Annotated in this window: 51 protein-coding genes and 1 tRNA gene (1 of these 52 cut by a window edge); 34 read left to right on the forward strand and 18 right to left on the reverse strand. The window is 71.3% G+C overall.

All coding sequences use genetic code 11. From position 1 onward, the window contains the following. Window positions 1–69 precede the first annotated feature (69 nt). Window positions 70–249 carry a hypothetical protein gene (locus tag AW273_RS28120; protein ID WP_062354432.1) on the reverse strand — a complete coding sequence of 60 codons (180 nt, stop codon included), beginning with the start codon at window positions 247–249 and terminating at the stop codon, window positions 70–72. Window positions 250–376: 127 nt separating this feature from the next. On the opposite strand from AW273_RS28120, the gene AW273_RS28125 reads away from it, so the two are divergent. After that, window positions 377–1,189, forward strand: a complete 813-nt coding sequence (locus AW273_RS28125; RefSeq protein ID WP_062354435.1) for a MerR family transcriptional regulator — start codon at window positions 377–379, stop codon at window positions 1,187–1,189. Between the two features lie 334 nt (window positions 1,190–1,523). Here AW273_RS28125 and dapD read toward each other — a convergent pair whose 3' ends face one another. After that, window positions 1,524–2,480, reverse strand: coding sequence for a 2,3,4,5-tetrahydropyridine-2,6-dicarboxylate N-succinyltransferase (dapD, locus tag AW273_RS28130; RefSeq protein WP_062354438.1), 957 nt, complete (start codon window positions 2,478–2,480; stop codon window positions 1,524–1,526). A 353-nt stretch (window positions 2,481–2,833) separates the two neighbouring features. Here dapD and AW273_RS28135 point away from each other — a divergent pair, with 353 nt between their 5' ends. From AW273_RS28135 to egtD, 6 genes are read left to right on the forward strand one after another with little or no spacing between them, the layout of a single operon-like run. Next, a complete protein-coding gene (locus AW273_RS28135; RefSeq protein ID WP_232327633.1) occupies window positions 2,834–3,415 on the forward strand; it encodes an RNA polymerase sigma factor in 582 nt (193 codons plus the stop codon). After that, a complete protein-coding gene (locus AW273_RS28140) occupies window positions 3,412–3,651 on the forward strand; it encodes an anti-sigma factor family protein (protein ID WP_062354444.1) in 240 nt (79 codons plus the stop codon). The genes AW273_RS28135 and AW273_RS28140 overlap by 4 nt, the downstream gene beginning before the upstream one ends. Before the next feature lie 38 nt (window positions 3,652–3,689). Continuing rightward, entirely contained in the window at window positions 3,690–4,904 is a 1,215-nt protein-coding gene (locus AW273_RS28145) for a glutamate-cysteine ligase family protein (protein WP_062354447.1), read from the forward strand. After that, window positions 4,901–6,184 carry an ergothioneine biosynthesis protein EgtB gene (egtB, locus tag AW273_RS28150; protein ID WP_062354450.1) on the forward strand — a complete coding sequence of 428 codons (1,284 nt, stop codon included), beginning with the start codon at window positions 4,901–4,903 and terminating at the stop codon, window positions 6,182–6,184. The genes AW273_RS28145 and egtB overlap by 4 nt, the downstream gene beginning before the upstream one ends. Beyond that, window positions 6,184–6,891, forward strand: coding sequence for an ergothioneine biosynthesis protein EgtC (egtC, locus tag AW273_RS28155; RefSeq protein ID WP_062354453.1), 708 nt, complete (start codon window positions 6,184–6,186; stop codon window positions 6,889–6,891). The genes egtB and egtC overlap by 1 nt, the downstream gene beginning before the upstream one ends. Further along, window positions 6,888–7,838, forward strand: a complete 951-nt coding sequence (gene egtD / locus AW273_RS28160) for an L-histidine N(alpha)-methyltransferase (protein WP_232327634.1) — start codon at window positions 6,888–6,890, stop codon at window positions 7,836–7,838. The genes egtC and egtD overlap by 4 nt, the downstream gene beginning before the upstream one ends. A 108-nt stretch (window positions 7,839–7,946) precedes the next feature. On the opposite strand, the gene AW273_RS28165 is transcribed toward egtD, so the two are convergent. Beyond that, on the reverse strand, window positions 7,947–9,617 hold the full coding sequence (locus AW273_RS28165) for a sialidase family protein (RefSeq protein ID WP_062354458.1): 1,671 nt from the start codon (window positions 9,615–9,617) through the stop codon (window positions 7,947–7,949). A gap of 156 nt (window positions 9,618–9,773) precedes the next feature. On the opposite strand from AW273_RS28165, the gene AW273_RS37540 reads away from it, so the two are divergent. Then, window positions 9,774–9,914, forward strand: a complete 141-nt coding sequence (locus AW273_RS37540; RefSeq protein WP_157556241.1) for a hypothetical protein — start codon at window positions 9,774–9,776, stop codon at window positions 9,912–9,914. Window positions 9,915–10,127: 213 nt separating this feature from the next. Here the strand turns inward: AW273_RS37540 and AW273_RS28170 are convergent, their stop codons facing one another. Then, window positions 10,128–11,099, reverse strand: a complete 972-nt coding sequence (locus tag AW273_RS28170; protein WP_062354460.1) for a pirin family protein — start codon at window positions 11,097–11,099, stop codon at window positions 10,128–10,130. 77 nt (window positions 11,100–11,176) lie between these two features. On the opposite strand from AW273_RS28170, the gene AW273_RS28175 reads away from it, so the two are divergent. Then, a complete protein-coding gene (locus AW273_RS28175; protein WP_062354462.1) occupies window positions 11,177–11,938 on the forward strand; it encodes a putative hydro-lyase in 762 nt (253 codons plus the stop codon). Here the strand turns inward: AW273_RS28175 and AW273_RS28180 are convergent, their stop codons facing one another. Continuing rightward, on the reverse strand, window positions 11,939–13,321 hold the full coding sequence (locus tag AW273_RS28180) for a dihydrolipoyl dehydrogenase family protein (RefSeq protein WP_062354465.1): 1,383 nt from the start codon (window positions 13,319–13,321) through the stop codon (window positions 11,939–11,941). It lies immediately after the preceding gene. A gap of 84 nt (window positions 13,322–13,405) precedes the next feature. Between AW273_RS28180 and AW273_RS28185 the strand changes: the two genes are divergently transcribed. Both AW273_RS28185 and AW273_RS28190 read left to right on the forward strand, forming a co-directional pair. Further along, on the forward strand, window positions 13,406–14,386 hold the full coding sequence (locus AW273_RS28185) for an ATP-binding cassette domain-containing protein (RefSeq protein WP_062354468.1): 981 nt from the start codon (window positions 13,406–13,408) through the stop codon (window positions 14,384–14,386). Continuing rightward, window positions 14,383–15,234, forward strand: coding sequence for an ABC transporter permease (locus tag AW273_RS28190; protein WP_062354469.1), 852 nt, complete (start codon window positions 14,383–14,385; stop codon window positions 15,232–15,234). Before AW273_RS28185 ends, AW273_RS28190 begins: the two co-directional genes overlap by 4 nt. Window positions 15,235–15,238: 4 nt before the next feature. Here the strand turns inward: AW273_RS28190 and AW273_RS28195 are convergent, their stop codons facing one another. After that, entirely contained in the window at window positions 15,239–18,370 is a 3,132-nt protein-coding gene (locus tag AW273_RS28195) for an ATP-binding protein (protein ID WP_083950110.1), read from the reverse strand. Between the two features lie 150 nt (window positions 18,371–18,520). Here AW273_RS28195 and AW273_RS28200 point away from each other — a divergent pair. Then, window positions 18,521–18,594: transfer RNA gene (locus AW273_RS28200), tRNA-Arg, on the forward strand. A 9-nt stretch (window positions 18,595–18,603) separates the two neighbouring features. Here the strand turns inward: AW273_RS28200 and AW273_RS28205 are convergent. Next, window positions 18,604–18,861, reverse strand: coding sequence for a hypothetical protein (locus AW273_RS28205; protein ID WP_062354471.1), 258 nt, complete (start codon window positions 18,859–18,861; stop codon window positions 18,604–18,606). 161 nt (window positions 18,862–19,022) lie between these two features. On the opposite strand from AW273_RS28205, the gene AW273_RS28210 reads away from it, so the two are divergent. The 3 genes from AW273_RS28210 to AW273_RS28220 are packed head-to-tail and all read left to right on the forward strand — an operon-like array spanning window position 19,023 to window position 22,170. Next, on the forward strand, window positions 19,023–19,808 hold the full coding sequence (locus tag AW273_RS28210) for a phosphotransferase (RefSeq protein WP_062354473.1): 786 nt from the start codon (window positions 19,023–19,025) through the stop codon (window positions 19,806–19,808). Window positions 19,809–19,825: 17 nt separating this feature from the next. Then, window positions 19,826–20,713: a cobalamin biosynthesis protein gene (locus tag AW273_RS28215; RefSeq protein ID WP_062354475.1), complete on the forward strand. Its 888-nt coding sequence runs from the start codon at window positions 19,826–19,828 to the stop codon at window positions 20,711–20,713. Then, window positions 20,710–22,170 (forward strand): cobyric acid synthase, encoded by a 1,461-nt coding sequence (locus tag AW273_RS28220; RefSeq protein WP_062354477.1) that lies wholly within the window; start codon window positions 20,710–20,712, stop codon window positions 22,168–22,170. Before AW273_RS28215 ends, AW273_RS28220 begins: the two co-directional genes overlap by 4 nt. A 104-nt stretch (window positions 22,171–22,274) precedes the next feature. Here the strand turns inward: AW273_RS28220 and AW273_RS28225 are convergent, their stop codons facing one another. Genes AW273_RS28225 through AW273_RS28240 form a run of 4 tightly spaced genes read right to left on the reverse strand, consistent with a single transcriptional unit; the run spans window position 22,275 to window position 26,707 of the window. Continuing rightward, window positions 22,275–23,297: a 1-acyl-sn-glycerol-3-phosphate acyltransferase gene (locus AW273_RS28225; protein WP_062354478.1), complete on the reverse strand. Its 1,023-nt coding sequence runs from the start codon at window positions 23,295–23,297 to the stop codon at window positions 22,275–22,277. 19 nt (window positions 23,298–23,316) lie between these two features. Next, window positions 23,317–24,129, reverse strand: a complete 813-nt coding sequence (locus tag AW273_RS28230; RefSeq protein ID WP_062354705.1) for a patatin-like phospholipase family protein — start codon at window positions 24,127–24,129, stop codon at window positions 23,317–23,319. Between the two features lie 15 nt (window positions 24,130–24,144). Continuing rightward, window positions 24,145–25,092, reverse strand: coding sequence for a quinone oxidoreductase family protein (locus AW273_RS28235; RefSeq protein WP_062354481.1), 948 nt, complete (start codon window positions 25,090–25,092; stop codon window positions 24,145–24,147). A 10-nt stretch (window positions 25,093–25,102) separates the two neighbouring features. Then, window positions 25,103–26,707 (reverse strand): serine/threonine-protein kinase, encoded by a 1,605-nt coding sequence (locus AW273_RS28240; RefSeq protein ID WP_232327635.1) that lies wholly within the window; start codon window positions 26,705–26,707, stop codon window positions 25,103–25,105. A gap of 159 nt (window positions 26,708–26,866) precedes the next feature. Here AW273_RS28240 and AW273_RS28245 point away from each other — a divergent pair, with 159 nt between their 5' ends. From AW273_RS28245 to AW273_RS28260, 4 genes are all read left to right on the forward strand, one after another. Continuing rightward, a complete protein-coding gene (locus tag AW273_RS28245; RefSeq protein WP_030456731.1) occupies window positions 26,867–27,121 on the forward strand; it encodes a DUF6504 family protein in 255 nt (84 codons plus the stop codon). Then, on the forward strand, window positions 27,121–30,513 hold the full coding sequence (locus AW273_RS28250; protein ID WP_062354488.1) for a DNA polymerase III subunit alpha: 3,393 nt from the start codon (window positions 27,121–27,123) through the stop codon (window positions 30,511–30,513). The genes AW273_RS28245 and AW273_RS28250 overlap by 1 nt, the downstream gene beginning before the upstream one ends. Window positions 30,514–30,759: 246 nt before the next feature. Beyond that, window positions 30,760–31,083: a hypothetical protein gene (locus AW273_RS28255; protein ID WP_157556243.1), complete on the forward strand. Its 324-nt coding sequence runs from the start codon at window positions 30,760–30,762 to the stop codon at window positions 31,081–31,083. Between the two features lie 170 nt (window positions 31,084–31,253). Continuing rightward, window positions 31,254–32,135: a DUF3037 domain-containing protein gene (locus AW273_RS28260; RefSeq protein WP_062354493.1), complete on the forward strand. Its 882-nt coding sequence runs from the start codon at window positions 31,254–31,256 to the stop codon at window positions 32,133–32,135. A gap of 23 nt (window positions 32,136–32,158) precedes the next feature. Here the strand turns inward: AW273_RS28260 and AW273_RS28265 are convergent, their stop codons facing one another. Together AW273_RS28265 and AW273_RS28270 are read right to left on the reverse strand one after the other, a co-directional pair. Beyond that, entirely contained in the window at window positions 32,159–32,761 is a 603-nt protein-coding gene (locus AW273_RS28265) for a hypothetical protein (protein ID WP_157556245.1), read from the reverse strand. Between the two features lie 68 nt (window positions 32,762–32,829). Next, window positions 32,830–33,462 (reverse strand): response regulator, encoded by a 633-nt coding sequence (locus AW273_RS28270; RefSeq protein WP_083950123.1) that lies wholly within the window; start codon window positions 33,460–33,462, stop codon window positions 32,830–32,832. A gap of 58 nt (window positions 33,463–33,520) precedes the next feature. Here AW273_RS28270 and AW273_RS28275 point away from each other — a divergent pair, with 58 nt between their 5' ends. Together AW273_RS28275 and AW273_RS28280 are read left to right on the forward strand one after the other, a co-directional pair. Continuing rightward, window positions 33,521–34,015: an RNA polymerase sigma factor gene (locus tag AW273_RS28275; protein ID WP_198168408.1), complete on the forward strand. Its 495-nt coding sequence runs from the start codon at window positions 33,521–33,523 to the stop codon at window positions 34,013–34,015. Continuing rightward, a complete protein-coding gene (locus tag AW273_RS28280) occupies window positions 34,012–34,992 on the forward strand; it encodes a hypothetical protein (protein ID WP_062354499.1) in 981 nt (326 codons plus the stop codon). The genes AW273_RS28275 and AW273_RS28280 overlap by 4 nt, the downstream gene beginning before the upstream one ends. An 86-nt stretch (window positions 34,993–35,078) precedes the next feature. On the opposite strand, the gene AW273_RS28285 is transcribed toward AW273_RS28280, so the two are convergent. Together AW273_RS28285 and AW273_RS28290 are read right to left on the reverse strand one after the other, a co-directional pair. Continuing rightward, complete coding sequence (locus AW273_RS28285) at window positions 35,079–36,074, reverse strand: LLM class F420-dependent oxidoreductase (protein WP_062354508.1); 996 nt, start codon at window positions 36,072–36,074, stop codon at window positions 35,079–35,081. Between the two features lie 9 nt (window positions 36,075–36,083). Then, window positions 36,084–36,755 carry a FadR/GntR family transcriptional regulator gene (locus AW273_RS28290; RefSeq protein WP_063910135.1) on the reverse strand — a complete coding sequence of 224 codons (672 nt, stop codon included), beginning with the start codon at window positions 36,753–36,755 and terminating at the stop codon, window positions 36,084–36,086. Window positions 36,756–36,824: 69 nt separating this feature from the next. On the opposite strand from AW273_RS28290, the gene AW273_RS28295 reads away from it, so the two are divergent. The 8 genes from AW273_RS28295 (at window position 36,825) to speB (ending at window position 44,723) form a co-directional block, all read left to right on the forward strand. After that, window positions 36,825–37,529 (forward strand): (Fe-S)-binding protein, encoded by a 705-nt coding sequence (locus AW273_RS28295; RefSeq protein ID WP_062354511.1) that lies wholly within the window; start codon window positions 36,825–36,827, stop codon window positions 37,527–37,529. After that, window positions 37,526–38,914: a lactate utilization protein B gene (locus AW273_RS28300; RefSeq protein WP_062354514.1), complete on the forward strand. Its 1,389-nt coding sequence runs from the start codon at window positions 37,526–37,528 to the stop codon at window positions 38,912–38,914. The genes AW273_RS28295 and AW273_RS28300 overlap by 4 nt, the downstream gene beginning before the upstream one ends. Then, entirely contained in the window at window positions 38,911–39,477 is a 567-nt protein-coding gene (locus AW273_RS28305; protein ID WP_062354522.1) for a LutC/YkgG family protein, read from the forward strand. Before AW273_RS28300 ends, AW273_RS28305 begins: the two co-directional genes overlap by 4 nt. 16 nt (window positions 39,478–39,493) lie before the next feature. Beyond that, window positions 39,494–40,570 carry a GNAT family N-acetyltransferase gene (locus AW273_RS36640; protein WP_198168409.1) on the forward strand — a complete coding sequence of 359 codons (1,077 nt, stop codon included), beginning with the start codon at window positions 39,494–39,496 and terminating at the stop codon, window positions 40,568–40,570. A gap of 86 nt (window positions 40,571–40,656) precedes the next feature. Beyond that, window positions 40,657–41,547, forward strand: coding sequence for a sirohydrochlorin chelatase (locus AW273_RS28315; RefSeq protein ID WP_083950113.1), 891 nt, complete (start codon window positions 40,657–40,659; stop codon window positions 41,545–41,547). Then, window positions 41,547–42,716 (forward strand): Rv2231c family histidinol phosphate aminotransferase CobC, encoded by a 1,170-nt coding sequence (cobC, locus tag AW273_RS28320; RefSeq protein WP_062354528.1) that lies wholly within the window; start codon window positions 41,547–41,549, stop codon window positions 42,714–42,716. The genes AW273_RS28315 and cobC overlap by 1 nt, the downstream gene beginning before the upstream one ends. Then, window positions 42,700–43,725 carry a nicotinate-nucleotide--dimethylbenzimidazole phosphoribosyltransferase gene (gene cobT, locus AW273_RS28325; RefSeq protein WP_062354532.1) on the forward strand — a complete coding sequence of 342 codons (1,026 nt, stop codon included), beginning with the start codon at window positions 42,700–42,702 and terminating at the stop codon, window positions 43,723–43,725. Before cobC ends, cobT begins: the two co-directional genes overlap by 17 nt. After that, a complete protein-coding gene (gene speB, locus AW273_RS28330) occupies window positions 43,722–44,723 on the forward strand; it encodes an agmatinase (protein WP_062354535.1) in 1,002 nt (333 codons plus the stop codon). The genes cobT and speB overlap by 4 nt, the downstream gene beginning before the upstream one ends. A gap of 9 nt (window positions 44,724–44,732) precedes the next feature. On the opposite strand, the gene AW273_RS28335 is transcribed toward speB, so the two are convergent. Then, entirely contained in the window at window positions 44,733–45,659 is a 927-nt protein-coding gene (locus AW273_RS28335) for a CHRD domain-containing protein (protein WP_062354537.1), read from the reverse strand. Window positions 45,660–45,875: 216 nt separating this feature from the next. Between AW273_RS28335 and cobA the strand changes: the two genes are divergently transcribed. From cobA to AW273_RS28350, 3 genes are read left to right on the forward strand one after another with little or no spacing between them, the layout of a single operon-like run. Next, the gene (gene cobA, locus AW273_RS28340) at window positions 45,876–47,108 is read left to right on the forward strand and encodes a uroporphyrinogen-III C-methyltransferase (protein WP_062354540.1); all 1,233 of its coding nucleotides are present in this window, start codon (window positions 45,876–45,878) and stop codon (window positions 47,106–47,108) included. 47 nt (window positions 47,109–47,155) lie between these two features. Next, on the forward strand, window positions 47,156–48,937 hold the full coding sequence (locus AW273_RS28345) for a GTPase family protein (RefSeq protein ID WP_157556247.1): 1,782 nt from the start codon (window positions 47,156–47,158) through the stop codon (window positions 48,935–48,937). Further along, complete coding sequence (locus AW273_RS28350) at window positions 48,934–50,559, forward strand: GTPase family protein (protein WP_062354544.1); 1,626 nt, start codon at window positions 48,934–48,936, stop codon at window positions 50,557–50,559. Before AW273_RS28345 ends, AW273_RS28350 begins: the two co-directional genes overlap by 4 nt. A 118-nt stretch (window positions 50,560–50,677) precedes the next feature. Here the strand turns inward: AW273_RS28350 and ssb are convergent, their stop codons facing one another. Further along, complete coding sequence (gene ssb, locus AW273_RS28355; protein ID WP_062354547.1) at window positions 50,678–51,217, reverse strand: single-stranded DNA-binding protein; 540 nt, start codon at window positions 51,215–51,217, stop codon at window positions 50,678–50,680. A 625-nt stretch (window positions 51,218–51,842) separates the two neighbouring features. On the opposite strand from ssb, the gene AW273_RS28360 reads away from it, so the two are divergent. Beyond that, a complete protein-coding gene (locus tag AW273_RS28360; protein ID WP_062354549.1) occupies window positions 51,843–53,135 on the forward strand; it encodes a GGDEF domain-containing protein in 1,293 nt (430 codons plus the stop codon). A gap of 21 nt (window positions 53,136–53,156) precedes the next feature. Next, on the forward strand, window positions 53,157–54,821 hold the full coding sequence (gene ettA, locus AW273_RS28365; protein ID WP_062354552.1) for an energy-dependent translational throttle protein EttA: 1,665 nt from the start codon (window positions 53,157–53,159) through the stop codon (window positions 54,819–54,821). Between the two features lie 205 nt (window positions 54,822–55,026). Here the strand turns inward: ettA and AW273_RS28370 are convergent, their stop codons facing one another. Then, window positions 55,027–56,425, reverse strand: the 3' portion of a protein-coding gene (locus AW273_RS28370) for a DUF1996 domain-containing protein (protein ID WP_062354555.1). Its footprint extends 68 nt past the window's final position; the window shows 1,399 of its 1,467 coding nt (coding positions 69–1,467); the start codon falls outside the window, past its right edge; it ends in the stop codon at window positions 55,027–55,029.

Raw genomic sequence — 56,425 nt, forward strand, 5'->3', positions numbered from 1 at the left:
CTAACACCTGACATACGCGAGCCCCGGTGCCGAACGGCGCCGGGGCTCTCGCGTTCCGGTGGGAGGGGGTCACGACCAGTCGGGCGACTTGCTCTTGCCGCTCGTCAGCTTCATGACCCCCATGACGGCGAGGCCGATGACGCCGATGATCAGAACCCACTTGAGGAGCCCGAAGACCAGCCCGATGAGCCAGCCGATGACGAAGAAGGCGGCGACCGCCATGACGGCGTACAGAAGAATGCGTCCCATAGGCTTCACGGTAAGTCTCATTTGCCGAGAAATCGCGGGTCAGGCGGCAACATCAGGGACAACTCAGGGGCGTCTCAGGGGCGGTCGTTGACCCTCACACGGTGTCAGCCGATAGACCGGAGGCGTCATGTACAACATCGGAGACTTCGCCAGAATCGGTCGCGTGTCGGTGCGCATGCTGCGCCACTACGACGCGCTCGGCCTGCTCACCCCCGCCCGGGTCGACCCCCTGACGGGCTACCGCTCCTACGAGGCCGCCCAGCTCAGCCGCCTCAACCGGGTCGTGGCCCTGAAGGACCTCGGATTCAGCCTCCAGCAGGTCCGCCAGATCCTCGACGAGAAGGTCGGCGTGGCCGAACTGCACGGGATGCTCCGGCTCCGCCGGGCCGACCTGGAAGCCCGGGTCGAGGCCGACCGGGTCCGGCTGCGAGGGGTCGAGGCGAGGATCCAGATCATCGAGAAGGAGGGCGTCTTGCCAGCCGACGTCGTTGTGAAATCCGTCCCTGCCGTCCGGGTCGCGGAGCTGTCGGCCGTCGCCGAGAGCTACGCCAGCGAGCACATCGGACCCGTCATCCAGCCGCTCTACCCGGAGCTGCACTGCCGCCTGACCAAGGCGGGGGTGGAACTCGCCGGGCCGGGCATCGCCTACTACGAGGAGGCGCCCGACGGCGGAGTGAAGATCCACGCCAGCTTCCCCGTCAACGTCGCGCCGGACCCGGCGTACGACTTCGACGTCGTGGACCTCCCGCCGATCGACCGGGCGGCGACGATCATCCACCACGGGCCGATGGACGGCGTGGACGCGACCATCCAGAACCTGCACCGATGGATCGAGGACCACGGGGAGCGGGCGGTCGGATTCAGCCGGGAGGTGTACCTGGAGTACGGAATGGGCGACCCGGAGAACTGGGTGACGGAGATCCAGGAACCGCTGGCCTGAGACGGCCCGGCGGTGACCCGCGCCCTGAGCGGGGCGATCGACACACCGGCCACGAGCAGTGCGACGGAGCCGAACCACATCTCCCACAGACGGCCGGGGCAGCCGGGGTCAGACACTGTGGCCATCCCAGCCGTAGGGGTTGTCGTAGAACGCCGCGGCCGCGAGCCGGCCGATCCATCGCATGAGGCGATCTTTGGAGCGATGAGCACCGGATCGTAACGCGACGGGTCGCCCAGGTGAGGCCAGGCGGCACGCCGAAGCCGACGAGCTTGAACCGAAGTGCTGGGAGCAGACGAGCCGGGGGGCGGCGCCGCAGAAGGCGCCGCCCCCTGGCTTAGTCGTTGGCGTGGAGGGCGGCGTTGAGTTCGACCTTGCCGCCCGTGCGGGCCTTGGCGACGACCGCGCCGGTCACCGAGTCGCGCAGGAACAGCAGGCCGTTCTGGCCCGACAGCTCCTTGGCCTTGACGACGGTGCCGTCGGGCAGGGTCACCTTGGTGCCCGCGGTGACGTAGAGGCCGGCCTCCACCACGCAGTCGTCGCCCAGGGAGATGCCGATGCCGGCCTGGGCGCCGATGAGGCAGCGCTGCCCGACCTGGATGATCTCCTTGCCGCCGCCCGACAGGGTGCCCATGATCGACGCGCCGCCGCCGACGTCGGAGCCGTCGCCCACGACCACGCCGGCCGAGATGCGGCCCTCGACCATCGAGGCGCCCAGGGTGCCGGCGTTGAAGTTGACGAAGCCCTCGTGCATGACGGTCGTGCCGGACGCCAGGTGGGCGCCGAGCCGGACCCGGTCGGCGTCGCCGACGCGCACCCCGGTCGGGAGCACGTAGTCGACCATGCGAGGGAACTTGTCGACCGAGTAGACGGTCACCGGGCCGCGGGCCCGCAGCCGGGCGCGGACGTTCTCGAAGCCCTCGACCTGGCAGGGGCCGTAGTTGGTCCACACGACGTTGGCCAGCAGGCCGAAGACGCCGTCGAGGTTGGCCTGGTGGGGCTGGACCAGACGGTGGGACAGCAGGTGGAGGCGCAGGTAGACGTCATAGGTGTCGGCCGGCGGGTCGGACAGCTTGCCGATCCCGACCGAGACGGCCACGACCTCGACACCCCGCTCGGGGTCTTCCCTGACCAGGTTCGCCAGGTCGCCCACCTCGACGGCGGCCAGGCGCCGGACTCCCGGCTCGCCGGGGTCGCCGAGGGCGGGGTTGGGGAACCAGACGTCGAGGACCGTGCCGTCGGGGGTGACGGTCGCGAGCCCCACACCGTGAGCACCGGATTCGATGAAAGTCACGGTTCAAGAACCTACCGCTCCCGTCCCGGCCGAAACGACGCGGGAACCGGCCTGTGGAAAACCGCGTCCGGCGGGCGGATATCCACAGGTGGCCACGTCGGGTTCGCCCTCCGTCAACCCGTGTGGTCACGTTGGGTGACCGGGCCCGGACGCGGGCCGCCATCGGGATTCACACGGCGTCAACGGGAGTTCGTATGCGTCGGTTACGTTGCTTCGACACCCTGCCGAAAAGATCGCTCACAGAGGGTGATTAGGTGGACAAGGGGAGATGCCGGGCAGGGGGGACATCTCGGGCATCAGGCGTTCACTGGAGGGTCGCGGGAATGTCGGAGGGCGTCGTTAGGCTCGGTGGGGTGACCGATTTTCCGCCCGATCCGGTGATCGTGGCCGGGCTGCGAAGCGGCGACGAAGAGGTCTTCGCGCTGCTCCTCGACGAATGGTCACGGGGAATGTTGCGGCTCGCCAGGTCATACGTGTCGACGGCGGCGTCGGCCGAGGAGGTCGTACAGGACACGTGGCTCGCCGTGATCCGGGCCGTCGGCACCTTCGAGGGCCGGTCGTCGCTGCGCACGTGGGTCTACCGCATCCTGGTCAACACGGCGCGGAGACGGGGAGAGCGGGAGAGCCGTACGATCCCTGTGAGCAGCGTCGACGGCGAGCGTCCCGACGGCGTCCCGCCCGAGAGGGCCGAGGGCGGTCCCGAGGGGGCGGCGCTGGCCGGCGAGGTCAGGGCGCTGATCGACAAGGCGGTGGGAACCCTCCCGTCCCGGCAGCGCGCCGTGATCACGCTGCGCGACATGGAGGGCTACGGCTCCGAGGAGGTCTGCGAGATCCTGTCGATCTCCCCGGCCAACCAGCGGGTGCTGCTCCACCGTGCCAGGGCGGCCGTCCGCGACCACCTGGCCGCCTATTACGACGGGAGAGGAGGGCCATGAACTGCGACGAGTTCGCCGAACTCGTGACCGCCTATCTCGACGACGCGCTCGACGACTCCTCCCGCCCCCTCTTCCTCGACCACATGGCCCGCTGCTCCGGCTGCACCGGCTACTACGGCCAGTTCACCGCCGCGATCACCGCGCTCGGCGAGCTCCCCGCCCCCGGCCTGTCCCCGAAGGCGCGATCCCACCTGCTGACGGCCTTCCGCGAAGCGAGTTCAGAAAAGCCGGAGTGAGGGTGTAACGCCGGGGCCGGTCGCGGATCTGAGTGGTCATGGCCGATGTGCTGGCATACGCGGAAGGCTGTTTCACCGGGAGCCCCGGCGATCAGGTCGGTGTCGAGCTGGAGTTCCTCGTCCACGATGTGTGCGACCCGGCGCTGACCGTCCCCATCGCGCGGACCACCGGCGCCCTCGGCGGGCTGACCCTCCCCGGCGAGAGCGTGATCACCTTCGAGCCCGGAGGGCAGATCGAGTTGTCCGCGCCACCGGGTCCCCTGCCATCGGCCGTGGCCGCGCTCCAGGAAGACGTCGATCGGGTACGTTCCGCGCTCGCCGCCGCCGGCCTCACCCTCGGCCGGTCGGGGCTCGACGGCCATCGCCGCCCGCTGCGGCAGCTCCACACCCCGCGCTACGACGCCATGGCGGCCTGCCTGGGGCAGCCCTACGGCGCGTTGATGATGTGCTCGACCGCGTCGATCCAGGTCAACCTCGACTTCGGCGCAGACCCGTTCACCCGATGGCGCCGGGCCCATCTGTTCGGGCCGGCACTGGTGGCGGCGTTCGCCAACTCGCCGGGCCCGGTGCCCTGGTTCGGCTCGTGGTTGTCGGGGCGGCAGGCCGTCTGGCTGGCCCTCGACCCGTCGCGCACGGCACCCGTCGGGGCGGGTGAACGGGTGGCGGGCGGGCGGCCCCCCGTTTCGGGCGATGGGGCCGGTGCGCCGGATCCGCCCGGCCGAGGGCATCCGCCCGCCGACTGGGCCGACTACCTTCAGACCGCGAAACTGATGCTCGTCAAAGAGATCGACGGGTCCTGCCGGCAGACGGCGGATGGTCATCGGTTTCGCGACTTCCGGCAGGTGGCGGGGCGGCCGCCGACCCTCGACGACCTCGCCTATCACGCCACCACGCTCTTCCCGCCCGTCCGGCCGCGCGGGTTCATGGAGATCCGCTACCTCGACGCCCTCGGGCCGGTCGCCTGGCCGGTCGCCGTCGCCGTCACCTACACCCTGATCGTCGACGACGCGGCGGCCACCGCGGCGGCCGGAGACGCCCTGGCCGTGGCCGGGCAGTGGGCCGAGGCCGCGCGGTGCGGGCTCGCCGCCCCGGCCTTCCGGCAGGCCGCCGTCGCCGCCTTCCGGGCCGCCGCCGACGCGCTGCCCCGGTGGGGCGCGCCACCGAACCTGATCGACCAGGTCACCGACTACGCCGTGCGGTTCGTCGAACCCGGCCGGTCCCCGGCCGCCGACCTCCTTTTGGAGACGCGATGAAGGAACAGATCGCCGCCCAGCTCCTCGCCGTGCGCGACCGATCTCTCAGCTACACCGACGCCGACGACCACCTCCTCGTCCGCCAGCACTCCCCGCTGATGTCACCACTGGTCTGGGACCTCGCCCACGTCGGCAACTACGAGGAACTCTGGGTGCTGCGCGAGGTCGGCGGCATCACGCCGCTGCGGCCCGAGATCGACGACATCTACGACGCGTTCAAGACGCCCCGCCGCGACCGTCCGTCGCTGCCGATGCTGGGCCCGGCCGAGGCCCGCAAATACATCGAGGGTGTACGCGGCCGCGTGCTCGACGTCCTCGACAAGGTCGACTTCGACGACCCGAACCCGCTCAAGTCGGGCGGCTTCGTGTTCGGGCTGGTCATCCAGCACGAACACCAACACGACGAGACCATGCTGGCCACGCTCCAGTTGTCCCGTGAGCCCGGCCTCGTCAGCGACGGCGACCTGCCCACCGGGCGGCCGGTGTCGGGTGAGGTGTTCGTGCCGGGCGGCCCGTTCACCATGGGCACCGACGTCAACCCGTGGGCCTACGACAACGAACGCCCCGCCCACACCGTCGACGTGCCCGCGTTCTGGATCGACCGGGTGCCCGTCAGCAACGGCGACTACCTGGCCTTCGTCGAAGACGGCGGCTACCGCGACCCGCGCTGGTGGCATCCCGAGGGCTTCCGGCTGGGCCTCCAGGCGCCGCTGTTCTGGACCCGCGACGACGGCGGAAGCTGGTGGCGCACCCGCTTCGGCCGCGCCGAGCTGATCCCGCCCAACGAGCCGGTCCAGCACGTGAGCTGGTACGAAGCCGACGCCTACGCCCGCTGGGCGGGCAAACGGCTGCCGACCGAGGCCGAATGGGAGAAGGCCTGCGCCTGGGACCCGGAAGAGGGCCGGGCCCGCCGCTACCCGTGGGGCGAGGAGCCGCCGGCCCCGGGCCTGACCAACCTCGGCCACCGCGCCGCCCGCCCGGCCCCGGTGGGCGCCTACCCCGCCGGCGCGAGCGCCTACGGCGTCGAGCAGATGATCGGCGACGTCTGGGAGTGGACGTCCTCGACGTTCCAGCCCTATCCGGGTTTCCGCGCGTTCCCCTACCGCGAATACAGCGAGGTCTTCTTCGGGCCCGACTACCGCGTGCTGCGCGGCGGCTCGTGGGCCGCCGATCCGGCGGCCGTCCGCGCGACCTTCCGCAACTGGGACTATCCGCAGCGCCGCCAGATCTTCTCCGGTTTCCGCTGCGCCCGCGACGCTTCGCCGGGGGAGGCCCGCTGATGTGCCGCCACGCCGCCTGGCTCGGCGAACCGCGCCCGCTGTCGTCGCTGATCCAGCAGCCCGACCACGGCCTGCTGAAACAGTCCTACGTACCGAGACGGCAACGCTGGGGCACCGTCAACGCCGATGGATTCGGCATGGGCTGGTACGCCCACGACCGCGTCATCCGATATCGCCGGTCCATCCCGATGTGGGCAGACGCCAACCTCGAAGGCCTGGCCGCCTCGGCGATCTCCGGCTGCCTCATCGCGGCGGTCCGCTCCGCCACCGTCGGCATGCCGATCGAAGAGACCGCCACCGCCCCCTTCCTGGAGGGGAAGTGGCTGTTCAGCCACAACGGCCGCGTCCCCGGCGAGGCGCTGACCGGCCTGAAGGCCCATGAGGCCGAGAGCACCTGCGACTCGGCCAAGCTCGCCGCCGGGGTGTTCGCGCTGGGGCGGCTGGGCTGGAGCCTCGGCGACGCCATCGCCGAGGTCACCACGGCCGCCGGAGGCGCCGACGCGGAGGCGAGGGTCAACCTGCTCGCCACCGACGGCCAGACCATCGCGGCCACCACCTGGGGCGACACGCTCTTCGTGCGGTCACTCCCCGAGGGGGTGCTGGTGGCCAGCGAGCCGCTCGACGACCGCGACGACGGCTGGGTCAGCGTGCCCGACCGCACTCTCGTGCTCGTCACGCCCGACGGAATCGACTGGAGGGACCTGTGAACCTGATCGACGCTGACTACCTGCGGCAGGCGCTGGAGAACGACGTCCGCGCGGGCCTCACGGCGGCGCCGAAATGGCTGCCACCCAAGTGGTTCTACGACGCCTGCGGAAGCGAACTCTTCACCAAGATCACTCGCCTGCCCGAGTACTACCCGACCCGGCGCGAACTGGCCATCCTCAAGGCCCACGCCCGCGAGATCGCCGCGGTCAGCGGCGCCGCCACCCTGGTCGAACTGGGCTCCGGCACCTCCGAGAAGACCGAGCTGCTCCTCGACGCCCTGGCCTCGGCCGGGACCCTGCGCACCTACATGCCGGTCGACGTCGACTCGGTGACCCTGAAGGCCGCGGCCGACCGCCTGTCGGAGCGCTTCGAGGTGGTCGGCGTCTGCGCCGACTTCGAGAACCACCTGTCGCGGTTGCCGCAACGGCCAGACCGGATGGTCGCCTTCCTCGGCGGCACGATCGGCAACCTGGAGCCACCGGCCCGCGAGGTCTTCTTCAAGGAACTGCGCTCGACCCTGACCGACGGCGAGACCTTCCTGCTCGGCGCCGACCTGGTGAAAGACACCTCCCGGCTGATCGCCGCCTACGACGACTCCGCCGGGGTGACGGCGGCGTTCAACCGCAACGTGCTGCGTGTGATCAACCGGCGCCTCGACGCCGACTTCGTGCCGGCCGACTTCGCCCACGTGGCGATCTACGACACCGACCACGACTGGATCGAGATGCGCCTGCGCGCGACCAAAGACATGGTCGTCCACGTCAGGGCCCTCGGCCTGACGGTGATGTTCGCCGAGGGCGAGGAGATGCGCACGGAGATCAGCGCCAAGTTCCGCCAGGCGGGCCTGACCCGCGAACTGGCGATGGCGGGCTTCGAGGTGGAACGGTGGTACACGGACCCGGACGGCGACTTCGCGCTGGTGTTGTCCCGCGCGGTACCGCGCTGACCTCTGGGAGACGAGGCAGCAAGGGCCCTGGCGGAGAGCAGTGCGGCCACCCGTCCGTGTCAGCCGTGTCAGCGTGGCTGCGGCCGCTTGTGCGTCACTTCCACATCGCTACACGTCCAACGCGGCGTTCACCGTCGGGGTCAGCCGGGTCCACACGATCCGGGCCTCCGCCGCGTTCCCCCCGCGCGTACCCATCACCCAGTGGCTCAGTTGGGGAGTCTCGCCGCTGTCCTGGATCACCCACGTCACGCCGGTGTCGGTGCCGTCGCGGAACAGGCGGGCCACGCCCGTGCTGTCGGTCACCACCTTCCACACCGCCGGCGCCGACGGCGCGGCGAAGACACGTTCCCAGGTGGCCGAGCCCTTCCGCATGGTCCAGACGCCCCCCTTCTGCACCGTCAGCATGAGCCGCCTCGCCCCGTTGCACACCTTCGTCCCCAGGCACACGCCCTGGCCGGTCGCGGGGTCGAGGGCGCTGTCGTCCACGACCTGGCCCTGGAACTCCACCGTGAAGTCGCACATCTCGGCGATCGTCTTGCGGGCCGCGACCGGCTTGGCCGTCGTGGAGCGGAGGCGCAGGGCGCCGTCGGAGCCGACGGCCGCGCCCGTGTCCAGGGTCCAGCGGCCGGGGGCGAGGTCCTTGGGCAGGGGGGTGTCGAGGGTCAGGCGGGCCACCTTGATCTCGATCTGGTTGTGCTCCCAGACCACGGCGAGCACGCCGGGGGTGATCTCGGCGGCGCTCGGGTAGACGTCCCAGCCGCGCGCGGTGGTCTTGGTCAGGCGGGGGCCGTCGGCGAACAGACGGCCGGGTTGCCAGGGTTCGCCCGGGTTGGCGACCTTGTAGTGGAGGACCTCGCGGAAGCGGTCGGGACGGGGTTCCCTGATCGGGCCGGCGAAGGTGTTGTAGAGGGCGATCTCCCGTCCTGCTGAGTCGATCATGAAGAAGGTCTTCACGTAGTAGTTGGGCAGGTCGGGGTGGAGCCGCATCGGCGCCCAGGTCAGGCCGCCGTCGGTGCTCGTGGTGGTCGCGCAGTGGGCGGCCGAGACGCGGTAGTGGGGGTCGCGGTCCTCCGGCCGGGCGCGGCGGACGAGCGCCCGGGTCACCATCACCAGTGTGCCGTCCGGGCGCAGGGCGATCTGGGGTTCCTCGACGCCGATGCCCGGTGGGTTGGCGGCCGACGCGCCCGCTTTCCAGGTCTTCAGGTCGGTCGAGCGGAGCACCGCCGCCTGGGACGCTCCGGCGCCCTGACGCCAGAACGGGACCGTCCACACGTCGCCGACCTTCACCGGTTTGCCGGCCACCACGACGCCCCGGGTGTTGGGCGGCACATCGACGCTGATCGGCTGGTCGACCCAGGTCGTGCCGCCGTCGGGGGAACGCTTCATGGTCAGGTGGACGGGGAATCTATCGACGTCGGATTCCTCGCGGTCCTCGGCGACGGTGATGCGGCCGAGGAGGGCGTACACGAAGGAGCCCTCGGTGAAGAGCATCGCGTAGTGGTAGCGGTGGGTGGCGGTGGCCGCCGCGAGGGTGCCCTTCCTCCAGGTGGCGCCGCCGTCGCCGGTGACGGCGAACTTGATGGCGCCCTGGTCGGTGGGGGTGCGGTCGTGGGGGTCGGGTACGCCGGACCGCCAGCACACGATCCATCGGCGGGCGTCGAGGGCGACGATGTCCGGCACCCTGTTGCCCTCGCGGACCAGTTCTCCCGCGGCGTCGCGCTCCACGGTCGCGTCGACGACGACCGGACGGCCGACGCCCGCGCCCACGATTTCACTCATGGGACCCCACCGAAGCGAAGTGTTTGTCTGCTTTCAATAGACAGGAGATGAAATATGTGGCTTCGACCTGCTGATCAGTCGGGCGGCAAGCGGTCTGCAAGCGATGCCGAATACAACTAAGTCACGCGAAACAACGCTTTATCGGGGGATGTTGGCATGCGTACTACCCGGCTCACCCGGCGGCGGACCGACCTCCACGACGGCCCGCGCCGCGACGAGGAGTTCGACCGGACCGGCGAGTTCCGCCGCCCTTCGACCGGCCATCGGCCGCAGGGAAGTCGGCGCGTTCGCGATTGATCGTCGAAGGCTCGGGAACTGGTCGGTCCCACGGTCAGTTCCCGTGCCGACGGCACAGAACCAAACGGGAACAGGTATACCGTCCCGCCACCCGGCGGGTGGACGGGATCGTCGCGGATCTCGGCGAGTTTGGCGCACAACTCGCCGAGATCCACCCGTTTTCCCGGCCTTTCATGGACGAACGCCGCGATGTCCCAGGACGGCCAGATCGGGTCAGTGGTGTCCCGCCGGGATCGTGCCCAGCCGTCCCGCCTGGAAGTCCTCGAACGCCTGCTGCAGCTCCGCCTGGGTGTTCATCACGAACGGCCCGTAGTGGGCCACCGGCTCGCCGATCGGCTTGCCGCCCAGGATGATCACTTCCATGTTCGGCGACCGGGTGTCCTGCGTCTTCGCCGCCGCCAGGGTGATCGTCTCGGCCTGGGTCGCGCCGAATCCCTCGTACACGGCCAGTTGTCCCATCTCGATGGGCTGGCCGTCGCTCCCGGCGGTTCCCCGGCCGGACAACACGTACGCGAGCGCGTTGAAGTCGGACCGCCACGGGATGGACAGCCGCGCCCCGGGCGTGATGCTCGCGTGGATGAGCGTGATGGGCGTGTGGGTGGCTCCGGGGCCGAGGTGACCGGCCACGTCACCGGCGATCACGCGGACCAGGGCTCCGCCGTCGTGGCTGCTCAGCAGCACCACGTTGGTTCGCCCGATGTCCTGATATTTCGGCGCGAGCATCTTCGACTTGGAGGGCAGGTTCACCCAGAGCTGGATGCCGTGGAACAGGCCGCCCTTCTGGACCAGCCACTCCGGCGGCGCCTCCTTGTGGAGCAGGCCCGAACCGGCCGTCATCCACTGGGTGTCGCCGTTGGTGATGGTGCCGCCGCCGCCGTGGGAGTCGGTGTGGTCGAAGACGCCGTCGATGATGTACGTCACCGTCTCGAAGCCCCGGTGCGGATGCCACGGGGTGCCCTTCGGCTCGCCGGGCGCGTAGTCCACCTCGCCCATCTGGTCCATCATGATGAACGGATCGAGATACTTTGGCTTGATCGTGGCCAGTGCTCTTCTGACCGGGAATCCCTCACCCTCGAAGCCTGAAGGCGCGGTGGCGACGGTCAGGACCTTGCGCTCGTGCACGGCCGCCATGGGCTCGGGCAGCCGGGGGAGGGTGAGCGGGTTGTCCACGGTTACGGCGGGCATCTGGGGCTCCTTCCTGCTTGTCGACTATGCACCCACAACTTGGTTGAGGTTTCAACTATTCCGGAGGACGTTCCCGTATGACCCCTCACGAGGCCCGGAGCCGGTTCCGGGCCGGGCTTAAGACGCCCACCGCAGGGTGGTGTCCCGGGTACGCCCAGGCCAACCTGCTCGCCGTGCCCGCCGACCTCGCATACGACATGCTGCTCTTCGCGCAGCGCAATCCCAAGCCCTGTCCGGTCCTCGATGTGGGAGATCCTGGGGCCACAAGCCTGCCGATCTTCGCGGGGGACCTGCGGACCGATCTGCCGGGCTATGTCGTGTACGAGAACGGCGCACCCGTCGCCGAGGTCACCGACGTGACCCGGTTCTGGCGGGACGATCTCGTGCCGTTCCTGATCGGGTGCAGCTTCACCTTTGAAGACGCCCTGGTCAGAGAGGACATACCGGTCAGGCATCTGGAGACGGGCGGCAACGTGCCCATGTATCGCACCTCGGTGCCGTGCCGCCCGGCCGGGCGGTTGTCGGGGCCGATGGTGGTGTCGATGCGGCCCATCCCGGCCGGGCGGGTCGCCGACGCGGTCCGCGTCTCCGCGCGTTATCCGGCGGTCCACGGCGGGCCCGTCCACATCGGAGACCCGGCGGGCCTGGGGATCGACGACCTCGACGTGCCCGACTTCGGCGATCCGGTCGAGGTCCGGCCGGGGGAGGTGCCGGTGTTCTGGGCCTGCGGGGTCACCCCGCAGGCCGCGGTGATGGCGGCCGGGGTCCCGTTCGCGATCGGCCACGCGCCGGGGCACATGGCGATCACCGACGTCCGGGACTCGGCCTACCAGATGTGACTAGAGGCCGTAGGTCTCCAGCAGGCGCAGCCACACCTCGCTCACCGTCGGGAACGACGGCACCGCGTGCCAGAGCTTGTCGAGCGGCACCTCGGCGGTGATCGCGATGGTGGCGGAGTGGAGCATCTCGCCGACCGCCGGGCCCGCGAAGGTCACGCCGACGAGCACCTTGCGGTCTTCGTCGACCACGGCCTTCGCGCGCCCGATGTAGTTCTCGGCCGACAGGTAGGCGCCGGTGATGCCGCTCATGTCGTACTCGACGGAACGGATGTTGAGCCCCCGCCGCCGCGCCTCCTCCTCGGTGATCCCGACCGCGGCGACCTGCGGGTCGGTGAAGACGACCTGGGGCGGGCCGTAGTGGTCGGCCTGGTCGCGCATCGACGGCAGGTCGTCGGCCCGGCGGTTGGCGCGGGCCGCGATCACGTCGCCGCACAACCGGGCCTGGTATTTGCCCATGTGGGTGAGGAGCGCCCGGCCGTTGGCGTCGCCGACCGCGTAGAGCCAGTCGTGCGCGGTCGAGCGCATGCTGTCGTCGACCTCGATCGGGCGGCCGTCGGGCAGGCCGACGGTCTCCAGGCCGATGTCGACGCCGATGCGGCGTCCGGCGGCGACCAGGATCTCGTCGGCGGCCAGCGTCGTGCCGTCGGAGAGGTGGGCCACGACCTCGCCGCCGGTCCGCTCGACCCGCTCGATCCGGGTGCCGAACCTGATGTCGATGCCCCGGGCCGCGAGCGCGTCGGCGACCATCGTGGCGGCGAAGCTCTCGCACCGGCCGAGCAGCCGGTGGCCGCGCACGACCATGGTCGTCTCGGTCGCGCCCAGCGCGTGCAGCGCCTGGGACATCTCGCACGCCACCACGCCGCCGCCCAGCACGATCAGCCGGCCCGGCACCTTCTTCACGCCGGTGGCCTCGCGGTTCGTCCACGGCCTCGCCTCGGCCAGCCCCGGGATCGGCGGGATGGCCGCCAGGCTGCCCGTCGCCACCACGACCGCGTGCCGCGCGGTCAGCACCCGGCCGCCGACGTCGACCTTCCGCTCCCCGGCGAGCCGGGCCCGGCCCCTGATGTACGTGGCCGGCAGCGACTCCAGCCAGCGCGCCTGGCCGCTGTCGTCGTAGTCGCCCACCGCCCAGTCACGCCGCGCCAGCACCGCCTGGACGTCGATCGGCCCCGCCGTCAGACCGGCCGCCCGCTCGACCTCACCGGTCAGGTCGACGGGGCGCAGCAGGGCCTTACTCGGCACGCACGCCCAGTACGAACACTCGCCACCGGCGAGCTCGGCCTCGATCACGGCCACCGACAGGCCGCCGCGTACGGCCCGGTCGACGACGTTCTCCCCGACCGGCCCCGCACCCATAACGATCACGTCGAAGACGTCAGCCATCTCTTCCTCCCGTTGATCTCCGATCCGACCGTATCTCGCGGGCCGCTAGATCCGATCTAGCACGCGGCCTCGCGCCTATGGGGCATGACAGACACCGCGATCGAGACGAACGGTCTCGTCAAGGTCTTCGGCGACAACCGCGCCGTCGACGGGCTCGACCTCACGGTCCCGGCCGGCGCCGTGTTCGGCGTGCTCGGCCCCAACGGCGCCGGCAAGACCACCGCCGTCCGGATGCTGGCCACGCTGCTGCGTCCCGACGGCGGCACCGCCCGCGTCTTCGGCCACGACGTCGTCGCCGAGGCCGACGCCGTACGCTCCCTGGTCGGCCTCACCGGCCAGTACGCCTCCCTCGACGAAGACATGACCGGCCGGGAGAACCTCGTCCTCATCGGCCGCCTGCTGGGCTTCCGCAAACCGGCCGCGCGGGCCCGCGCCGACGAGCTCCTGGAGGCCTTCGGCCTCACGGCGGCGGCCGAGCGGCAGGTCAAGAACTACTCCGGCGGCATGCGGCGACGCCTCGACATCTCCGCGACGCTGCTGAACACGCCCCGGCTGCTGTTCCTCGACGAACCCACGACGGGCCTCGACCCGCGCAGCCGCAACCAGGTGTGGGACATCGTCAGGGCCGTCGTCTCCTACGGCACGACGGTCCTGCTGACCACGCAGTACCTCGACGAGGCCGACCAGCTCGCCTCCCGGATCGCCGTGATCGACCACGGGAGGCTGATCGCCGAGGGCACCCCCGGCGAGCTCAAGTCGTCGGTCGGCGCGGGCACCGTCCACGTGCGGCTGCGCGACCCGGGCCAGCGGGCCGACGCCGAGAAGCTGCTCTCGGCCGCCCTGGGCGCCACCGGGACCCCCGACCCCGACCCCCGCCGGGTGGTCATCCGGGTGCCCGGCCACGGCACCGAGTCCGGCGCGGCCGAAGACGCCGCCCGCGCGTTGTCGGAGCTGGCCGCCGCCGGGATCGTCATCGACGACTTCTCCCTCGGTCAGCCCTCCCTCGACGAGGTCTTCCTCGCCCTCACCGACCACCCTGCCACCGAGAAGGAGACCGCAGCATGACCGCCACCACCGCGACCGAGACGGCCGAGCCGGTCTACGTCCCCGCCGCCGAGACCATCGGCGCGGTCCTCGACCCCCGGGAGCGGCCGGCCCGGCCGAGCGCGTTGTCGGCGTCGCTGACGTTCGGGTGGCGGGCCGTGCTGAAGATCAAGCACGTGCCGGAGCAACTGTTCGACGTGACGGCGTTCCCGATCATGATGACGCTGATGTTCACCTACCTGTTCGGCGGCGCGCTGGCCGGGTCGACCGGGGAGTACCTGCAGTTCCTGCTGCCCGGGATCATGGTGCAGAGCGTCGTGATGACCACCATGTACAGCGGGCTGGCGGTGAACATCGACATCGCCAAGGGCGTGTTCGACCGGTTCAAGTCGCTGCCGATCTGGCGGCCGGCGGCTCTGGTGGGCAACCTGCTGGGCGACGTGCTGCGCTACGTGCTGGCCTCGCTGGTGATCACCGTGGTCGGGCTGATCCTGGGCTTCCGGCCGGGCGGCGGGGTGATGGGCGTGGCGGCGGGCATCGGGCTGCTGGTCGTCTTCTCGTTCGCCTTCTCGTGGATCTGGACGATGTGCGGGCTCTACCTGCGCAGCGAGAAGTCGGTCATGGGGGTCAGCATGCTCGTGCTGTTCCCGCTGACCTTCCTGAGCAACATCTTCGTCGACCCGTCGACCATGCCCGGGTGGCTGCAGGCGTTCGTCGAGGTCAACCCGATCACCCGGCTGGTGGCGGCGGTCCGGTCGCTGATGTCGGGCGACCCCGACATGGGCGAGCTGACCTGGGTGTTCATCGCCACGGCGGCGCTGCTGGCCATCTTCGGGCCGCTGACGATGCGGGCCTACAACCGCAAGTAGCCGCTCAGAGCCGCCAGCGGACCGGCGACTCCGGCCGGTAGCCGCACGAGGAACCGGTGCTGATCGACCCGCGCAGATGGGAGGCGAGAGACGGATGGCGTTCGCCGAGTTTGCGCAGGGTGTCGCGGATGCGGGCGGTCACCGTCTTGCGGGCCCGCTCGGCCTCGTCGCCCAGCCGCCGGTCGCGCCCGGCCAGCCCGGCGGCGGCGCGCAGTTCGTCGAGCAGGGCCTGCCGCTCCCGGTCGAGGGCGGCGGCCCGTTCGTCGTCGCCGAGCCCGGCGGCCCGGTCGATCTCCTCGTCGAGCCGGGCCAGGTGGCGGCGGTAGCGGGCCTTGGCCTCGTCGTCGAGCACGGCGTCGCCGCCGAAACCGCGGGCCGCGACCACCTCGCGGCCCCCTTCGGGGTTGAGCAGCCGGACCGCCGGGATGTCGGTGCCCGGCGAGCCCAGCAGGAGGTGGAGGTCGCGCAGGCCCTTGGCGTCGGGCATGCGCACCACCAGGTCGTCGTAGGCGAGTTCCCAGACGTCACCGTCGCGGCGGAACGTGGGCGCGAGCCGGGGAGGCCGCGCCGGGGCGGCCTCGGGCCGGATCTCCTCGACCTTCCGGCGGATGTGGCGCATGCCCAGCTCGGCCGCCTCGGCCGCCGCCTCGTCGAGCGCCACCCGGCCGCGCAGCGGCTCGCCGGCGGCCAGCAGCGCCCGGCCGAGCCCCACCTCCGCCTCGACGACCCACGGCCGGGCCTGGAACGCCACGGCGGAGTCGCGGGCGGCGGTGAAGCGGGCGATGGCGTCGTCCCACCGGCCGCGCGAGGCGGCCAGCACGCCGAGCCAGTGGTCGACCGGCCCGGCGATGTCGCAACCGCCGATGCTGACCAGCCAGCCGCCCGAATGGGGGAGCAGTGTCTCGGTCGCCCACGCCGTCAGCTCGGGGTCGGCCGACTCGGCCGCCGCGTGGGCGATGAACCGCAGCCCGAGCGGGGCGAAGCTGCGGGGATAGGCGTCGAGGCGGTCGTCGGGCAGCACGCTCAGCGCGCCGGCGAGGTCGCCGGCCTGCAGGGCCGTGATGCCCGCCAGCAGGTCGACCTGGTTGTGACCCGTCGACCGGAGACGCTCCAGCACCGCCGGGATCTCGGCGAACCGGCCCTGGTGGAGCAGCGCCGACCACAACACGTGGTCGCTCATGAAGCCGAACATCTCGCGGCTGTCCTCGGCGATCACCTCGATCGCGCCGCGCAGGAACTCCTCGGCCTCCGCGAACCGGCCGGCCAGGGTCATGATGATCGACTGGTCGACGCGGGCGGAGAAGATCATGCGTTCGCCGCCGACCCGCAGGGCGAAGGCGGTCGACTCGCTGAACTGGTCGAGGTAGGCGGGGTCGCCCGCCTCCAGCAGCGCCACCCAGCGCAACGACGCGGCGAAGTGTTCGGTGTCGGTGTCGGAGGCGCGCCGGGCGACCGTCTCCATCTCGCTGGTCAGCTCGATGCGCTCGGCGGCCGTGCCCAGCCCGAACAGCACGTCGTGGCGGGCGGCCAGGCCGAAGGCCAGCGCCTCGTGGTCGTCGCCCGCGCGGGCGACCGCCGCGATGTGGACGGCGAGCTCGTCGGCCATCGCGTCGGGCGTGGTCGGGTCGCTCCCGATCAGCGCCTGGTAGGCGATCCGCACGACCTCGGTGCTGCGGCCACCGGGGAAACCGCCGATCATGCCGGGCCCGTCGATCCGGTAGTAGCTGATCGCCACCCGGGCCAGCAGGTCGGGATCGCCCGTCTGCTGGGCGAAGGTCCAGGCCGATTCGAGGGTGGCGCGGGTCTCCTCGACGTCGTCGAGGTGGAACAGGCAGGAGCTCAGCTCCATGGCGATCATCGCCCGGCGGCGCGGTTCGAGTCCCTCGCCCCGGTCGGCGGCCCGCCGCAGATGGCCGATCGACTCGTCGATGGCCATGCGCCCATGGGCCTCGCCGGCCGCCGACAGCAGCCGCTCGACCGCGACCGCCGACGGCAACTCCCGGCCCGCCTGGTAGGCGTGGCGGGCCTGGTCGGCCGGCAGGAGGAGGGCCTTGAGCGCCGGATCGGCGTCGAGGACCGTGATCACCCGGGCGTGCCGCCCGGCCGCGCCCTCGCCGAGCGACTCGTAGAGCGTCTCGCGGACGAGATCGTGGGCGAACGCCAGCCGCCCCTCACCCGACTGGACGACCAGCCGCGCGGCCACGGCCTGCCCGAGCAGCCCGTCGACGCGGGCGGCCGGCAGCCCGGCCAGCGCGGCCAGCACGTCGCGGTGGAACTCGCGCCCCAGCACCGACGCGTCGGTCAGCAGTTCGGCCACCCGCGGCGGCAGCAGCGAGACCCGTTTCTGCAGCGCGTCGCGCACCCCCGGCGCGATCGCGGTCACCGAGCCGCCGCCCTGCCAGAGCCGGGTGGTCTGCTCGACGAAGAACGGGTTGCCGCCGGTTCTCCGGTGGACCTCGTCGACCACCGCCGGTTCGGGCACCCGCCCGGCGGTGCGGGCCATCAGCGCGCCGACCTCGTCGCGCCCCAGCCCGGTGAGGGAGATGCAGGTCGACTTCGCCACCAGCGGCATGATCAGCGGCGCCAGCGGATGGTCGGGCGCCTCGGCCTCGACGTCGCGGTAGGTGCCGAGCAGCAGCAGCCGCTCGAACCAGGTGTGCTGCGCGGCGAACTCCAGCAGCTTCAGCGACGCCGTGTCGGCCCAGTGGAGATCGTCGAGCACCACCACGACCGGACGGCGCTGCGCCACCGACACCAGCGCCGTCGTCACCGCGTCGTAGAGCCGGAACCCGTCGAGCACCTCCTTGCCGCCGCCCGACCGCTCGCCCAGCAGGATGGCCAGCACCTCGGCGGCGTCGGGCCCCACCGACGACCACTCGCCGGCCCGGCGCAGCGCCCGGATGACCTGCACCCAGGGCCAGTAGCCGGGGGCGCCGCCCGACTGCCAGCACGACCCCCCGAGCACGAGGGCGCCCGCCCGTCTGGCCTCTTCGACCCCGCCGGTGACCAGCGTGGTCTTGCCGATCCCGGCCTCGCCGGTGACCAGCACCAGGCCGCCGTGGCTGTCGAGGGCCCGGCCGATCTCGGCGCGCAGCAGCCCCGCGGGATGGTCGCGCCCGATGAGCTGAGAGTCCATCAGATCCTCCTGACGGGGAGATCGGGTGCGGGCGGGCGGGAGAAACCGCCCCCTACCGGGAGCGGAGGAGTAGCTCCTCTACGCTATCGACCGGCGCCGACATTTTGCGTTGTGAAACCAGTGCGGGGATCATGCAGAATGAGGCACTGAGCGCCCTTAGCTCAGCCGGATAGAGCAGTGGACTTCTAATCCACCGGTCGGGGGTTCGAATCCCTCAGGGCGCGCGCATCTCCCTAAGCCGACGACTCCTCTTCGGGCTCGTCGGCCGGTTCCTCTCGGCCGAACAGCAGGGCCAGCACCTTCAGGGCCCTGGCGCTGTGTTTCTCGGAGAACGTCGCCGCCGACGCCTCGACGACCAGCAATATCGCGAGCACGGCCGCCACTCCGAGGGCGACCGCGAGAAACAGGCCGGTGGAGTCCTCCGGGGCCATCGCGAATGACCCCGCGGCCGCGGCGGCGCTCGATGTGGGCACGACCCACCTGGCGTTCACGGGAGAGACATTTCGTGTCCGGGTCCCTTCGCTCAGCAGTGACTCAAAAGATCAAGCCCTTGCTTGCCGCGAGCCTATCCGACGGCGGTCACGCTCCGTAGCAGGTCGTGAGTGGTTTTTCCAGTGCCGCCCCGGTCGTGCTTCGGCTACCCTCAGGCCGCATGTTCGTTGTGTCGCGGGCCGACGAAGTCCCGCTGTCCGGCGGCGACGTCACCGAGGGCGTGGTCCGGGTCGGTGACACGGTCCGCCGTCCGCTGAAGGCCACCTCGCCCGCCGTCCACACGCTGCTCCGTCATCTGGAGGCCGTCGGGTTCGACGGCGCGCCCCGGGTGCTGGGCATCGACGAGCTGGGGCGGGAGGTGCTGACCTTCGTGCCGGGCGACGTGCCGGGGCGGCCCTTCCCGGCGGGTGAAGACGTGCTGGCCGAGCTGGCCCGGCTGCAGCGGCGCTATCACGACGCGGTCGCGGGGTTCCGGCCGGGGCCCGGCGCGGTCTGGGAGACCGGGTCGGCCGACGACGCCGAGCCCGAGGTCGTCGGGCACTGCGACGTCACGCCCGAGAACGTCGTGTTCCGCGACGGGCTGCCGGTGGCGCTGATCGACTTCGACATGGCACGGCCGGTGTCCCGGTTGTTCGACGTGGTCACCACGTTGCGTCACTGGGCGCCGATCGCCGATCCGGTCGACCGCGACCGCGGCGATCTCGACACCGGGCGGCGCATCCGGGTGTTCGCCGACGCCTACGGGCTGAGCGCCGCCGAGCGGCTGCGGCTGCTGCCCACCGCGCGGTTGCGCCTCGATCGTTCCTACACCGCCATGAAGCACAAGGCCGAGACCGAGGGCGGCGGATGGGCGGTCATGTGGGACGCGGGCATCGGGCAGCGCATCCGGCGGGCCGCCGCGTGGCTTGATGCGAATGAGGATGATCTGCACCGTTTCCTCCAATAGGAGAGAATGCGTGCGTGATGGGGGAGGAAGCACGGGGGATCGCGCTCGGGGTGGCCTTGGACGCATTGGTCGGAGATCCCCGGCGGGGGCATCCGGTGGCGCTGTTCGGGACCGCCGCGACCACGCTGGAACGGCGGGTCTATCGCGACTCCCGCACCCGGGGACTGATCTTCACCGCGGTGTGCGTCGGCTCGGTGACCGCCCTGGGCGCCCTGCTCCCAAGGAAGACGGTGGTCACGGCCGCCGCCACGTGGGCGGTGCTCGGCGGCACCACCCTCGCCCGTGAGGGCGCGAGCATGGCGCGGCACCTGGCCGACGACGACCTCGCCGCCGCCCGCCGCCGGTTACCGCACCTCTGCGGCCGCGATCCGGGCAACCTGGGCGAAGACGAACTGGCCCGCGCGACCGTCGAGTCGCTCGCCGAGAACACCTCCGACGCCGTCGTCGCGCCTCTCTTCTGGGGCGCGGTCGCGGGGGTGCCCGGCCTGCTGGCCTACCGGGCGATCAACACCCTCGACGCCATGGTCGGCCACCGTTCGCCCCGCTACGAGCGGTTCGGCTGGGCGGCGGCCCGCCTCGACGACGCCGCCAACTACATTCCGGCCCGTCTCACGGGGTTGCTCACCGCGTTGTGCTCCGGTCGTTTCCGGCCCACTCTCAGAACCATTCTTCTGTACGGCTCCCGCCACCCCAGCCCCAATTCCGGCCAGTGCGAGGCGGCCTTCGCCGGAGCCCTGAACGTGACCCTGGGCGGCGTCAACGACTACGGCGGCCGCCTCGAACACCGTCCCGAACTCGGCGACGGCCCCCGGCCCACGAAGCGGGACATCTCCCGCGCGGTGACGCTGGCCAGGCGGGTGGCCTGGGCGGCGGCCGCCCTGGCGGTGCTGGCGAGGCGGCGATGAAGGGCGCGCTGCTGGTCGCCGGGACCACCTCCGACGCCGGGAAGAGCGTCGTCACCACCGGGATCTGCCGGTGGCTGGCCCGCCGGGGGGTGCGGGTCGCGCCGTTCAAGGCGCAGAACATGTCGCTCAACTCCTTCGTCACCGCCGACGGCGCCGAGATCGGGCGGGCGCAGGCGACCCAGGCCGCGGCCTGCGGCGTCGAGCCGACGGCCGACATGAACCCGGTGCTGCTCAAGCCGGGCAGCGACCGCCGCAGCCAGGTCGTGGTGCGGGGCCGGCCGCTCGCCGACGTCGACGCGCTGACGTACCCGAACCTGAAGCAGCACCTCAAGGCGGTCGCGCTGGAGTCGCTGGCCCGGTTGCGGGCCGAATACGACGTCGTGGTGTGCGAGGGCGCGGGCAGCCCGGCGGAGATCAACCTGCGGGCCGACGACATCGCGAACATGGGCCTGGCGCGGGCGGCCGGCCTGCCGGTGGTCGTCGTGGGCGACATCGACAGGGGCGGGGTGTTCGCCCACCTCTACGGCACCCTGGCGCTGCTGGAGCCCGAGGACCAGGCGCTCGTCTCCGGGTTCGTGATCAACAAGTTCCGGGGCGCGGTCGAGCTGCTCGAACCGGGGCTCGACATGCTGCGCGGGCTGACCCACCGCGAGGTCTACGGGGTGCTGCCCTGGCTCGACGGATTGTGGATGGACGTCGAGGACTCCCTCGCGCTCGACGACCGGCCGGACACCGGCGACGGCCACATCGACGTCGTCGTGGTGCGCTATCCGCGCATCTCCAACTTCACCGACCTCGACGCCCTGGCCGCCGAACCCGGGGTGAACGTCAGGTTCGTCACCTCGCCCCGCGAGATCGCCAAGGCCGACCTGGTCGTGCTGCCCGGCTCCCGGGCCACGGTGAGCGACCTCGCCTGGCTCAGGGAACGCGGCATCGCCGACGCCCTGCTCAGGAGACGGGGCCCGATCGTCGGGATCTGCGGCGGTTACCAGATGCTCGCCGAGAGCATCCACGACGACGTCGAGTCGAAGCTGGGCACGGTGCCCGGATTGGGCCTCCTCCCGGCCACAGTCCGGTTCGTACCGGAAAAAGCGCTGGCCAGGCCGACGGGTGAGGCATACGGTCACCGCGTGGCCGCGTATGAGATCCACCACGGCGTCGTCACCCCCGCCCCGGGTGCCGAACCGTTCCTCGACGGGTGCCGCCGTGGCGACGTGTGGGGCACCACCTGGCACGGGGCCTTCGAGAACGACGGGTTCCGCCGGGCGTTCCTGGCCGAGGCCGGCCTGCCGGTCGAGAGCGCCGTCGACTTCGCCGGGCTGCGCGAGCGGCGCCTCGACGCCATCGGCGACCTGATCGAACGGCACCTCGACACCGACGCCCTGATCGACCTGATCACGACAGGCCCGGGACACGGAAAGGCCGTCATCCCGCCGGGCGGCCCCCGATGGGCCTGATCGCGGTCACCGCCGCCTTCGCCGTCGTCGGCCTGGCGACGGGGATCGCCCTGCTCGCGACGGTCCGGCGGCACCACCGCCGCCGGCCGCCCCGCCCGTGACCGCTACGAGCCGTTCTTCTGGGCGCTGATCCAGTTGTCGATGGCCGTCCACTGGTCGAACAACCAGGAGATCTGGGCCTCGCGTTCCCTCGGCACGTCCTCGGCCGCCCAGCGCCACCACTTGGCCGTGATGCGGGCCTCTTCCGGCAGGTGCCGCCACACGTCGCCGAGGGTGATCAGGTCGTCGAGGCCGGTGTGCGCGACGAAGATCACGTCGGCTTCCGGGCAGGCGGTCATCGCCGCGATGGCCCCGTTGGGCCGGGGCGGCAGCAGGTGGGCGAGGCGTTCGGCGCGGGCCGCCTCGGCGCGCAGGCCGCGTTCGCGCAGCCGCCTTATCGCCCGGAACCGGCGGCCCGGGGTGAAGTTGCCGCCCTCCGGGAAGATCACGAGGGCGTCGTCGGCGTCCATGTCGGAGGCCAGCCGGGAGATCTGCGCCACGATCCCGCTCTCGGCGGTCTTCTTCGGCACGAACGCGTTGGGCAGCCGGTTGATCACCACGTCGACCGACGGGTCGAACTGCAGGGCCGCCTTCATCACGATGCGCGGACGCCGCTGGTAGCGGGCCAGCAGGTGGTAGACGAGCAGGAACGAGTCGCCGGGGCCGGCGTGGCGCGACAGGACGATGATCGGCCGGGTCAGCCGGCGGGCGGCCTCCTCGCCGGTCAGCGCGGGCTCGTCTATGGAGACCGAGAGCCGGAAGATGGCCACCGCCGCGTTGTAGACGTTGGTCAGCAGCCAGCGGATCAGGGCGTAGTGGCGTTCCTGGTGGCCGGCCTCGCTCAGCCGCCCCCCGAAGCCCGACGCCACCCACAGTTCGAGGCTGGCGATCAGCGCCGCCGACTCCAGCGCCAGCCACACCACGGCGAACACCACCAGCCGCATGCCCCGGCGGCGCGGCGGCGGCAGGCGCAGGCCGACGATGAATCCGAACACGAGCCACACCGGCAGGGTGACGATGACGGCGACGGTCAGCACGATCACCAGCGGCGCGAAGACCAGCCGCCGGACGATCCGGGGAGGGAGCATGACCGTGGGCCTCCTTAGTTCATAGGTCCGCCAGGTAGGCGGCGGAGGCCTCGTAGGCGCGGCCCGCGTGGCGGGCGATCCGGGAGGCGTCGCGGTAGCGGAGGTCGGACAGGCCGGGACGGCCGCCGAAGGCGGCCGGCATCACGTGGACCTCGATGTCGTCGGACAACGAGGCCATCTCTTCGGCGAAGCGGTGACGGCGGGCGATCTCGAAGGCGACCAGGCCGACCTCCCACGGCTTCGCGGGAGGTTCGAGCGGGCGCTCGATCCGGCCGACGTGCAGGACGAAGATGCGGGTCGCCCCCAGGGCCACCGCGCGGCCGACCGGGATGCTGTGCACCAGCCCGCCGTCGACGAAGTGCTCACCGCCGATGCGCACGGGCGGCAGCAGCCCCGGCACCGCGCACGAGGCGAGCACCGCGTCGGCGAGCGGCCCTTCGGTGAACCAGTGGGCGCGGGCCCTCTGGATCGACGCGGCGACGCACTGGAAGGGCACCTCCAGCTCCTCGAACGTGCCGGGCAGGTGGCCTCCCAGCAGGCGGCGCAGCGGGTCGATCGGGTGGAGGTGGGTGCCGGTCCGGGCCAGGGTGGACAGGCGGGTCATCCACGAACCGGCGAACGCGGTCCGCACGATGTGGGTGCTCCAGAGCTCGCTGAGCCGGTCGACGGCGTCGGCCGGGTGGGCGGCCAGGACGACCCCGTTCAGCGCGCCCACCGAGGTGCCGACGATCAGGTCGGGCTTGATGCCGGCCTCGGCGAGGGCGCGCAGCATGCCGACCTCGTGGGCGCCGAGGACCCCGCCGCCACCGAGTACGAACGCCGTCTGGTTCACGTATTCCAACCTAGGTCAGGGAATGAGGAGCAGTTTCCCGGTCGTCCGGCGGCCTTCCAGGTCGTCGTGGGCCCGGCGGGCCTCGGCCAGGGGGTAGCGGTTGTAGACCGCCACGTCGAGTGACCCGTCGGCGACCCAGCCCAGCACGTCGTCGGCCCGTTCGAGCAGCTCGGCGCGGGTGGCCACGTAGTGGCCCAGGGTCGGGCGGGTGAGGAACAACGAACCGGCCGCGTTCAGGCGCTGGGGGTCGAACGGGGGGACCGGGCCGCTGGCGGCCCCGTAGAGGGCCAGCAGGCCCCGGGGGCGCAGGGCCGCGAGGGAGTCTTCGAAGGTGGCGGCGCCGACGCCGTCGTACACGACATGACAACGGTTGCGGACGCCGGCGGCCACGTCGCCGTAGCGGAGGACCTCGTCGGCACCGGCCGCGCGGGCGAGCTTCTCCTTGGCTGCGGAGGAGACGGTGCCGATCACGTGGGCGCCGCGCATCTTGGCCATCTGGATCAGCAGCAGGCCCATGCCCCCGGCGGCGGCGTGGATCAGCACGACCTCGCCCTCGCGCACGTCGTGGGTCGAGCGGGTCAGGTAGTGGGCCGTCATGCCCTGGAGCAGCACCGCCGCCGCCAGGTCGAGGTCGAGGCGGTCGGGGACCGGCACCAGCCGGTCGGCCGGGACGATCTGCTTCTCGGCGTAGCTGCCGACGACGTTGGCCCAGGCCACCCGGTCGCCCAGGCCGACCTCTGTGACGCCGGGGCCGGTGGCGCACACCGTGCCGGCGCCCTCGGAGCCCGGGACGAACGGGGTCGGGAGCGGGTAGCGGCCCTCGCGGTGGTAGACGTCGATGAAGTTGACGCCGCTCGCGGCGACCTCGACCAGCGCCTCGCCCTCCCCGGGGACGGGGTCGGGCACCTCCGCGTGGTCGAGAGCCGATGAGCCGCCTGGTGTGGTGACGATGATCGCTCGCATGGCGCCTTTTCTACCCGTCCAGTTGGCCTCTGAGTATGAAGTTGTCGAAGGCCAGCCTCATCGACGACTCCCCGTCGGGCTGGACGCGGCCGATGGTCCCGATGTCTCCGGTGGGCAGGCCGTTGGTGTCGGTCTGCGACAGCACCTGCTGCCCGTTCACCCACATGTTCAGCACGACGGACCTGCCCTCGCCGGGGTCGCAGGAGACGTACAGGTTGAACTTGTCGGTGAGGCCTTCGACGGTGCCGCTGGCGATGATGCCCCCGGAGCCCCCGGCGACCCGGCGGATGCGGGCCTCGCTGGAGCCGGTCACCAGGAACTCGTAGCGGTTGTCCTTGTAGTTGTCCTTGGACGCGCGGCAGAAGAGGCCGTATTCGCCGCTGCCGACCAGGTCGGCGGTCTGGATGTCGACGCCGATGGTCAGCCCGAGCGGGGTGACCGGGGTCGGCGACGGGCCGGGGGTCGGCTCCTGCTCCGCCACGAACGGGATCGGCGCGGAGGTGACGTTCTCGGGGTTCTCGGAGTTCAGGTCGACCGCGTAGGTGCCCTGCGGGGTGTAGCCGTAGCCGTAACCCGAGTCGGGGTCGTAGGTGCCGGGCCAGTCGCCGTTGGTGGTGAAATCCTCCTGGTAGAGGGTGGCCAGGTTCACCGGCGGGCCGCCGGGCCCGGCCAGGGCGCGCACCCCGATGACGCCGGCCGTCACGGCGACCGCCGCCGCGACCGCGACGCCCGCGACCAGCCGCCCCCGGTTGGCCGGCCCGCGGCGCAGCGGCGCGCTCTGCTTCCAGGTCTGGGCCACCGTGTGCTGGGCGATCTCCGGGGTGACCCGGCCGACCATGTTGTCGAGGAGCTGCTGCGCGGACGGGCGGTTGGCCGGGTCCTTGTCGAGCGCGGCCCGCACGAGCTGGCGCATCTGCGGTTCGAGGTTGTCGAGCACCGGCTCGGAGTTGAGCACCTGGAAGATCACGGCGGGCAGCGCCTCGCCGTTGAACGGGGCCCGGCCGCTGGCCGCGAACGCCACCAGGCAGCCCCACGAGAACACGTCGCACGCGGGCGAGATCGCCTCGCCGCGCAGCACCTCGGGCGCCATGTAGCGGGGGGTGCCGACGAGCTCGCCGGTGTGGGTCACTCCGCCGAACGTGTCGAGCGCGCGGGCGATGCCGAAGTCGATCACCCGGGGGCCGACGGGGGACAGCAGCACGTTGGAGGGCTTGAGGTCGCGGTGGACGATCCCGGCGGCGTGGATGGCGGTGAGGGCGGTGGCCACGCCGACCGCCAGGGCCTCCAGGCTCGACCCGGTCAGCGGGCCCGACCTCTCCACGGCCTGTTCGAGGTTGGGGCCCTCGACGTATTCGGTGACGACGTAGAGCTGCTCGCCGTCGAGGTCGGCGGAGAGCACGGCGGCGGTGCAGAAACGGCGTACCCGCTGGGCCGACTCGGCCTCGCGGCGGAACCTCACCCGGAAGTTCTCGTTCTGGCTGTACTCGGTGTTGATCACCTTCACGGCGACCTTCCGGCCGGATTCGTCCTGGCCGAGGTAGACGGTGCCCATGCCGCCCCGGCCGAGCCGGCCGGTGATGCGATAGGGCCCTATCTGCTGAGGTTCGTTCGCCACGACGACCAACCGTACAGAAACCGGGGGAAATGAACTACGTCATACCCTGACGTTCGAACTTGCGTTCAACGTGCTGAGAACATATGTTCGATACAGCACCGCCCGCCCCTTCCCCCGGGTGGCGATCGCAGGCAACTGGGAGCCATCGGGAGAAGGTCCGTGAGCAGACTGTATGGCGATCCGATCGAGGTGTGGGTCCGGGACGGCCGGCCCGTCAGGTTCGTCTGGCGTGACCGGCTTTATGTGGTCCGGCAGATCCTCGACCACTGGGTGGTCGCCCGGGAATGGTGGAAGACCTCCGCCACCGACCCCGGCGAACGCCGCTTCTGGCGGGTGGAGGCGCAGTCGGGCACCTACGAACTGCGCTACGACACCGCCACCGACGCGTGGCTGCTGCTGCGGGCGTGGGATTGATGGGACCGTTCCAGCACCTTCACGTCGCCTCCGCCTATTCGCTGCGCTACGGCTCCGCCTTCCCCCAGGCGCTGGTGAGAAGGGCCGTCGAGCACGGCATGGACGCGCTCGCGCTGACCGACCGCGACGGCCTCTACGGCGCGATCAAGCACGTCCGGGCCTGCCACGCCGCGGGCATCGGCGCGATCGTCGGCGTCGACCTGGCCCTGTCCGGCTCAGGGGCCGGCGAGGACGACCGCGTCGTCGTGCTCGCGAAAAGGGACGGCTGGGCCGACCTGTGCCGCCTGGTCACCGCCGCCCACTACGCGGGCGAACGCGGCACGCCCCGGGTCACCATGGACATGGTCGGCCGCCACGCCGCCGACGGCCGCCTGATCGTGCTGCTCGGCCCGCGTTCGGAGGTCGGCCGCGCGGTCGCCGCCCGCCGCGACCAGCAGGCCCGCGACCTGCTGCAACGCTGGCGCGCGGCGGTGCCGGGCACGGCCGTGGAGATCGTCGACCTCTACGGCTACCGCGACGTCAACACCGCCACCCACCTGCTCGCCCTGGCCGACTCCCTCGGCCTGCCCGCGATCCTCACCAACGCGGTCAGGCACCTCGACCCGGCCGACTACCAGGTGGGCAACGTGCTCGACGCGGCCAGGAAACTCGTCCCGCTGCACGGACGGCACGTGGAGTCGTCGTCGCACGCCTACCTGAAGAACGCCGAGGAGATGGGCCGCGTCGCCCTGCGCGTGTGCGGCGGCGACCGGGCGCGGGCCACCCGGCTGCTGGGCGTGACACGGCGCGCGGCCGAGGCGTGCGTGCTCGACCCGGTCGAGATCGTGCCGCTGATCGACGAGGTCGACCCCAAGGTGCACCTCCCGGAGATCGGGAGCGACCCGGTCCCGCTGCTGCGCCACCGCTGCGAAGACGGCCTGCTCGACCGGGGCCTCGGCCGGTCGCGGGAGGCGCGCGACCGCCTGGCCGCCGAGCTGGCGATCATCGAGCGGAAACGCCTGTCGGGCTACTTCGTCGCGGTCGCCGGGATCACCGACATGATCCGCGGCATGGGCGTGCGCTGCGCGATCCGGGGCTCGGGCGCGGGCAGCCTGGTCAACTACCTGATCAAGATCGGCGAGGTCAACCCGCTCGACCACGGCCTCCTGATGGAGCGTTTCCTGTCCGAGGGCCGCGTCGGGCTGCCCGACATCGACGTCGACGTCGAGTCGGCCCGGCGCCTCGACTGCTACCGGGCCATCCTCGACCGGTACGGGGAGTCGCGCGTCGCCTGCGTGTCGATGATGGAGACCTACCGGGCCCGCAGCGCCATCCGCGACGTGGGGGCCGCGATGGGCCTGCCGCCCCACGAGATCGACGCCATCGCCAAGGCGTTCCCCCACGTGCGCGCCAAGCAGATCCGGGCCGCCCTCGACGACCTGCCCGAGCTGCGCGACAGCGGCCTCAACGACCGGGCGCTGGAGACGGTCTTCCGGCTGGCCGAACGCCTCGACGGCCTGCCCCGGCACATCGCCCTCCACCCGTGCGGCGTGCTGGTCGGGAACATGGGCCTGCGGGGCCGCACCCCGGTCGAACGCAGCCTGCTGGAGTTCCCCATGTCGCAGTTCGACAAGGACGACGTCGAGGACGCCGGCCTGCTGAAGCTCGACGTCCTGGGGGTGCGGATGCAGTCGGCGATGGCCTACGCGCTCGCCGAGATCAAGCGGGTCGACGGCGCCGACGTGGCCCTCGACGAGGTCCCGCACGACGACGCGGCGACCTACGACATGGTGCGCGAGAGCCGTACCATCGGCTGCTTCCAGATCGAGTCGCCCGGCCAGCGCGAACTCGTCGCCAAACTCGAACCCCGCACCATGCACGACCTGATCGTGGACATCTCGCTGTTCCGCCCCGGCCCGGTCAACTCCGACATGGTGACCCCCTACCTGGAGTCGCGGCACGGCTTCCGCCAGGCCGTCTACCCCCACGCGGAGCTGCGCCCGGCGCTGGCCGAGACCAACGGCGTCGTGGTCTTCCACGAACAGGTCCTGAAGGTCGTCGACGTCATGACCGGCTGCGGCCTGTCCCAGGCCGAGAAGATCCGCCGCTCGTTGTCCTCCCCCGAGGGCCGCGCCCGGGTCCGGGCCTGGTGGGAGATGAACGTACGCCCCGAGTTCGACGCCGCGACGGTCGAGGCGACCTGGCGCGTCCTCGACGCGTTCGGCGCCTTCGGCTTCTGCAAGGCCCACGCGGCGGCCTTCGCCCTGCCGACCTACCAGTCGGCCTGGCTGAAACGCCACCACACGGCGGCCTTCTTCGCCGGCGTCCTCACCCACGAACCGGGCATGTACCCCAACCGCGTCATCCTCGACGAGGCCCGCCAGTGCGGCGTGGAGGTCCTTCCCCTGGACGTCAACCGCTCCGCCCGCGACTGGCGCGTGGAGAAACTCGCCCCGGCCCCCGGCGACCCGCCGCTCTTCGGCCGGGGCTACGGCCTGCGTGTCCCCTTCTCCGCCATCAAGGGCATCAGCGAGGCCGAGGTCGACCGCATGATCGCCGGCCAGCCGTACGTGTCGATGGCCGACTTCTGGGAGCGCGCCCGCCCCTCCCGCCCGGTCGCCGAACACGTCATCGAGGTCGGCGGCCTCGACGCGGTCCACGGCCTGCGCCCCGGGGAACCTCGCTGGCGCCCCGGCCGCCTGACCCGCCGCGACCTGATGGCGCAGGTGGGCGCCCTCGACCGGGCGGGCGGCCAGGGCTCGGGCCAGTTGCCGATGGGCTTCGCCGACCACGTGGCGCCCGGGGAACTCCCGGAGATGAGCGAGGCCGAAGCGGTCGAGGCCGAACTGAGCGTCCTCGGCATGGACGTGACCCGCCACGTCATCGCCTTCCACGACGACCTCCTCGACGCCCTCGGCGTGGTCCGGGCGCGTGACCTCCTGAAACAGCGCAACGGGGCGGAGATCCTGGTCGCCGGGGTGAAGGTGGCCACCCAGACCCCGGCGGTGCGGTCGGGCCAGCGGGTCATCTTCACGACCCTGGACGACTCGACGGGACCGATCGACCTGACGTTCTTCGAGTCGGTCCAGGCCCACACGGCGGCGACGGTGTTCGGGTCGTGGCTGATGGTGGCGCGGGGGGTGATCCGGCGTACCGGCCGCCGGGGCATCTCGATGCGCGCCCTGCACGCGTGGAACCTGACGGACCTGGACCGGGTGTGGCGCACCCGCGGCATCGAGGCGGTCAGGGAGATCCTGGCCGACCGGCCGGAGGAGGGCCGCGGGGTCATCGGCGGAAAGAAGATCACCTACGAGAACGGGTACGAGCTGTCGCCTTACGCGGACCTGGGGGTCAAGGAACCGCAACGGGTGTTGTGGCACGCCAGCATGGGCAGCTCGGGGAAGGTCGCCTGATCTGTTTCTGTAGCTATCTGCGTACTGTTCGCACATGCCGGGCAAAGGCTGCATTACTCTGCTGCGGTCAACGGGGCGCGAAGGGCAGGACGCGGTGGTCGATCAAAGGAACTGGGCCGGCCTGCTTCAAGGCCGCCATGACGATTTCGAGACCCTCTCGGTGAAGGCCGTCGTCGGCTCCGGAAATCTCTCCTTCGCCAGTCCCTTCGAGGTCGTCGCCTCGGACAACCGCCGATACTTCGTCAAATGTCTCGGCGGTTGTCCTCCGCATGCTCAAGCCACGATCGCCATCGAAATGTCGTCTCGGAGGTCGGCCGACTCATCGACGCACCGGTGTGCGACACCAGCCTGATCAGGATTCCGGACGAACTCGCCGGATGGCCGATGGCCTTCGGCAAGCTTCAGCCTGGCATCGCGCACGCGAGTGTGGCCCTCGGCCATGCGATCGAGTGCCGGCAATACCTGTCGGACCGGGCGAAGGACGACAACACCCGTCGTCACGTGGGCGTCTATGCCCTCTACGACTGGTGTTTCGGCGACGATCCCCACCGGAAGCGGTCGCAAGGGTAGCAACTGCACTAGACGCAATAAGTCGCGATGCTCTCGTCACCGTTCTGTGTGGCGTGCCAGCATCGTGGCCAGTGGACGACAACGATTTGGAGACACTCGGCTGGTTCCTCGAACATAGGGCGCCGGCCGTCGCCGATCGCATCCGCGGGCTGATCTGAGGAGGTGGTCCAATGAGTCGCTACGTCTACTCGATTGTTCGCTGTCTTCCCGATCCGCGGACCGGCGAATTCGTCAACGTGGCCGCCGTCGCCGGCGATCCCGTGGCCGGAGACTGGTCGTACCGTCAGCTGAGCAACCTGGAGCGGGTCCAGCGGTTCGCCGGACGCGCGGCCCTCGAGGAGGTGCTGGGGTCTCTGCTCGACCTGGACGCGCAGATCGACCGCCACCGGGAGAGCCTGCTCGCGGATCACGGCCAACTGATCCCCGACGACTGGCTGGATCGGCTTCACCACGACCACCGCAATGTCATGCAGTTCAGTCCTCCAGCGCCGATCCTGGCCGACAGCGCGGAAGACGCACTGGCCGTGATCTTCGATCACATGCTGATCGATCCGGTCGCGCCCGCCCGCCAGCCCTCGATCACCCGATACCAGTTGCAACGCACCATGCGACAGGCGTTCCACCGAGCGGAGATCCCGGAAGAGTTCGTCCGGCCCCGCGTTCAGATCTATGTCGGGGAGAAGCTGCACTCTGCGGTCGACTTCGCCATCGCCAACGGACGCGTCGTCCAGCTCAGCCAGGCGTGGTCCTTTCGCCTCGCCCAGATCGACGAGGTGCCGCTGAAAGTCATGGCCTGGGGATACGCGCTACAGCGCCTCCGCAGCGGAGACGAGGCCAAAGTGGTCGACGCCGCCGGCCGTGTCAGCGAGATCGGCCGCGACGTCGACCTACAGGTCATGATCGCCCCGCCGGAGACGAGTGAGCAGGTCGCCGCCTTCGAGGAGGCGCAGCAGGTGTTCAAGGACGTCGATGCGGAGGTACGTCTAGCGGCCGCGGCGGACGACCTCGGTTCCAAGGCCGCTGAACTGGCCCGCACGCTCCACCGCTTCTGACCGAGGCCGGCGCACGATCCGGGCTACTTCGACGACGGGGACACCGCCGCGATGGCCTGACGGGGAAAGCGGAGCGTGCGCGGGGACGAGACCTCCCACACCGTCGCCGCGCACAGCAGGGCCGTCACCCCCGCCGCCGTGAGTTCCCGCACGCCCAGACCCGTCAGGTTGGTGTGGGCGGCGTGGCTCTCGGCGAGCAGCCAGATCGTCGTCAGGCCGGACACCCACCACGCGGTCAGCAGCACCAGCCAGCGCACCCGTGACCCGTTGGCGCGTTCCCGCCACGCCTGGTCGGCGAGCAGAACCGGCGCCACCAGGTTCACCAGCGGGATCAGCCAGGCCGCCGTCGCGGTCGGCCTTCCGACGCGGGCCGCCGACGCGAGCCAGTTCAGGTAGGCCGCCGCGGCGGCCACGGTCGTCACGACCAGGGCCATCACCAGGACGGCGAAGACGGTCACGTCGCCGACGACCGCTTCGGCGCCCGGGGCCTTGGGGTCGCCGCCGAAGGCGGCTATCTGCAGGGCCAGGTCGTGGCCGCGGAGTTCCTCGAAGGTCACCAAAGCCGCGAGGGAGGCGATCTGGCTGGTCAGGGCGGCATAGACCCCGAACGCGGATCTCTGTGGCATGCGCACGGAACTCTCCCCCCGGTGTTACCTGACCCCTTCGTTTCCAGGGAGAACCTCCGCTAATCCGGTCAACTCACGACACCGGACTCCCACGCCCACGCGGCGACCTCGACGCGGTTCCGCAGGCCCAGTTTGGTCTGGACGCTGGCCAGGTGGGTCTTGATCGTCGACAACGAGACGAACAGCTCGGCGGCGACCTCCTGGTTGGTCCTCCCCCGGGCGACCAGCCGCACCACGTCGAGCTCCCGGTCGGTGAGCGATTCGGGCGGGCTGACCGGCTGGCGTGGACGGGCGAGGTGGGCGAGGAGCCGTACCGTCACCGAAGGGGAGACCAGCGCGTCGCCCGCCGCCGCGGCGCGGACCGCCTCGATGAGCAGGGCGGGGCCGCTGTCCTTCAGCAGGAAGCCGCAGGCTCCCGCGCGGAGCGCGCCGTAGACGTAGTCGTCGAGGTCGAACGTGGTCACGATGACCACACGAAGAGGGTCGGGCACGCCCGGACCGGCCAGCAGGCGGGTGACCTCGATGCCGTCGAGCTTCGGCATGCGGATGTCGAGCAGGCACACGTCGGGGCGCAGTCGCCGGGCCTCCGCGACGGCCGCCGCGCCGTCGGCCACGGTCGCCACCACCTCGATGTCGGGCTGCGCGTCGAGGATCATGCGGAAACCCGTGCGCACGAGTTCCTGGTCGTCGGCTATCAGCACCTTCACGCCCGAAATGATGTCATGTGTAATCCGGGCTCCACTGGCGGGACTACTGGGTGTGGACGATCCAGAGACACGATTCACCGACCTCTACGACCGGCACTACCGGGCCGTCCTCGGGTACGCGCTGCTGCGCGCCGACCGGGCCGCGGCCGAGGACGTGGTGGGGGAGACCTTCCTGATCGCCTGGCGGCGGCTGGCCGACCTGCCGCCGGAGCCGCTGCCGTGGCTGCTCGGCGTGGCCAGGAACCTGCTCCGCAAACAGCGCGACTCGGGCATCCGGGCCGAACGGCTGCTCGCCTACCTGCCGGCCCGCGACGCGCCCGACGTCGCCGACCAGGTCACCGAACGCGAGGCGGCGCTGATCGTGCTCGCCGCGATGGCGGAGGCCGACGCCGAGGCGCTGATCCTCACCAGTTGGTACGGCCTGACGCCCCGCGAGGCCGCCAAGATCGCCGGTTGCGCCACCGGCACGTTCACCGTCCGCCTGCACCGCGCGCGACGGCGCCTCACCGAGGCCCTGCGCCCCCGAACCCTCCAGGAGCAATCATGATCGACGACCTCGTGCGGAGCCTGCGGCCCGACGACGTGACCGAGGAGTCCTACCGGGCCAGACGGGCCGACGACCTGAAAAGGGCGTTCGCCGCGCGGCCCGAGCGCAGGCGCCGCACCCCGCTGCTGGCGGCGTCGGGCCTGCTCGCGGCGGCGGCCGCCGCCGCGTTCGTGGTGTTCGCGCCGTCGGCGACGGTCGCCCAGCGGCCGGCCCCGGTGCCGGTGGAGACCCCCGTGCTGACCGCGCGGAGCGTCCTGCTGGCGGGGGCCGAGACGCTGGAGAGCACGCCGGCGCAGACCGGGACGTACTGGCACCAGAAGATCCGGACCTTCACCTCGCCCCTGGACGGGGTGGTCGTCGCCTCGACCGGCGAGACCTGGTACGACGGCCGGGACGGAAGGATCGGCCCGGTCCGGGACGTGAAGACCACCTTCGCCGACGAGCGGGCCGAGAAGGCCTGGCGTGCGAAGGGCAGGCCCGGCCTCCCGGAGGCCGGCGCGGAGCGGTCGTTCAAGGGCATGGTGCTGGCCTGGGGGATCGGTACGAAGACCGTCCGGCAGGACGATCTGAAGAAGCTCCCCGCCGGCCGCGCCGCCCTCCAGAGGTGGCTCGACGAGGCCCGCCCGTCCGGCGAGGACGCGGGGTCGTTCGCGTTCGGCGCCGCCCGGCACATCCTGACCTCGCCCGCCGCCAACACGACCCGGGCCACGCTGCTGCGCATCCTGGCCGACCAGAGCGGCCTCCGCCTCGACGAGAAGGCGACCGACCCGATCGGCAGGCCGGGCCTGTCGATCACCGACGCGACGGGCGACCACACGCTCGTGGTCGACCCGGCCACCGCGAAACTCCTCGCCTACGTCTACAACGGCGAGGACGAGCAGCCGGTCGACACCCCGCCGGGCACGAAGATGATCCCGGCCCAGCAGGGCACCGCCTACGCCTACCTGGAGACGGGCTGGTCCGACCTGCCCGGCTAGCGGTACGGACCCACCCCGCCGCACGGCCCCGGAACGCCCACCCGGGGTCGTGCGGCGGCCGGCGGAACCAGCCCCCGGCCGCGCACCTATTCGACGACCAGGTCCCTGATCGTCCGCAGATCGTCCTCGTCTCTGGGGCCCATGACGAGCAGTGACGTCACCGGGCTGTCCCGCCAGGGTGCCAGGCGTTCCCTGATCCGTCCCGGCGGGCCGATCAGGGAGATCCCGTCGGCCAGTTCGTCGGGGATGGCGGCGAAGGCCTCGTCGCGGCGTCCGTCGAGGAAGAGGCCCTGGATGCGGGCGGCCTCCTCGGCGAACCCCATGCGGCCGATGATGTCGGCGTGGAAGTTCCGCTTGGACGATCCCATGCCGCCGATGTAGAGGCTCAGCATCATCTTGACCACGTCGAGCCCCGCCCTGACGTCGTCGGTGATCAGCGTCATGACCATGGCGGCGACGTCGAAGTCCTTCCCTCGGGTGGCGAGCGCGTCCCCGTACATGGACTCGATCATGGACGGGACGGCGAACAGCGGCAGCCAGCCCTGCCCGATCTCGGCGGCCAGCGCGACGTTCCTGGGCCCTTCCGCGCCCAGGTAGACCGGGATGTCCGGCCGCAGCGGGTGGGTGATCAGCTTCAGCGGCTTGCCCTGGGGGAGCGGCAGCGGGTAGTGCGGCCCGTCGTTCGTAACAGGTTCCTCCCGTCGCCAGATCTTGCGCATGATCTCGACGTACTCCCGGGTCCGCGCGAGCGGCCGGGCGAACGGGACGCCGTACCACCCCTCGACCACCTGCGGCCCCGACGCCCCGATCCCGAGCAGCAGCCGCCCGCCGGTGAGGTGGTCGAGCGTCATCGCGGTCATCGCGGTGGCGGCCGGGGTGCGGGCGCTGAGCTGCACGACCGAGGTGCCCAGCTTGATGCGGGAGGTCCGGGCGCCGTACCAGGCCAGCGGGGTGAAGGCGTCGCTGCCGTAGGCCTCGGCCGTCCACACCGAGTCGTAGCCGAGCCGCTCGGCGGCCTGCACGAGGGTGGTGGCGTCGGAGGGCGAACGTTGCCAGTAACCGAGGTTCAGACCCAGCTTCATACCGCGAAACTAGAACACGTTATGACTCGGCGAAAGCCCAGGATAGGCGCGGGCCAGGTGGGCGGTCACCGCCTCCACCGCCTCCTCGGCGGCGCCCGCCTCGATCGCCGTGTGGATGCGCCGGTGGTCGGCCTGCAGGTCGCCCGTGTGGCCCAGCCTGCGCACCGCCTCGACCGCGTTCGACACCAGCGCGTCGCGCAGCGCCCGCAACACGGCCGACAGCAGCCGGTTGCCCGCCGCGTCGGTCAGGGCCACGTGGAAGGCGATGTCGTGGGTCACGAACTCCTCCGGCGACCCCGCCACGTCCATCGCGGCCAGGGCCTCGGTCATCGCCGCGGGCGCGGCGGTCACCCGGGCGGCCGACCAGCGTTCGATCATCAGCCGGGTGTCGAGCACCTCCCGCGCCGACATCGTCGTCAGCCCCAGGTTCAGCCGCAGCAGGTCGGCCAGCGTGCCGTCGGGCCGGGAGATCAGCACGGCGCCCGCGTCGGGGCCCCGTCCGACCTGCGACGACACCACGCCGAGTGTTTCGAGCACCCGCAGCGCCTCACGTACCGACGACCGGCTCACCCGCAACTGCTCGGCCAGTTGCCGTTCTCCGGGCAGCCGGTCGCCGACCGTCAGGCCGTCGGCCGCGATCCGCTGTTCGATTTGGGCGAGAACCGTCTCGAAGGTCCGCACCGTGCTCCCTCCGCCGGAACGGTGTATGGTCTGACCATATTTGGTCTGACCATACCTGCGGGAGTCCCGGTGCGGGTCGCGCTCTTCATCACCTGTGTCAACGACACGCTCTTCCCCGGCACGGGGAAGGCGGCCGTCGGGCTGCTGCGGAGGCTCGGCGTCGAGGTCGACTTCCCCCTCGCCCAGACGTGCTGCGGCCAGATGCACCTGAACACCGGCTACCGCGACGAGGCGGTCAGACTGGCCGACCGGTTCACCACCACGTTCGCGGGCTACGACGCCGTCGTCGCGCCGAGCGGCTCGTGCGCCGCGATGGTCCGCGAGCAGTATCCCCACCTCGACATCGAGGACATCCCGAAGGTGTACGACCTGTCGGAGTTCCTGGTCGACGTCCTGGGCGTCACCGACGTGGGCGCCTACTTCCCGCACAAGGTCACCTACCACCCGACCTGCCACTCCCTGCGCGGGCTCAAGGTCGGCGACAAGCCGGCCAGGCTGCTGGAGAACGTCCGGGGCCTGGAGCTGGTCCCGCTGCCGGGCGCCGAGGAGTGCTGCGGCTTCGGGGGCACCTTCGCGGTCAAGAACCGCGACGTCAGCGCGGCGATGTGCGCCGACAAGATCGGCAACGTGATGAAGACCGGCGCGGAGGTGCTCTGCGCCGCCGACAACTCGTGCCTGCTGCACCTCGGCGGCACTCTCAAACGCCAGAAGTCGGGGGTACGCGTGCTCCACCTCGCCGAGATCCTCGCGTCGACCGAGGAGAGCGCCGGATGAGCGGCGTCTTCGTCGGCATGCCGGCGTTCCCGAAGAACGCCGCCAAGGCCGTGCAGAACAGTCAGCTCAGGTTCAACCTGCGCAAGGCCACCCACACGATCCGCGGCAAGCGGGCCGCGGTGGTGGGCGAGCTCGACGACTGGGCCGAGCTCCGCCAGGCCGGCAAAACGATCAAGGACCACACGCTCAGGAACCTCGACCGGTACCTCGTCCAGCTGGAGGAGAAGGTCACCGAGGCCGGGGGCACCGTCCACTGGGCCCGCGACGCCGCCGAGGCCAACCGGATCGTGACCCGCCTGGTCAAGGACACCGGCGAGACCGAGGTCGTCAAGGTCAAGTCGATGGCCACCCAGGAGATCGGCCTCAACGAGGCGCTCGCCGAAGAGGGCATCGAGGCGTTCGAGACCGACCTGGCCGAGCTGATCGTGCAGCTCGGCGACGACTTCCCGTCGCACATCCTGGTGCCGGCGATCCACCGCAACCGGGCCGAGATCCGCGAGCTCTTCCTGAAGAAGATGGCCGGGGCGCCGAAGGACCTGACCGACGAGCCGCGTGTGCTGGCCGAGGCGGCCCGGGTCTACCTGCGCAAACGCTTCCTGGAGTCCAAGGTCGCCATCTCGGGCGCCAACTTCATGATCGCCGAGACCGGCACGCTGGTGGTGCTGGAGTCGGAGGGCAACGGGCGGATGTGCCTCACGCTGCCCAAGACCCTGATCAGCGTGGTCGGCATCGAGAAGCTGCTGCCCACCTGGCAGGACCTGGAGGTGTTCCTCCAACTGCTGCCGCGCAGCTCCACGGGGGAGCGCATGAACCCGTACACCTCGATGTGGACCGGCGCGACGGAAGGCCAGGAGTTCCATCTCGTGCTGCTCGACAACGGGCGCACCTCCGTCCTGGCCGACAAGGTGGGGCGCCAGGCGCTCCGCTGCATCCGCTGCTCGGCCTGCCTGAACGTCTGCCCGGTCTACGAGCGCGCCGGCGGGCACGCCTACGGCTCCGTCTACCCGGGGCCGATCGGGGCGATCCTGACGCCGCAGCTCAGGGGCATGGACACCGAGCTCGACCGGTCGCTGCCCTACGCGTCGTCGTTGTGCGGCGCCTGTTACGAGGTCTGCCCGGTCGCCATCGACATCCCGTCGGTGCTCGTCGACCTGCGCGCGAAGGCGCGGCACTCCCGTGCCGAGAAGGCGGGCATGGCCGCCGCCGGGTGGGTCTTCAACCGGTCGAAGCGGCTGGCCAAGGCGCAGCGGTTCGGCGGGCGCATGCGCAGGCTCGTGCCCAAGCGGCTGCCCGGCCCGCTGTCGGGCTGGACCGACACCCGCGACCTGCCGGAGATCCCCGCCGAGTCGTTCCGCGACTGGTGGATCAGAGAGGGGAAACGATGAGCGCGGCGGCACGCGAGGTCATCCTGCGGCGCATCCGCTCGGCCGTCGAAGGCGCGCCCGAGGCCGAGATCGTCCGCGGCTACCGGGGCGCGACCGGCGAACGGGGCGACGTGGAGTTGTTCGCCGAACGGGTCCGCGACTACAAGGCGATCGTGCACGTCGTGCCGCGCGCCGAGGTGGCCGCGACCCTCGCCGAGATCACCGGGGGCAGGGTGCTGACCGTCCCGGCGGGGTTCCCCTCCGACATGTACGCCCCCTCGGAGGGCGAACCCGACGGAGTCGTCTCCACCTGCGCCGTCGCCGTCGCGGAGACCGGCACGATCGTCCTGGACGCCGGCCCCGGCCAGGGCACCCGCGCGCAGACCCTCGTCCCCGACTACCACCTGTGCGTGGTGCGCGACGACCAGATCGTGCCGAACGTGCCCGACGCGATCGCCCGCCTCGACCCCACCCGGCCCCTGACGTGGATCAGCGGCCCCTCGGCCACGAGCGACATCGAGCTGAACCGGGTCGAGGGAGTGCACGGGCCGCGCACTCTTGAGGTCGTCATCGCCATCGGGTAGTCGTACGGTATTGGGCGTGTTCGACGAGCGCCTGTCCATCGCCACCGACCGGCTCGTCCTGCGGAACTTCCGGCCCTCCGACCACGACCAGGTCCGGGCGATCGTGCAGGACGGCGCCCACCCGACCGCGCTCCCGCCGGGAGCCCCCGGCTACGCGGGCGGGATCGTCTCGTGGCTCGTCAACGGCGTCCACGAACTGCGCCGGTCGGGTCAGGGCATCCACCTGGCGATCGAGCGCCACGGCCGCATCGTCGGGGCGATCAGCCTGTTCAAGACCCACTGGGGCGCCGGCACCACCGAGGTCGGCTACGGCGTGCACCCCGCCCAACGGGGCAACGGCTACGCCCCCGAGGCCCTCGGCGGGCTGGCCGCCTGGGCGCTCGGCCCGGCCCGGCTGCGGCGGGTCGAGCTGCGCGCGATCGCGGGCAACGCCGCCTCGATCCGGGTCGCCGAGAAGGCCGGGTTCACCCGCGAGGGCCTGCTGCGCGGCGCCGGGTTCGAAGACGACGGGCCGCATGACGTCGTCGTCTTCGGGCTGCTGCGGGGCGACCGGCCGGGCGGGTTCCCCTCCCGGCTGGCGGGCGACCGGCTGGAGTTGCGGCCCTTCGCCAAGCGCGACGCGTTCGACGTGCTGGCCGCCGTGCGCGACGACCCCGAGATCGCCCGCTGGATGCCCTGGGCGGTCGACTACACGCTGGAGAAGGCGCTCGACTGGAGCACCCGCCAGGCCCACACCGACCGGCGGCAGAGTGTCACCTACGCCCTCGAACCGGTCGAAGGCGGGCGGCTGGCCGGGGCGGTGTCGGTGGTGCGGGCCGACCGCGAACGCGGCGACGCCGAGATCGGCTACTGGATCTCCCCGTGGGCCCGGCGGCAGGGGTACGCCGTCGAGGCCACCCGTACACTCACCGCGTTCCTGTTCGCCCAGGGGTTCGCGCGGGTGCAACTGATGATCGCCCAGGGCAACACGGCGAGCCGGAAAGTGGCCGAGAAGGCCGGTTTCGCCGAGGAAGGCATCCTGCGCGGGGCCATCCCGATTCCGGGCGGCAGGGCCGACACGGTGGTTTACGGTCTCTTGATCGGTGAGCTCTGAGCTGGGCAAACCTCGGAAGAATGCCCCATTGCACGACAAGCTCGGCTATGTTTGCGGAGCAGGTCAAGCCAGGGGAGATCGTTGAGATGAGACCGCCGCTGCTGCTCATCGGGCACGGCACGCATGACGATACCGGCGTAGCCGAATTCGGCCGGTTCGTTCATCGGCTCCGTTGCCGGCTCGACGGCGACGTCGCGGACGTCTCCGGCGGCTTCGTCACCGGAGCCCGGCCGCCGCTGGGCGATTCGGTCGCCTCGCTCGTCGCGCGCGGCCACCACCACCTCGTCGCCCAGCCGCTGAGCCTCACCGGCGACCGCGCCGCGCTGGGCGACGTCCCCGGCACGCTGGCGCTGGCCCAGGAGCTCCACCCGACGCTCGGATACGACCTGGGCCGCCCGCTCGGCCCCGACCCGCGCGTCCTGGAACTGCTGGCCGAACGCCTCGCCGACGCCGCGGCCGACATGCCGACGTTCGTGCGCGGCGCCTTCGTCGAGGAGCCCGAGCCGATCGCGCCCGCCGAGACCGCCGTCGTCCTGGTGGGCCACGGCTCGCCGAGCACGTCCGCGAACGCCGAGGTCCACCGCGTGTCGCGGCTGTTCTGGGAGACCCACGCGGCCGACTACCTGACGGTCGAGACGGCCTACGTGTCCCACGCGCGGCCGGGGGTGCCCGGCGGCCTGGAGCGCTGCCGCCGCCTGGGCGCCAAGCGGGTCATCGTGCTGCCCTACGTGTTGTTCGCCGGTGGCGTGCTGGAGCGCATCTGGGCCCAGGCCCTCGCCTACGGCGCCAACCACGAGGGCCTCGACATCCGCTGCGCCGAGGTGATCGGCGACTGCGATGGCCTGGCCGACGTGGTGATCGACCGCTACGAGGAGGCCCTGGCCGGCGCCGCCGCGACCACGGCCCGCCAGCGTTACGCCGAGGCCCTGGACACCGAACGGCTTCAGGAGATCTTCCCGGTCCCGGCCCGCGTCTGATGCCCGTCGATCTCCGCCACCACGGGGACAACGAGGTCGGGCCGGGCCTGGTCGACCTGGCGGTGAACGTCCGGCAGGGCATGCCACCTGCGTGGTTACGGGAGATCCTCGCCTCTTCCATGTCGGAGATTTCGGCATACCCGAATGCGGATCAGGCCACCCGGATCATCGCCGAACACCACGGGCGAGACCCTGATGAGGTCCTGCTCACGGTGGGCGCGGCCGAGGCGTTCACCCTGCTGGCGCGCGTCGCCGCCGGAAGCAGACCGGAATCCTTCAAGCAGGTCGGAGCCGAGTCGGCAATCTCCACGCCGGGTGGGGCCGGGTCGGAATTGTCCGTAGCCGCGGCTCCGGCATCGTCCGAGCCGGGAATGCGCAGGCGGTCGCCCGTCGTGCTCCCGGTGTCGCGACCGGTCGTGGTGCATCCGCAGTTCACCGAGCCCGAGGCGGCGTTGCGGGCCGTCGGGCTGGTGCCCGATCGGGTGCTGTTGCCCGATCCGTTCGTCCTGGACGCCGCGCTGATCCCCGGCGACGCCGATCTGGTCATGATCGGCAATCCGACCAACCCCACGTCCGTGCTGCACCCCGCCGCGACGATCGCCTCGCTCGCCCGGCCCGGCAGGTATCTGGTCGTCGACGAGGCGTTCGCCGACTGTGTGCCGGGAGAGCCGGAATCGCTGGCCTCGGTCAGGTTGCCCGGTCTGGTGGTCATCCGGAGTCTCACCAAGACGTGGGGGCTGGCCGGGCTCCGCGTCGGCTACGTCATCGGCCCGCCGGAGCTCGTCGCCGCGATGCGGGCGGCGCAGCCGCTCTGGGCGGTCTCCACGCCCGCGCTGGCCGCCGCCGAGGCGTGCGTCTCGCCCCGCGCGCAGGCCGAGGCCGCTCAATGGGCCGAGGAGATGGCGGGGCGGCGGCGGATCCTCGCCGACGGCCTGACGGCTCTGGGGGCCCATGTCGTGCCGGAGGCCCGCGGCTCCTTCGTCTGTGTACGCCTCCCGCACGCCCTCCGCCTCAGGACGCTCCTCCGGGAGAAGGGCTTCGCCGTCAGGAGGGGCGACACCTTCCCGGGCCTGGGCCCCGAGTGGCTGCGGGTGGCCGTGCGCGACGATGAGACGACGGCCGCCTTCCTGGCGGCCCTGAAGGAGGCCCGCGATGATCTCCCCGCTTGACCCGGCCGCCATGGCCGAGGCCAGAGCCCACCACGACCGCCTGACCAAGCCGAGGGGCGCGCTCGGCGCTCTTGAGGACGTGGCCGTGCGGTTGGCGGGCATCGCGGCGGTCTCGCCGCCGCCGCTTCCCGAGCCGGTGGCGCTGGCGATCTTCGCGGCGGATCACGGCGTACACGCGCAGGGGGTCTCTCCCTGGCCCCAAGAGGTGACCCAGCAGATGGTCGCCAACTTCCTGGCCGGCGGCGCGGTGGCGAACGCCTTCGCGGCCCAGGTCGGCGCGTCGGTGACGGTGGTGGACGTCGGCGTCAACGGCGACCTGCCGGAGGCCCCCGGCCTGGTGTCGCGCAAGGTCAGGAGGGGCACCGCCGACCTGTCGCTGGGCCCGGCGATGACCGAGGCGGAGGCTCGGCAGGCCAGGGAGGCCGGGGCCGAGGTGGCCGGGCGGCTCGTCGCGCAGGGGGCCCGGTGCCTGGTCACCGGGGACATGGGCATCGCCAACACGACGGCGTCGGCGGCCCTGATCTGCGCGTACACGGGCAAGGAGCCGGGCGAGGTCACGGGACGCGGGACCGGGATCGACGACGCCATGCTCGCCCACAAGATCGCGATCGTCGCGCGGGCCCTGGAGGTCAACCGGGGCCTCGACCCGCTGGCCGCACTGGGTGGTCTGGAGCACGCCGCCCTCGCCGGATATCTGCTGAAAGCGGCGGAGTTGCGCATCCCGGTCGTCCTCGACGGCGTGATCGCCGGTTCGGCCGCGCTGGCCGCCGCCGCGATCGAGCCCGACGCCGCCGGCTACTGGATCGCCGGCCACCGTTCGGCGGAACCCGGCCACACCGCCGCGCTGGCCCACCTCGGCCTGCGTCCGCTGGTCGACCTGGAACTCCGCCTGGGCGAGGGCACGGGCGGTCTGCTCGCCCACCCGCTCGTCGTCGCCGCGGCCCGGGTGCTGCACGAGGTCGCCACCTTCGACGCCGCCGGAGTCACCGACAAGGAGGCCCTCGCATGACCCGTTACGGCCCCATGTACGGCCCCGACATCACCTTCCTCGGCGTCGACCGCTGCGACCTGACCGATCCCGCCTCCTTTGAGGGTGCCGACGTCGTCATCCTGGGCGCGCCCTTCGACGGCGGCACCAGCCACCGCCCCGGGGCCCGGTTCGGCCCGTCGGCCATGCGCCAGGCCTGCTACCTGGCCCACGACGGCTCCCGCCCGAGCCTCGCCCTGCGGGTCGACGGCCTGCGCGATCTCACCGTCCGCGACGCGGGTGACGTCGAGTGCTTCTCCGGCGACCTGGAGACCTCGATCCGCGACATCGAGGCGGCCGTGCACACGATCGCCGCCTCCGGCGCCATCCCGGTCGTCCTCGGCGGCGACCACTCGATCGCGCTGCCCGACGCCCGGGGCGTGGCCCGCCACCACGGCTTCGGCCGCGTCTCGATGATCCACTTCGACGCCCACGCGGACACCGGCGACATCGAGTTCGGCCACCTCTACGGTCACGGCCAGCCCATGCGCCGCCTGATCGAGTCGGGCGCCATCCGGGGCGACCGGTTCCTCCAGATCGGCCTGCGCGGCTACTGGCCCGGCCCCGAGGTCCTGTCGTGGATGGCCGGGCAGAACATGCGCTCGTACGAGATGACGGAGATCGTCCACAGGGGCCTCTCCGAGTGCCTGACCGAGGCCTTCACGATCGCCCTGGACGACTGCGACGGCATCTTCCTGTCCGTCGACATCGACGTCTGCGACCCGGGCCACGCCCCAGGCACCGGCACCCCCGAACCGGGGGGCCTGTCGGCCAGGGAACTGCTCGACTCCGTCCGGCACGTCTGTTACGAACTGCCGGTCGTCGGCCTGGAGGTCGTGGAGGTCGCACCGCCCTACGACCACGCCGACATCACCGCCCTGCTGGGCAACCGGGTCGTGCTGGAGGCCCTGTCGGCGATCGCCCGGAGGCGGTCGGGCGAGCCGTGGGACCCCCGCCGGCCCCTGCTCGACGGCCGCTGACCGGAGGTTCTACCAGCCGCCGCCGTGGAGCTGGCCGCGCACCGCGCCGCCGGGGAACTCGCTGGTGTGCAGGTTGGTGTACCAGTTCTTCGGGTTCTTCTTGATGCCCTTGGCCACCGACGACGAGGCCGTCCCGGTGCCGGCGATGCCGTTCATGCCCGCCGGGAGGCCCGAGGGGGCCGCGAAGAAGTCCACGACGACCGGGCCGTTCTTGCCCTTGGGCGCCTTGTGGATGTGCGCGAGGGTCGGCTGCGCGATGTTCTTCCAGACGGTCGCGAAGTGGACCTTGGTGCCCTTCACCCAGACCAGCCAGACGGCCTTGCCGTTCTTGTCGCCGACCTTGGTCCCCGGCGCCGGGACCTCCTGCCTGCCGTCGGCGATCGCGGTGAGCGTCGAGCGCGAGCCGGTGGCCAGCACCGTGTCGAGGTGGACGGGCTTGATGCGGTGGAGCTGGGCCCGCACGGCGCCGCCGGGGAACTCGCCGGTGTGCAGGTTGGCGTACCAGCCGGCGGGGTTGTTCCTGATCCGGTTCAGCAGGGCCCCGTCGTCGACGGTCACGCTGCCCTTGACCGCGCTCAGCGTGCCCGGCAGGGCCGACCCCATGAAGAAGCCGATCTTCACGTCGCCGTTCCTGCCCTTGACGCCCTGGTGGATGTGGAAGGCGGTGGGGGCGGCGGTGCCCTGCCAGCGGACGGCGTACTCGACCTTGTTGCCGTGGATGCGGAACACCGCGACCGCGATGCCGTCCTTGTCGCCGACCTTCGTGCCGGGGGCCTTGACCTCGTTCTTGCCGAGCAGCGTGGCCGCGAAGTAGGCGTCGGGGGCCTGCTGCACGGACCCGACGGCCTGGGAGCCGTGACCGGGGTGGGCGGCGGCGGGAGTGGCGGCGAGGGCGGCGGCGAGGGCGAGACCGGGGACGATGAGCTTGCGCAGCATTTCGGGGAACTCCTGTTTGTCGCTTCCGGGTGCTTGCGGATGACAGTAGGAGTTGCGATAAGCCCCGTTCTGTGGTCAATTACCCACTCGGCGGCAGTGTGACCGACGTCACTCCTTTGGGTGGGACAAGACCGATACCGGCGATCTCTTGAGCCGCGTCACAGGTCAGCCGGTAGGTTTACTGCCTAACGAAACCTGTGCCACAACGAGGGAGAAATGGCCCCCTATCTGCTCGGCCTGCGGCTCGACGGGCGGCGGGTGCTGGTCGTCGGCGGCGGCCGGGTCGCCCAGCGGCGCATCCCCGCCCTGCTCGACGCCGGCGCCGCGGTCACACTGGTCTCGCCCAGCGCGACGCCCGCGCTCGACGACCTGATCGCCGACGGCCGCGTCACCTGGGAACGCCGCCGCTACCAAGAGGGCGACGTCGACGACGCCTGGCTGGTCCACGCCTGCACCAGCGACCGCGCCGCCAACGCCGCCATCGCCGAAGAGGCCGAGGCCAAGCGCATCTGGTGCGTCCGCGCCGACGACAAGGACGCCTCCGCGGCCTGGACCCCGGCCAGCGGCCGGGTCGACGAGATCGGCGTCGCGGTCACCGCCGGGGGAGACCCGCGCCGGGCGGCCGGCATCCGCGACGCGGTCGTCGACGCCCTCCGCGACGGCGCCATCGACGCCCGCCGCCACCGCGACAAGCCCGTCGGCGTCGCCCTCGTCGGCGGCGGCCCCGGCGACCCGGGCCTGATCACCGTCCGGGGACGCCAGCTCCTCGCCCAGGCCGACGTCGTGATCGCCGACCGGCTCATCCCGCGTTCCCTCCTCGACGAGCTCTCCGCCGACGTCGAGCTCATCGACGCGGCCAAGGTCCCCTACGGCCGGTTCCTGGCCCAGGAGAAGATCAACGAGCTGCTGGTCTCGCGGGCCCTCGAAGGGAAGTTCGTGGTCCGCCTGAAGGGCGGCGACCCCTTCGTGTTCGGCCGGGGCGGCGAGGAGATGCTCGCCTGCGCCGAGGCCGGGGTGCCCGTGACGGTCGTACCCGGAATCACCAGCGCGGTCGCGGTGCCCGCCTCGGCCGGGGTGCCGGTCACCCATCGGGGCGTCAGCCAGGACTTCCACGTCGTCTCGGTGCACGTCGCCCCCGGGCACCCGGCCTCGACCGTCGACTGGAGGCTATTGGCGGGATCAGAGGGAACCCTGATACTGCTGATGGCCGTGGAACGCATCGCGGAGATCGCCGACACTTTGCTGCGTGAGGGACGTTCGCCGGAAACTCCCGTAATGGTGGTACAGGACGGTACTCTTCCCACCCAGCGGGCGGTGCGCGCCACCTTGCGCGACGTGGCTGAGCGCGTCACCGCCGCGGGCGTACGGCCACCGGCGATCGTCGTCGTCGGCGACGTCGTCAAGGTCGGTCAGGAGATCGAAATGGTGCGAGCGGAGCGAGCCCGATGAAGGCTGCCAACCAGACACCGCGGTCCGAACCCGCAGACGAGGCCGCCATGCCCGAGGAAGAACCCGAGTCGCCCGGCGAGCAGACACTGAACTTCCGGGCGATCAGAGACGACGAGCCCCCTGATGAGGCGGCTCCAGACGAGGACGAGGACCTCTACGAAGAGGACTTCCCCCTCCCCGAACAGGTGTCGGGCGCCCTCACCGACGCCCTCAGCCAGCTCCGCGAGGCCGTCTCCGGCCTCCATCTCGGCCTCGACGTGCCCGGCGCCGACGAGGCCCGCAAGTCTCAGGCGGCCGTGCTGGCCCAGCTCGACGACTACGTCATCCCCCGCGTCCACATGAGCACCGCCCCCGCCCTGATCGTCGTCGCCGGATCGACGGGGGCCGGGAAGTCCACCCTGGTCAACACCCTCGCCGCGCAGACCGTCAGCGCCACGGGCGTGCGCCGCCCCACCACCGGCACCCCCGTCCTGGTCTGCAACCCGGCCGACGAACGCTGGTTCACCAAGGGCACCCTGCTGAGCGGCCTCAACCGGATCGACGCGCCGGGGGAGGGCCCCGGCGCCGACTCGATCGTGGTCGCCTCCACCAAGTGGCTGCCCCAGGGCGTCGCCCTGCTCGACACCCCCGACATCGACTCGGTCGTCGAGGAACACCACGACATCGCCCACCGCATGCTCGACGCCGCCGACCTGTGGGTCTTCGTCACCAGCGCGGCCCGCTACGCCGACGCCCCCTCGTGGGGCCTGCTCAAGCTCGCCAAGGAACGCGGCGCCCGCCTGGTGATCGTCCTGTCCCGCGTCCCGGTGCGCTCCCGCGAGGTCGTGGCCAAACACTTCACCCGCATGCTCGACGAATACGGCCTCGGCGAGGTGGAGCGCTTCATCGTCAACGAGACCACCGTCACCGACGGCCGCCTGCCCGACGAAGAGGTGGCCGACCTGCGCATGTGGTTGTCGGAGTTGTCGGTCGACGAGCAGCGCCGGGCGCTGGCCGTCCAGGCGACGCTGAACGGCGTGCTCAACAGCTTCCGCGCCCGCGTGCCCGCGCTGGCCCGCCACCTGGAGACCCAGGTGGCCCTGCGGGCCGACCTGCGCTCGGACATCGACGCGGCGTTCTCCGGAGCCCTGGCCGAGATCGAGGAGTCGACCCGCGACGGCTCCCTGCTGCGCGGAGAGGTCCTGGCCCGCTGGCAGGACTTCGCCGGGTCGGGCGACCTGATGCGCACCCTCCAGATCCGCCGGGCCAAGAACCACGGCCCCGAACGCCTCGGCGCGCTCCGCAACGCCCTGCGCAGCGGCCTCGAATCGGTCATCAGCACGGCCGTCCACCGCGCCTCGGAAGAGGTCGTCACCCGCTGGCGCCAGCGCGCCGGAGCGGGCGACCGCCTGGCCGCCCTGCCCGGCCTGGGCCGCCCCGCCGACGACGTCGACCGCCGCACCGCGCGCATGGTCGCCTCGTGGCAGGACCACGTGACCGAGCTGGTCCGCACCGAGGGCGTCACGAAGCGGTCGGTCGCCCGCCTGGTCTCCTTCGACGTCGAGTCGCTCGCCCTGATCTTCACCGTCGGCCTGCTCGGCTACGGCACCGGCGACGCCCCCGGCGGCAACGGCGCCCTCCCGCAGCGGCTCCTGCGCGGCCTGCTCGGCGCCGAGTCGCTGCGCAGCATCAGCGCCAAGGCCCGCTCCGACCTGCGCGCCCGCGTCGGTTTACTGTTCGACGACGAGACGCTGCGCTACGTCGACGCCCTCGACGGAGCCGGGATCCCCGACGAGTCCGCGGCCACCCGGCTCTACCAGGCCACCTACAACCTTGAGGTCGCCCGATGACGATCACCGCCGAGCCGAGGCACGGCCTCGGCACGCGGCTGGCCGCCCTCACCCGGGTGGTCGATCTCGGCCAGGGCCGCGAAGACGCCGACCTGCTGACCGAGGCGACCCAACTGATCATCCGGGCCGGCAACCGCCTCAAACTGTCGTCCGACCACACCGTCGTGGCCCTGGCCGGCGGCACGGGCAGCGGCAAGTCGTCCCTGTTCAACGCCATCTCGGGCCTCGACCTGTCACCGACGGGCGTCCGCCGCCCCACCACGGCCCGCACCCACGCGTGCGTGTGGGGCCTGGAGGGCGCCGCCCCCCTGCTCGACTGGCTCCAGATCCAGTGGCGCCACCGCTTCTCCCGGGCCAGCGCCCTCGACAAGGGCGACGGCCAGCTCAACGGCCTGATCCTGCTCGACCTCCCCGACCACGACTCGATCCGAGCCCTGACCGACACCGAGGCCGACCGCCTGATCACGTCGGCCGACCTGATCGTCTGGGTCCTCGACCCCCAGAAGTACGCCGACGCCTCCACCCACCGCCGCTACGTGACCGAACTCGCCGGCCACGACGCCGTGACGGTCTTCGCCCTCAACCAGGCCGACCGCCTGACCCCGGAGGAGGTCGAGGAGTGCCTCACCGACCTCCGCGACCTGCTGGCCCGCGAGGGCGTCGACAACCCCCGCGTGGTCGCCACCTCGGCCGTGACGGGCGGCGGCATCGACGACCTGCGGGCCGAACTGGCCGAGTCGGTCAGCGCCCGCCGGGCCGGCTACCTGCGCCTGGAGGCCGACCTCGACCGCCTGATGCTCCGCCTGGCCAAGGACATGCCGGCCCTGCTCAAGGTCGACCCCACGGTCGCCCCCGACCGCCGGGCCGGTCTGACCGACGCCCTGTGCGACGCCGTCGGCGCGCCCGCCGTGGGCGAGGCCCTGGAGAACGTCTACGGCACCCGCTCGATCGACTGGGTCGGCTGGCCGTGGGGCCGCTGGGCGTCGCGTTTCCGCGGCGACCCCCTGAAGCACCTGAAGCTCGGCGACGTGAAGGACGAGATCCGGACCCTCGTCTCCGACTCCGTCCGCGCCCAGCCGGCCGAGGTCGACAACGCCGTCCAGGCCCTGTCCGACGGCCTGACCCAGGGCATGCCCGAACCCTGGCAGGACGCCGTGCGTGACGCGGCCCGCTCGCGGTCGGGCCAGTTGCCCAAGGTCCTGACCGACGAACTGGCCGAGATCGCGCCGCCCCTCGACCGGGTGCCGGGCTGGTGGCGGCTGGCGAAGGTGTGGCAGTTCCTCCTCGTGCTGCTGTTCGTGGCGGGCCTCGGGCTCGTCGGGTCGATCGTGGCCTACGGGGTGCTGAAGGTCGGCGAGCCACCCTCGGAGCTGCTGGGAGACGTGGCGGCCCTCCCGTGGGTGGTGCTGATGATGGCCAGCGTGCTCGGGGTGGGGCTCCTGTCGGCGATCGCGAGCCGCAACTTCGTGGTGATGGCCGCGGGGAAGGAACGCGACCGGCTCGAAAGGGACATGCGCCGCCGGGTGGCCGCAGTGGCCCAGGACCTGGTGATCGAACCGGTCGAACGTGAACTGACCCGATACAACGACTACTTCGCGGCGCTGGACACCTCACGGCGATGACGGCCCGAGCACATGCCCATGAGCCCATGGGGGAACCTCGACTGTCGGCGCCCTGACGGGCCGGCCTGCCCGGGGGAGGTGAGCAGACCGGCCCTCGACGGTGGGAGCCGTCGGATCGTCAGGCGGCGGCGGGCACCGCCTCGGCGGGCCACGACTCGGTCTCTTCGTTCTCCGCCGGGTCGTCGTGACCCGCGCCGCCCTCCAGGACCCGCAACCCGGCGGCGTTGAGCTCCCAGTCGCGGGTGTCGTCCTCCATCGCGCGCAGGTCGTCGTCGGTCATGGGACCGCGTGAGGCGCCCCTGGCGGGGCGTTCGAAGCTGGAGATGCCCCACTTCAGGTCATGGCCGACGGAGGTGGCCTCCACCTCCACCCAGAAGCGCTGCTCCCCCTCCCGCTCGAACTGCTTGACCCGGAGCTTGCCGACCACCACGACCGGGTGCCCCCGCCGGACCGACTGGGCGACGTGGTCGGCCAGCCCCCGGTAGGACCGGACGGTGTAGAAGGTCGTCTCGCCGTCGCGCCAGGTCTGCGTCTGGCGGTCGAGGACCCGGCGGTCGACGGCCACCCGCATGGAGGTGGCGCGGGACCCGTCGCCGAACGTGAACTGCTTGGGGTCGTCGGTGACGTTGCCGGTCAGCGTCACGTAGATCTCGCTCATAACTCTCTGTCCTCCGTCTGCCCGGACCCTCGCCGGGCTCGGGCACAACAGTGGCCTGGTCTCCACCTGGCCGACGGGCGTGCGTCCGCCTCTGTGGATAACCCGGAGACGGGCGAACGGCCTGTGGACAAGCGGACGGCGCTCCGGCACACCAAAAACCAGACCTGGCGCTCCTGGGCCAGATCTGGTTGGTGATCTTCAGGACCCCGGAAAAAGTTGGGGGCCCTGGTTCGGCGCCCCGGCTGGAGAGAACCGGAGGCGGCCGTCTAGCGGCTGGACGATCGGGAAACGGTCGCTGGTGCGCGATGGAGGGGGCATCGGCCGTGCGCGGCCGATATCCCACACGCTGTTTCACCAGCGTGGGGAGGACGGCCGATGGCGACTAAACGTGTCGCTGCGAGAGCACCAGACTGGTCAGGTCCAGACAACGCCCCGAGCCATGGCTGCTCCTTTCCGCGCGCGGCCCGCTCCGGGTGAGCGGTCAACCTCCGTGCCGGCCATCGGATCGTGATGGCCACCTCGCCCAAGGTAGCGGTTCCCGTCGCGCGTCGCACACTCCGCAACTATTGTGTTACACATCGTGAGACGCTGCGTTCAGCGGATGAGAAGGCGTTTGGGGGAGCGGATGACAGCGCCCAGTCAGACCTCGGCCAAACCAATCGGGGGGCCTCCGTCGCGGGCGGGCCGCTGGCCTTTGATGGCACAGCGACGCCCGTTGGTCGGCTATCTCTTTCTGATCGTCACCATCGATCTCGTCGCGATCGCCGGGTTGTCGCTGGTGACCGTTCCGTCGGCCGGCGATCTGCTGGTGTTCTGCTCGCTGATGGCCTGCGGCGCCGTGTGCATCGAGGCGACCCGGCGGCTCGGCATGCCCGCCGGGGTGTCGCGCGACCTGCTCTCGGCCTGGTGGTTGCCGGTGGCGCTGCTGCTGCCGCCGGTCTACGCGCTGCTGGCGCCCATTCCGTTGCAGATCCTCCTGCAGTTGAGGGTGCGCGCCACCGTCGTCTACCGGCGGGTGGTCACGTCGGCGGCCATCGGGCTGGCGGCCGGGGCGGCCTCGCTGGTGTTCCACTCGCAGGTCGACGACCCCGCCCGGCTGACCGAGGGGGTGGGGTGGCCGATAGTGCTGGCCGTCGGCTGCGCGGCGCTGTTCACGATCCTCAACACCGCCCTGATCGCGGTCGCCGCCCACACCGCCGATCCCGACGTCCGCTGGCGCGATGTGCTGTGGGATCGGGAGAGCCTGCTGCTCGACGCGGTCGAGTTGTGCCTCGGGCTGATCGTCGCGATCATGTGCGGGCTCAACCTCCTGCTTCTGGTGCTGGCGCTGCCGCCGGTCATGCTCCTCCAGCGCAGCCTGATGCACGCCCAGTTGCAGGCCGCCGCCCGCACCGACCCGAAGACCGGGTTGCTGAACGCCGCCGCGTGGCAGCGGGAGGCCGACACGGAGATCGTCCGGGCCCACCGCACGGGTGAGATGCTCGCGCTGCTGATCGTGGACATCGACCACTTCAAGCGGGTCAACGACACCTACGGCCACCTCGTCGGCGACCAGGTGCTCATCGGGGTGGCCGCCACGCTGCGCAGCCAGCTGCGCGACTACGACGTGGTCGGGCGGTTCGGCGGCGAGGAGTTCGTGGTGCTGCTGCCGCGGGCCGATCTGGCCGAGGCGCGGCGGGTGGCCGAGCGGCTGCGCAGCCGGGTCGGGCGCATGGCGGTGCCCGCCGACGACGCCATGATCACGGTCACCATCTCGCTCGGGGTCGCGATCATGAACGTGCACGGCCATGATCTCATCGAGCTGCTGGCCGCCGCTGACCTGGCGCTTTACCGGGCCAAGGAGCTCGGGCGCGACCGGGTCTGCCTGCCGGCGCAGCAGATGCCGCCACCCGGCGGCAAGCCAGCAACCGCGTGCTGAGTTGCCACTAAGCTTGACTGCATGGCCGAGTACATCTACACGTTGCAGCGCGTGCGCAAAGCACACGGCGACAAGGTGATCCTTGACGACGTCACGCTGTCCTTCCTGCCCGGAGCGAAGATCGGGGTGCTTGGCCCGAACGGAACGGGCAAGTCCACCCTGCTCCGCATGATGGCCGGTCTCGAACCGACCTCCAACGGCGAGGCCCGCCTGATGCCCGGCTACACCGTGGGCATGCTGCAGCAGGAGCCCCCGCTCAACGAGTCCAAGACCGTTCTCGGGAACGTCGAGGAGGGCGTCGCCGAGACCAAGGCGATGCTCGACCGCTTCAACGCCATCGCCGAGCAGATGGCCACCGACTACAGCGACGCGCTGCTCGAAGAGATGGGCAAGCTGCAGGACGAGCTCGACCACCGCAACGCGTGGGACCTCGACGCCCAGCTCGAACAGGCGATGGACGCCCTGCGCTGCCCGCCGCCCGACGCCGACGTGACCACCCTCTCCGGTGGTGAGCGCCGCCGGGTCGCGTTGTGCAAGCTCCTCCTCGAACAGCCCGACCTGCTGCTCCTCGACGAGCCCACCAACCACCTCGACGCCGAGAGTGTCAACTGGTTGGAGTCCCACCTGGAGAAGTACCCCGGAACCGTTCTGGCCGTCACCCACGACCGCTACTTCCTCGACAACGTGGCGACGTGGATCCTGGAGCTCGACCGAGGCCGCTGCTTCCCCTACGAGGGCAACTACTCGACCTACCTTGAGGCCAAGGCCGCCCGTCTGAAGGTCGAGGGCCAGAAGGACGCCAAGCGCAAGAAGCGCCTGGAAGAAGAGCTCCAGTGGGTCCGGTCCAACGCCCGCGCCCGCCAGACCAAGAGCAAGGCCCGTCTCCAGCGCTACGAGGAGATGGCCGCCGAGGCCGACAAGTTCCGCAAGCTCGACTTCGAGGAGATCCAGATCCCGCCGGGCCCGCGTCTGGGCACGACGGTCATCCGGGCCGAACACCTGACCAAGGGCTTCGAAGACCGCGTCCTGATGGACGACCTGACGTTCGACCTGCCGCGCAACGGCATCGTCGGCATCATCGGCCCCAACGGCGTCGGCAAGACGACCCTGTTCCGCATGATCACCGGCAGCGAGACCCCCGACAAGGGCTCGATCGTCATCGGTGACACCGTGAAGATCTCCTACGCCGACCAGTCGCGCGGGGGCATCGACCCGAACAAGAACGTGTGGGAGGTCGTGTCCGACGGGCTCGACTTCATCAAGGTCGGCAACGTCGAAATGCCGTCGCGCGCCTACATCGCGGCGTTCGGCTTCAAGGGCCCCGACCAGCAGAAGAAGGCCGGCGTCCTGTCCGGCGGCGAGCGCAACCGGCTCAACCTGGCGCTCACCCTCAAGCAGGGCGGCAACGTGCTGCTGCTCGACGAGCCGACCAACGACCTCGACACCGAGACGTTGTCGTCGCTGGAGAACGCGCTGCTCGACTTCCCGGGCTGCGCCGTGATCACCTCCCACGACCGGTGGTTCCTCGACCGCATCGCGACCCACATCCTGGCCTGGGAAGAGGGCTCGAACTGGTTCTGGTTCGAGGGCAACTTCGCCGACTACGAGAAGAACAAGATCGAGCGCATGGGCGCCGAGGCGGCCCGTCCCCACCGCGTGACCTACCGGAAGCTCACCCGCGACTAGAGCCCACGGGACAACGGCAAAGGCCACCGGCGACCACCGCAGGTGGCCTTTCGCGTCCGGCCGTGAATCCGGCTGGCCGCCTCAGGACGGTTGTCCGTGGAGCGCCACGTGGTTGTGCCGCGGCCCGTCGATGTGATCACAACGCACCGTGCCGGTGGCCCCGCGAGACGCGAGACCACCGGCAGGGTGTCCCAACAGGGAAGGGTTACTTCTTCCAGCCCGGCGTGATGCCGCACTTGGCCTTCTGGTTGATGCAGACCTTCACGAGCGCGCTCAGGGTGTCCTGCTTCCAGGCGTTCATGAAGTCACCGTGGATCGACGACGCCATGCCCGACGACAGGGCGAGGCCGTCGCCGCCGAGGGAGTCGTAGCCGAGCATCATCGAGATGTTCGGGACGGCGACCGGGTACTTGCCGGTGCAGGTGCCGTTGACGGCGGGGCCCATGTGCGACTTGTGGTCGGGCGAGTCGATGTGCTTGCCGTCCCAGCAGTCCTGGAAGGTGAGCTGGTAGATCAGGTTGCCGCCCGGGGCGCAGACGGGCCAGTTGCCGTCGGCGCTGCGGCCGGTCTCGGCGCTGCCGGCGCACCAGAACTGGCCGGAGGCGCCCTTGGGGGTCGCGACCTGGCGCTTGGCGTCACCCTGGACGACACGCAGGCCCGGCGGGAACGGCTTGACCTCGGACGGGTCCTTGAGGCGCGAGCCGTAGTAGGCGCGGAAGTTCTTCATCGCGACCGGCTTGCCGTTCTTCAGCAGCGTCGGCGCCCAGTAGGCGCTGTTGTCACCGGGGGCGTCACAGGTCGTGGTGCTCTTGAGCAGGTCCTCGGTCGTGGTCTTCGCGGAGACCTTCGGGCCGAAGAAGGTGTGCAGGTGGGACGCGCCGACCAGGCCGGGCAGCACGATCGGGTCGTCCGCGGCCTCGTTGGCCACCGTGCAGTTGGTGTGGAACTCGGGCACCCGGACGATGTTGGCGGGGACCGTCTCGAACGGGATCTTGTCGTACGCGTCCAGCGTCTTCTGCCACGCGGCCTCGTCCACGGGCACCCAGCCGGCGGCGGGGGTGGTGGGGTTGGCCGTCGGGGTGGTGCTGGGCGTCGGCTTCGTCGGGGTGGGGGTCGGGGTCGGCTGGGGCTGCGTGCCGCCGCCGGCGCCGAAGACCTGGAACTCCCAGAGGGAGACGCCGTACTGGCTGGAGCGCTTGGTGGCGTACAGGCGGACGAAGCGGCCGGTGGTCGACAGGTCGATCGTCTGGACACCGCCCTTGTTCGTGGTGGTGTTGTACACCATCTTCCAGGGGCCGCTGCTGGAGGCGGCGGTCTGGATCTGGAAGGCCGTGGCGTAGGCGCGCTCCCAGTTGATGACGATCTTGTCGATGGCGGTGGACTTGCCGAGGTCGACGGCGAGCCACTGCGGGTCGCTGAACTTGCTGGACCAGCGGGTGCCGGTCTTCCCGTCGAAGGCGGCCGCGGGCGACAGGTCACCGCGCTCCGACGACGAGGCGATGGCGGTACGGCCCTGAGAGACGGGCGCTTCGGCTGCGATGGCCGGGGAGGTGACGCTCACCACGGAGGTGCCCAGGAGGCCGACGAGGGCACCGGCCAGCGCC

The sequence above is a fragment of the Herbidospora yilanensis genome, assembly GCF_001570565.1.
Taxonomy (GTDB): domain Bacteria; phylum Actinomycetota; class Actinomycetes; order Streptosporangiales; family Streptosporangiaceae; genus Herbidospora; species Herbidospora yilanensis.

Bases quoted from the DNA above. Each gene is read 5' to 3' on its own strand.
- AW273_RS28260 (WP_062354493.1), top strand. From the start codon at position 31,254: ATGAGTCGCTACGTCTACTCGATTGTTCGCTGTCTTCCCGATCCGCGG.
- AW273_RS28285 (WP_062354508.1), bottom strand. From the start codon at position 36,074: ATGAAGCTGGGTCTGAACCTCGGTTACTGGCAACGTTCGCCCTCCGAC.
- AW273_RS28360 (WP_062354549.1), top strand. From the start codon at position 51,843: ATGACAGCGCCCAGTCAGACCTCGGCCAAACCAATCGGGGGGCCTCCG.
- AW273_RS28165 (WP_062354458.1), bottom strand. From the start codon at position 9,617: ATGAGTGAAATCGTGGGCGCGGGCGTCGGCCGTCCGGTCGTCGTCGAC.
- AW273_RS28180 (WP_062354465.1), bottom strand. From the start codon at position 13,321: ATGGCTGACGTCTTCGACGTGATCGTTATGGGTGCGGGGCCGGTCGGG.
- AW273_RS28335 (WP_062354537.1), bottom strand. From the start codon at position 45,659: ATGCTGCGCAAGCTCATCGTCCCCGGTCTCGCCCTCGCCGCCGCCCTC.
- egtB (WP_062354450.1), top strand. From the start codon at position 4,901: ATGAAGGAACAGATCGCCGCCCAGCTCCTCGCCGTGCGCGACCGATCT.
- AW273_RS28345 (WP_157556247.1), top strand. From the start codon at position 47,156: ATGCCCGAGGAAGAACCCGAGTCGCCCGGCGAGCAGACACTGAACTTC.
- AW273_RS28225 (WP_062354478.1), bottom strand. From the start codon at position 23,297: ATGCTCCCTCCCCGGATCGTCCGGCGGCTGGTCTTCGCGCCGCTGGTG.
- ssb (WP_062354547.1), bottom strand. From the start codon at position 51,217: ATGAGCGAGATCTACGTGACGCTGACCGGCAACGTCACCGACGACCCC.
- cobT (WP_062354532.1), top strand. From the start codon at position 42,700: ATGATCTCCCCGCTTGACCCGGCCGCCATGGCCGAGGCCAGAGCCCAC.
- ettA (WP_062354552.1), top strand. From the start codon at position 53,157: ATGGCCGAGTACATCTACACGTTGCAGCGCGTGCGCAAAGCACACGGC.
- AW273_RS28120 (WP_062354432.1), bottom strand. From the start codon at position 249: ATGGGACGCATTCTTCTGTACGCCGTCATGGCGGTCGCCGCCTTCTTC.
- AW273_RS28265 (WP_157556245.1), bottom strand. From the start codon at position 32,761: ATGCCACAGAGATCCGCGTTCGGGGTCTATGCCGCCCTGACCAGCCAG.
- AW273_RS28190 (WP_062354469.1), top strand. From the start codon at position 14,383: ATGACCGCCACCACCGCGACCGAGACGGCCGAGCCGGTCTACGTCCCC.
- AW273_RS28280 (WP_062354499.1), top strand. From the start codon at position 34,012: ATGATCGACGACCTCGTGCGGAGCCTGCGGCCCGACGACGTGACCGAG.
- AW273_RS28215 (WP_062354475.1), top strand. From the start codon at position 19,826: ATGGGGGAGGAAGCACGGGGGATCGCGCTCGGGGTGGCCTTGGACGCA.
- AW273_RS28140 (WP_062354444.1), top strand. From the start codon at position 3,412: ATGAACTGCGACGAGTTCGCCGAACTCGTGACCGCCTATCTCGACGAC.
- AW273_RS28305 (WP_062354522.1), top strand. From the start codon at position 38,911: ATGAGCGCGGCGGCACGCGAGGTCATCCTGCGGCGCATCCGCTCGGCC.
- AW273_RS28125 (WP_062354435.1), top strand. From the start codon at position 377: ATGTACAACATCGGAGACTTCGCCAGAATCGGTCGCGTGTCGGTGCGC.
- AW273_RS28185 (WP_062354468.1), top strand. From the start codon at position 13,406: ATGACAGACACCGCGATCGAGACGAACGGTCTCGTCAAGGTCTTCGGC.
- speB (WP_062354535.1), top strand. From the start codon at position 43,722: ATGACCCGTTACGGCCCCATGTACGGCCCCGACATCACCTTCCTCGGC.
- egtC (WP_062354453.1), top strand. From the start codon at position 6,184: ATGTGCCGCCACGCCGCCTGGCTCGGCGAACCGCGCCCGCTGTCGTCG.
- AW273_RS37540 (WP_157556241.1), top strand. From the start codon at position 9,774: ATGCGTACTACCCGGCTCACCCGGCGGCGGACCGACCTCCACGACGGC.
- AW273_RS28145 (WP_062354447.1), top strand. From the start codon at position 3,690: ATGGCCGATGTGCTGGCATACGCGGAAGGCTGTTTCACCGGGAGCCCC.
- cobA (WP_062354540.1), top strand. From the start codon at position 45,876: ATGGCCCCCTATCTGCTCGGCCTGCGGCTCGACGGGCGGCGGGTGCTG.
- AW273_RS28195 (WP_083950110.1), bottom strand. From the start codon at position 18,370: ATGGACTCTCAGCTCATCGGGCGCGACCATCCCGCGGGGCTGCTGCGC.
- AW273_RS28220 (WP_062354477.1), top strand. From the start codon at position 20,710: ATGAAGGGCGCGCTGCTGGTCGCCGGGACCACCTCCGACGCCGGGAAG.
- AW273_RS28210 (WP_062354473.1), top strand. From the start codon at position 19,023: ATGTTCGTTGTGTCGCGGGCCGACGAAGTCCCGCTGTCCGGCGGCGAC.
- AW273_RS28315 (WP_083950113.1), top strand. From the start codon at position 40,657: ATGAGACCGCCGCTGCTGCTCATCGGGCACGGCACGCATGACGATACC.
- AW273_RS28300 (WP_062354514.1), top strand. From the start codon at position 37,526: ATGAGCGGCGTCTTCGTCGGCATGCCGGCGTTCCCGAAGAACGCCGCC.
- AW273_RS28255 (WP_157556243.1), top strand. From the start codon at position 30,760: ATGTCTCGGCGGTTGTCCTCCGCATGCTCAAGCCACGATCGCCATCGA.
- AW273_RS28350 (WP_062354544.1), top strand. From the start codon at position 48,934: ATGACGATCACCGCCGAGCCGAGGCACGGCCTCGGCACGCGGCTGGCC.
- cobC (WP_062354528.1), top strand. From the start codon at position 41,547: ATGCCCGTCGATCTCCGCCACCACGGGGACAACGAGGTCGGGCCGGGC.
- AW273_RS28250 (WP_062354488.1), top strand. From the start codon at position 27,121: ATGGGACCGTTCCAGCACCTTCACGTCGCCTCCGCCTATTCGCTGCGC.
- AW273_RS28175 (WP_062354462.1), top strand. From the start codon at position 11,177: ATGACCCCTCACGAGGCCCGGAGCCGGTTCCGGGCCGGGCTTAAGACG.
- AW273_RS28235 (WP_062354481.1), bottom strand. From the start codon at position 25,092: ATGCGAGCGATCATCGTCACCACACCAGGCGGCTCATCGGCTCTCGAC.
- AW273_RS28170 (WP_062354460.1), bottom strand. From the start codon at position 11,099: ATGCCCGCCGTAACCGTGGACAACCCGCTCACCCTCCCCCGGCTGCCC.